This is a genomic window from Rodentibacter caecimuris (assembly GCF_001019715.1).
GTDB classification, from domain to species: Bacteria; Pseudomonadota; Gammaproteobacteria; order Enterobacterales; family Pasteurellaceae; genus Rodentibacter; species Rodentibacter caecimuris.
The window spans coordinates 1,838,710-1,896,380 of record NZ_BBXJ01000001.1 but is presented as its reverse complement, the minus strand read 5'-3'; the positions used below and the strand labels follow the sequence as shown (position 1 = coordinate 1,896,380).

Genomic DNA, 57,671 nt, shown 5'->3' with positions numbered 1-57,671 from the left:
CGAAAAATGCGCAGAAAAGTCGGGCTAAGTTGAAATCAGAAGAGTAGTTTTTATTCAGCAGACTGTATAACGATAGAAATAAAAGGGAAACATTTGTTTCCCTTTTGTTATATCTAATTTTTGTGATTCTATCAGACCATTACGAACGTTTCATAATTTCAAAAAACTCTTCATTGGTTTTTGCAACACCGAGTTTGTCAATGAGCCATTCCATTGCTTCCACTTCACCCATTGGGTTAAGGATTTTGCGTAGAATCCACATTTTTTGCAGTTCGTCAGGTGTGGTGAGTAAATCTTCTTTACGTGTTCCCGAGCGATTGAAGTCAATAGCTGGGAATACGCGTTTTTCGGCAATTTTACGGGAAAGATGAAGTTCCATATTACCGGTTCCTTTAAATTCTTCGAAAATTACTTCATCCATTTTTGAGCCGGTATCGACAAGTGCGGTCGCAATAATCGTTAAACTACCACCTTCTTCTACATTACGGGCGGCACCGAAGAAACGTTTAGGACGGTGTAATGCGTTGGCATCCACACCACCTGATAAAATCTTACCGGAAGCCGGTGTAACCGTATTATAAGCACGGGCCAAACGGGTAATGGAATCAAGTAAAATTACCACATCTTTTTTATGTTCGACGGAACGTTTAGCCTTTTCGATCACCATTTCTGCCACTTGAACATGGCGTGCAGCCGGTTCATCAAAAGTAGAAGCGATCACTTCACCTTTTACCGAGCGTTGCATTTCCGTTACCTCTTCCGGGCGTTCATCAATTAACAGGACGATGAGTTCGCATTCCGGATAATTATGGGTAATGCTTTGAGCAATATTTTGCAGTAGCATGGTTTTACCGGCTTTTGGAGGCGCAACAATTAAACCCCGTTGACCTTTACCAATCGGTGAGGCTAAATCCAAAATACGGGCGGTTAAATCTTCGGTTGAGCCGTTACCCCGTTCCATTTTGAGACGGGAGTTGGCATGGAGCGGTGTTAAGTTTTCAAAGAGAATTTTACTACGGGATACTTCGGGCTTGTCATCATTGACTTGATCAACTTTAAGTAGGGCAAAATAGCGCTCACCTTCTTTAGGCGGTCGGATTTTACCTTCAATTTTGTCACCAGTTTGTAAGTTAAAACGACGAATTTGGCTTGGTGAAACATAAATATCGTCAGGACCCGCTAAATAAGAACTGTCGGCAGAACGTAAAAAACCGAAACCATCGGGTAAAATTTCTAACACGCCGCCGCCAAAGATATCTTCACCGCTTTTGGCATGTTGTTTTAAGATTGCAAAGACAATATCTTGTTTACGCAAACGGGCTAAATTTTCTAAGCCCATTTGCTCTTCGCCAAGTTTCACTAGATCCGAAACAGGCGTATTTTTAAGTTCTGTTAAATGCATAATGAATAATTGTTGGGATTGTTAAGAGTTGAGTTAATTGAATGGTGGAGTACTATCCTAAAATTTTTGCGTAAGGTATCACTAAAACGGCATACTGTCTAGTTGTCAGCACAAACTTTTATAAATTTATTTTATTTTTTGCGATATTGCCCCGGAGTTAATTGATAATATTTTTTAAATGCTTTCCCAAAATTACTTTCCGACTGAAAACCGCAATTTAATGCAATGCTGAGTACGGATTGTTGGGAGTGTTTAAGTAATTCCGCCGCCTTTTGTAATCTAATATGATTGACAAAATTATATGGGCTGACACCGAGTTGCCGATTAAATAATCGTATAAGTTGAGCTTTGGATAAATTTGCTATATGACAAAGGGTTTCAATTTTCCACCCCTGCTCAGGTTTCGCAATAATATTGGATATCACATTGTAAAGACGTTTATCGCGTAATCCGTTCAGCTGGGCGTTATCCTGTTGTAAATAGGCACGAATTAGTAAGGTTAGCAATACGCTGAGTAAGGCATTAATAATATTTGCGGAACCGGCTTGATACTCATCAGCTTCTCGTTGCAGTATGTCAAGTAAGGGGGTTAAAGCGGCATCTTGCAAATTTAATAAAATAACTTCAGGTAGGTTATTAAATAATTCCGATTGTTTATCATAAGTAAAATTGGCACAAAATAAGCTGAAATCAGGCGATTCACCGCCGCATTGTTTCAACGTAAATGCACCGTTAGAAATAATATTTATTTTACTCGGTCCCTTGTAGTTAGGCTGGTGTGTTAAGACGTGACCTAATGAATGGGGGATAAATACCACATCGTTAGCCTTAAGTTTTATTGCATTCACCATCCCGTCAATATGTAAATATCCCTCTCCTTGTGAAACTATATGCACAATTCCATGACAGGTTTGCCTCTCATGGCGGATATACCAAGAGTCCTGCAATTTACATTGAACATTAATGCTACCGGAGATTTGAGCAAATTTAATGAGTTTATCAAGAATATCCATTACTTACCTCTATAAATAAAAATAGGGAGCGGGCTCCCTATTTTCGTTTGCATTATATATTTTATTAAGCCAAGCCACCCGCCTTTTTGCGCAGAATTCGATTTGCACATTCTGCCGCTACAGTTAATCCGCCTGCCATCATAATAATGTCTTTTAAGATCAAACGTCCGGCGGCAGATAAATAAGGGAAGCCATAATTTGGTGTAGGTAAATCACCGCCTAAATTCGGTACCCAGGTTTCCGGTGTGGTAATCAGGAACGAAAGCGTAACAATTGACATACCGAAGGTCAAGAGTCCGCCAATCAACCCGATGTTGGCATTCCAAATCCCCATCAGGGTTAAAATACCAATGCTCACAATCACCATGCCTAATCCGTAAGAGAAGGTATAAGTACCGTTTTGCTTATGCCATTCGATATTTTTTTGTACCATTTTTCCTTCAGGATTCTTGTGTAACACATATTCCTTAACCATTTCGCCTTTTTCATTTGGTGCGTATTTATCGCTGTTATTATAAAAAAAGCTCATAAAAGGGCTATTGGATACGAAATGTGCAATCCCGTCCGCTTCGTATTGGAAGGCTTTTAAGCCGCCAATCCAAGCCATAACAATAAAAATGGCAATTCGAATAAAATTAATAAATTGACGTTGCCAAGGGGCGATAATTTTAGCAATAAATTCAATCAAAGCTTGCATAGATAACTCCTAATTATTAATGATAAATCAGCTTTAAATTTTAAGGCAATTAAGTCAGCGTTATTAGACGATTTGTCTTAATTTATCCATAAATTGTCTCATTTTATCATCGGAGATATCGGCGATTTCTTTAAAATATTTCACTTATTTAGGGGGAATTGATAAAATGCCCCCTTTAAAAATTCCGTATATTTTGACCGCACTTTGGGGTCATTGATGATAAGAAAGAGGATATTATGGCACTTTGGGGTGGGCGTTTTACACAAGCGGCAGATAAGCGTTTTAAAGATTTTAATGATTCATTACGTTTTGATTATCGTCTCGCCGAACAGGATATCGAAGGATCAATCGGTTGGTCGAAAGCATTAGTAAAAGTGAATGTCTTAACGACGGATGAACAACAACGGTTAGAGCAGGCATTAAATGAATTATTGATCGAAGTGCGGTCGAATCCGCAAGCAATTTTACAAGATGAAGCAGAGGATATTCACAGTTGGGTGGAAAGTAAACTGATTGATAAAGTCGGTAATCTTGGAAAAAAATTGCATACCGGACGTAGTCGTAACGATCAAGTCGCACTCGATATTAAAATGTGGTGTAAACAACGTGTGATCGAATTACAGGATTCGATTCGGAATTTACAACGCCATTTAGTGCAAACCGCTGAAAATACCCAAGAAGCCGTGATGCCGGGTTACACCCATCTTCAACGTGCGCAACCTATCACTTTTGCCCACTGGTGTATGGCTTATGTAGAAATGTTTGATCGAGATTACACCCGTTTGACCGATGCTTATAAACGCATGAATACTTGCCCGCTTGGTAGTGGTGCATTGGCTGGTACGGCTTATGCAGTGGATCGCGATGCACTTGCTCAAGATTTAGGGTTTAATTTTGCAACCCGTAATAGTTTGGACAGCGTGTCGGATCGTGATCATATCGTAGAATTACTTTCTACAGCCTCCCTGAGTATGGCTCATCTTTCCCGTTTTGCGGAAGATATGATTATTTTTAATAGTGGAGAAGCAAATTTCGTCGAATTATCGGATCGTGTAACTTCAGGTTCATCTTTAATGCCACAAAAGAAAAATCCGGATGCCTGCGAATTAATTCGTGGAAAAGCAGGTCGTGTAATGGGCGCTTTAACCGGAATGTTGATGACTTTAAAGGGGTTACCGCTCGCCTACAACAAAGATATGCAAGAAGATAAGGAGGGCATTTTCGATGCCTTGGATACTTGGCAAGATTGTTTGGACATGGCAACTTTCGTATTGGATGAGTTAAAAGTGAACGTTGAACGTACCCGTGAAGCCGCCTTAAAAGGCTATTCAAATGCGACTGAATTGGCTGATTATCTTGTTGCTAAAGGTGTACCTTTCCGTGATTCCCATCATATTGTGGGGGAAACGGTGGTGTATGCGATTAAAAAAGGCAAAAGCTTGGAAGATTTAACTATTCCGGAATTTCGTCAGTTTAGCGAGATGGTGGGAGATGATGTGTACAACATTCTTTCCCTGCAATCCTGTTTGGATAAACGTTGTGCAAAAGGCGGCGTTTCTCCATTACGAGTAGCAGAAGCCATTGCAGAAGCGAAAGCAAGATTTGCCTAAGCAATAAAATAAATAGAAAGTGCGGTGGGAAAAATAGTTGAATTTCTCGGTATTATGCAGCAGAGGCGCAAAAGATTATTTTGTACGTTTACTACCGCTATTCATAATCAGGCTAAAAATGACCGCACTTTGGTTTATAAAAATATACGCTAATGTATGAATTAAAATCCTCTATAGCGAAAAAACTAAGGGAATTTTTTTATGGAAGTACGGTTGAAAGTTATTTAATAAGTATGGGTTAGCTTTTTTGGTTTCAATAGGTGCAGTAGCCAATAGGGAGCATTCTAACAGCTTAAAGTAAGGTTATCATTAACACTTTTAAGATTAAAAAGCCCAAGTTTCTGTAATAAAACCATAACATTTAAAAAAAATTGGCATTTACAATAAAATATATGTAAAGTAGGCGCACGATTCTTCCAATTTCAAATTCAGGACATACACTGATGAACAGCAGACAGCAGACAGCAGACAGCAGACAGCAGACAGCAGACAGCAGACAGCAGACAGCAGACAGCAGACAGCAGACAGCATACAGCATAAAGCATAATTTTTCTTTCTCCTTCCGCCAGGAAAAGGTTAGGTGGAATTCTATTTACAAAAAACTCAAGATTGAGGGTTCTTGTATCAAGAACCCTCAATCTTGAGTTTTTTGTATTTTAGTCTCTTCAAAAAATTCAGGTGTTGATGGCGTTAGGCGTGATTTTTCAACATCGCCCGAGCGTTTTCGACAATATTATTTTTCCTCGGTTGTTTGGATTGGATGCCCCATCTGCTATGGAGTTGTGTAGTGTGAAGGAAAAGTAATTTTATTTATTGAATCTCAACAATTTTATTAACTATTAAAGAGGTTAAGTATGAACAAAACATTGCTTTGTCTCGGCGTGGTAGCTGCATTGACTGGCTGCGCACGAGATGTGAATCAGCCACTAGAAACGTGGAGTAATTTTGAACAAAGCAAAATTAATGCTCAGCAGTTGGAGGAAAACCAATCTTTGGCTGTATTTTATCGTCAGGATGATGTACAAGGCCCGGCGGTCAATGTGTATGTTGACGGCAATTATCAAGCCTCATTGCTGCCAAATGCGTACACACCGGTAGTGGTTTGTGCGGACAAACATTTATTCAGTGCCTCTTATAGCAGTAACGGCAAATTTGGCAATCGTACGCAGGGGGTGAACTATACACTACCGGTCAACCAAACAATGTATATCAAAGTAAGTCAACAAAACGGTAAACTCGTGTTTAACCAAGTGGAAGGTGCGGTCGGAGAACAGGAAGTTTCTCAATTAGCTAAAGAAAATCAAACCCTTTCACGCGTTCCTGCCGCAGGGAATTGCGGTGCAGGCATATTAGCGGTGGAGTCATTGGAAGCGGGCGCATTATTCGATTTTAACAAATCCAATTACAACGACATTTTGCCGAACGGCAAAGAAAAAATTGAAGAATTTGCCGAGAAAGTCAAATCCATGCCATCAATTAGCAAAATAACCGTTTCCGGTCATACAGACCCGATAGGTTCGGCAAGCTATAACCAAGCGTTATCACAAAAACGGGCGAATACCGTGAAATTAGCATTACAAAAAGCAGGTGTAACCGCGCCGATTAATGCGGTGGGTTACGGTAAAGCGGAACTGGTGGTAAGCAATTGCGATGCCTATAAAGGCGCACAACGTAATCAGTGCAACCAACCAAATCGCCGTGTAGAAATCGCAGTTTATGGAAACTAATGATTAAGGAGTATTTATGTCAACCACATTAAAAGTATTAAGTGCTAAAAAAGTGATAGCCAGCCACCAAATTACTCAAGGTGAAATGTTGGTTATTGAAGCAAGAGATAAATCAAATTACCAATTAATTGACAACCAAACCGGTCTTGGTCCACAAAATATCATCGCTAAACGTGAAGGAAAGGATTTAAAACTCTTTTTGGAAGACGGCGATATGAGCGCAGACGTAGTGATTAAAGGTTACTACGGTGATGAAAATTCAGAAGAAGTAAGCAACTTAATTGTTGGTCAACATGAAAATGGCGGCATTTATGCCTATGTACCGGAATCCGGCTTAAAATCGGATGCGGTGAGTATGTTAGCAGAAGAAGTGGCTGCACCACAAGCGTTAGGAGGTGAAGATCTAGCGAGTGCCTTCTGGGCGTTTAACCCGTGGTGGTTATTAGCGTTAGTTCCATTGGCAGCAGGTATTGCGATTGCGGCAAGCAATGGCGGAAGTAGTGGCGGCGGTAATGAGAATACCGACAATACAGCAGATAAACCAACGTTAGATGCTAAAACTGATGGTTCGGTAACCGTAAAACCTGGCGCAGACAACACGAAAGTTGTGGTGAAATATACTGATGAAAACGGCAATGAAAAAACAGCAACCTTGACGAAAGATGCAAATGGCAACTGGACATCAGACAATCCGGACGTAGCACCAAAAGGTGACGGCTCATTCACTATTCCAGCAGATAAAGTAAAAGACGGTTCTAAAGTAACAGCAATCGGTACGGATGATAAAGGGAATGCGGCGGATGCTGATGCAACAACGGCGGGCAATAATCCGGATACAACGGCGGATAAACCGACCTTAACCCCGGAAACCGACGGTTCAGTTAGCGTGAAACCGGGCGAAGACAATACTAAAGTCGTGGTGAAATATACCGACGAAGACGGTACGGAAAAAACCGCAACGTTAATTAAAGACGCTGACGGTAACTGGACATCAGACAATCCGGACGTCACGCCGAAAAATGATGGCACATTTACCATTCCGGCAGATAAAGTGAAAGACGGCTCTGAAGTAACGGCAATCGGTACGGATGATAAAGGGAATGCGGCGGATGCTGATGCAACAACGGCGGGCAATAATCCGGATACAACGGCGGATAAACCGACCTTAACCCCGGAAACCGACGGTTCAGTTAGCGTGAAACCGGGCGAAGACAATACTAAAGTCGTGGTGAAATATACCGACGAAGACGGTACGGAAAAAACCGCAACGTTAACTAAAGACGCTGACGGTAACTGGACATCAGACAATCCGGACGTCACGCCGAAAAATGATGGCACATTTACCATTCCGGCAGATAAAGTGAAAGACGGCTCTGAAGTAACGGCAATCGGTACGGATGATAAAGGTAATACGGCGGATGCTGATGCAACAACGGCGGGCAATAATCCGGATACAACGGCGGATAAACCGACCTTAACCCCTGAAACCGACGGTTCAGTTAGCGTGAAACCGGGCGAAGACAATACTAAAGTTGTGGTGAAATATACCGACGAAGACGGTACGGAAAAAACCGCAACGTTAACTAAAGACGCTGACGGTAACTGGACATCAGATAATCCGGACGTCATGCCGAAAAATGATGGCACATTTACCATTCCTGAGAATAAAGTGAAAGACGGTTCTGAAGTAACGGCAATCGGTACGGATGATAAAGGTAATGCGGCGGATGCTGATGCAACGGCGGGCAATAATCCGGATACAACGGCGGATAAACCGACCTTAACCCCGGAAACCGATGGTTCGGTTAGTGTGAAACCGGGCGAAGACAATACTAAAGTTGTGGTGAAATATACCGACGAAGACGGTGCGGAAAAAACCGCAACCTTAACTAAAGGCGCTGACGGTAACTGGACCTCAGACAATCCGGACGTTACGCCGAAAAACGATGGTACATTCACCATTCCTGAGAATAAAGTGAAAGACGGTTCTGAAGTAACGGCAATCGGTACGGATGATAAAGGTAATGCGGCGGATGCTGATGCAGCAACGGCGGGCAATAATCCGAATACAACGGCGGATAAACCTGTTATCACGGCTGAAAATGACGGTTCTGTAACAGTAAAAGCGGGTGATGATAATGTCATAATGGGAGTTAAGTTCAAAGATGAAAATGATAAAGACCAAACTGTTGCTATAAAGAAAGAAAATGGTGAGTGGATCTTATTCTTTGATAGTGGTGACAACAACGTGACAGTTGATAAGGATTCTGGCATCGTTAAAATTCCTGCGGATAAATTAAAAGATGGTGGAGAAGTTAATGCATTAGGTCGTGATAATCTCGATAATCGGGCTGATGCAGATCCGGTAAATGCAGGCTCGGATCCAAAAAATGCAAAACCGATCACAGAAGATAAAGACGGAGATGGTACACCAGATGGCATAGTGAGTTCACCGGCAGCAATTGATGAAACAGGCAATAACAACAAGGTGACGACAACAATTAAGTTGGATAACAACAATGGCGTAGATAACCTGCCAATCACAATTGTCGGTACAGGTGGTAAACCGGTTTCAGCAGAGGATTTCGAAGCTCCGGTCGTGAAATATACGGATCCGACGGATAATACTGAAAAAGTCTTAGCCCCAAATGCAGACGGTACTTATAACGTACCGGCAGGCGTAACGGAGTTAAAAGTAGAGCATACGGCGAAAGCGGATAATTCAACGGAAGGCGCGGAAACCGGTAAGGTGAAAGTGGGCAATGTTGAAGGTAATGAAGTAACGGTTAATGATACTTCAACAACACCATTACCGGATGAAGCAAAAGCACCGACTTTAGCAAAAGATCCGGCTAACCAAGGTGGGGCGATTGTTACTCCGGATCCGAGTAATGACCAGGTTGTTGTAACCTTCCATAATGAGAAAGGTGAAGAACAAACTGTTACGGTGAAAAAAGGCGATGACGGCACTTGGACACCGGAAGGTCAGCTACCGGAACGTGTAACACTTGATCCGGCAACAGGTAAAGTAACGATTACACCGGATGCAGTGAAAGATGGTGGACAAGTTAACGCAACGGGTAAAGAAAGCGGTAAAACGGATAAAGCCGGTGAACCGTTAACAACAGATACGGATGCGAAAAATGCAAAACCGATCACAGAAGATAAAGACGGAGATGGTACACCGGATGGCATAGTGAGTTCGCCGGCAGCAATTGATGAAACAGGCAATAACAACAAAGTGACAACAACAATTAAGTTGGATAACAACAATGGTGTAGATAACCTGCCAATCACAATTGTCGGTACAGGTGGCAAACCGGTTTCAGCAGAGGATTTCGAAGCTCCGGTCGTGAAATATACGGATCCGACGGATAATACCGAAAAAGTCTTAGCCCCAAATGCAGACGGTACTTATAACGTACCGGCAGGCGTAACGGAGTTAAAAGTAGAGCATACGGCGAAAGCGGATAATTCAACGGAAGGCGCGGAAACCGGTAAGGTGAAAGTGGGCAATGTTGAAGGTAATGAAGTAACGGTTAATGATACTTCAACAACACCATTACCGGATGAAGCAAAAGCACCGACTTTAGCAAAAGATCCGGCTAACCAAGGTGGGGCGATTGTTACTCCGGATCCGAGTAATGACCAGGTTGTTGTAACCTTCCCTAATGAGAAAGGTGAAGAACAAACTGTTACGGTGAAAAAAGGCGATGACGGCACTTGGACACCGGAAGGTCAGCTACCGGAACGTGTAACACTTGATCCGGCAACAGGTAAAGTAACGATTACACCGGATGCAGTGAAAGATGGTGGACAAGTTAACGCAACGGGTAAAGAAAGCGGTAAAACGGATAAAGCCGGTGAACCGTTAACAACAGATGCGGATGCGAAAAATGCAAAACCGATCACAGAAGATAAAGACGGAGATGGTACACCGGATGGCGTAGTGAGTTCGCCGGCAGCAATTGATGAAACAGGCAATAACAACAAAGTGACAACAACAATTAAGTTGGATAACAACAATGGTGTAGATAACCTGCCAATCACAATTGTCGGTACAGGTGGTAAACCGGTTTCAGCAGAGGATTTCGAAGCTCCGGTCGTGAAATATACGGATCCGACGGATAATACAGAAAAAGTCTTAGCCCCAAATGCAGACGGTACTTATAACGTACCGGCAGGCGTAACGGAGTTAAAAGTAGAGCATACGGCGAAAGCGGATAATTCAACGGAAGGCGCGGAAACCGGTAAGGTGAAAGTGGGCAATGTTGAAGGTAATGAAGTAACGGTTAATGATACTTCAACAACACCATTACCGGATGAAGCAAAAGCACCGACTTTAGCAAAAGATCCGGCTAACCAAGGTGGGGCGATTGTTACTCCGAATCCGAGTAATGACCTGGTGTTTGTAACGTTCCCTAATGAGAAAGGTGAAAAACAAACGGTTACTGTGGAAAAAGGCGATGACGGTACTTGGACACCGGAAGGTCAGCTACCGGCAGGTGTAACAGTTGATCCGGCAACAGGTAAAGTAACTATTGCACCGGATGCAGTGAAAGATGGTGGACAAGTTAACGCAACGGGTAAAGAAAGCGGTAAAACGGATAAAGCCGGTGAACCGTTAACAACAGATACGGATGCGAAAAATGCAAAACCGATCATAGAAGATAAAGACGGGGATGGTAAGCCGGATGGCGTAGTGAGTGAGCCGCCAACAATTGATGAAACAGGTGCCAACAAAGTGACAACAACAATTAAGTTGGATAACAACAATGGCGTAGATAACCTGCCAATCACAATTGTCGGTACAGGTAACAAACCGGTCTCAGCAGAGGATTTCGAAGCTCCGGTCGTGAAATATACGGATCCGACGGATAATACAGAAAAAGTCTTAGCCCCAAATGCAGACGGTACTTATAACGTACCGGCAGGCGTAACGGAGTTAAAAGTAGAGCATACGGCGAAAGAGGATAATTCAACGGAAGGCGCGGAAACCGGTAAGGTGAAAGTGGGCAATGTTGAAGGTAATGAAATAACGGTTAATGATACTTCAATAGATGCGGCTAAACTGGAAATTGACATTACTGAGATTGCCGGAGATAGTCAATCTGCAAGTGTTAAAGACGATGGTACGGCAGCTGGGGATGTATATGCTCAGATAAGCCCGGCAGAAGCGGCAGGCGGATTCTTAATTCGTGGTACAAGCAAAGATATTAGTGGTGACATTACTGTAACCATAGGGGAAAAAAGTGGCGCAGTTATTGTAACAAAAACCGTGACTCCTGCAGCAGATGGTAGTTGGAGCGTTAATATTGGCGCTAACGAACTCACCGGTTATGCTGCGACCAAAGAGTATGAGGTGAAAGCAGTCGGTAAAGATGCAAATAATACCAGTGTAGAAGATATTGATTACACCGCATCAACACCGCAGGTAACAGCAATTAAGTTAGTTGATAACTTAAATGATGAACCGCTTGAAGACGGAACTTATCAATATAGCGATTACTATACCCAGAATAACCCGAAATATGTCGGTGATGTTGCTAAAGCTACAAACCCACAAACGGCTACTAGCCTTGCAAACGGGTTGACTAATGATAAAGATGCGGTATTAGAATTTACACTAGATAAAGCGCCGACAGCTGGTCAAACAGTTAAAGTATATCGCTATACATTATCTGAAAGTTCAGATGTGAATAATCCATATACTGAACATGGTAAAACGGATGTTACTGCCGATATGCTCGCCTCTACTGACGGATTAACTTATACGGTGACACCGAAAGGCAATAATGTATTGAGCGAAACTTACAGCCAAAATTATCGTTATGAAGTTGTGGTGGAAGATAAAAATGGTGATGCACTTTCAACTGGGGATAAAGGTAAATTTGATTTCCGACTTGATACTTTAGTTGAGCAAATGTCTGTTGAAAAATTTGACATTGCAACAGGTGAGGTTATCTTTGCTCCAGTTGGGTTATCTGAAGTTGGTGCGACAATTGAATATCGTTATGCCACAAGCACAGGAAAAACAAATTGGTCTGCACCGGTCACTGCAGATGGTGAGGGTAAATATCATTTAACGCTCAACAACTTTAACCGTAAAGTATCTGGTGCGCTTGAACTTCGTATTATTGATGCAGCAGGTAATGTGTCTGAAACAAAAGTCAGTGTATTACGTAATCTAACGGCAGAAATGAATTTACAACAAGGACCAGATCCAAGACCTGCAGGTTCGACTATTGGTGCTCCTATTACTTATGGTAATGGTAGTATGGATGATGCTGCAGTAACAATACCAAAACAGCCATTAACAAATGCAAGTAATGGTGGGTTTGTAACGACTAATGGTAATGATACGGTTATCTTTGGTTTGGACTTTAACCACTTTGGTAATATGGGTGTTTATAATGGTACTTTTGGAGCTACTGGATCGGGTACATTTGGTGGCTTTGATGCGGGAGCCGGTGATGATAGCGTTCAATTCCGTGGTACAGCACAATCCATGTATGGTCAAAAAATTGCCATGGGTGCAGGTAATGACCGTGTTGCGATTGCTGGTGGATTACTTGTAGGTAACTACACCATTGATCTGGGACAAGCTGAAGATAAAGCTGGAGATACCAATATTCTGTATGTTGGTGGAAATACGGCTAATGCTACAGAAATCAAGTTCTTCAGTGGTGCAGGTAATGATCGTATTCAAATTGATGGCACCTTCGACGGAAATAAAACGGTTGATTTAGGTGAAGGCAATAATGAGTTACGTGTTGGCTATGGTGCAGCAGGCGGAACTGATCTGGTTAAGAAAATTGATTTTACTGCCGGTTCGGGTGACGATGTAATTTCCGTGAAAGGTAGCATTAGTACCATTGCTGGACAAAAACAAACCTTTAACCTAGGAGAAGGGGACAACTTTATCGAAGTAGGTAAAGACGTTGATACTGACGGTACCTTCTCGTTTGGTAATGGGAATGATACTGTTAATATCAAAGATACTCTGAAAGGAGGTACATTCAATTTCTCTGGTGGCGATGATGTGATGACGGTTGGTTCAATTCTTAAGTCCGCCGAGGATAATGTCCATATCAACATGGGTTCAGGAAATGACTCTTTAACAATTACTGGTTCCCGAGTGAATACGGGTAATGGTGCAATTGACGGTGGGGAAGGTAATGATACTATCTTCTTACACGGTACAGATTTGAAATTGGATATGAATCAAGTACTAAACTTTGATACCATTGATATGCGTGCTATTACTGGTGGTACGGGTAACCAGAAGGTCACTTTAACCTTAGCTGACTTGCAACGCTTAGGAGATAATATTACCCAGCTTTATATCAAAGGTGATGTTGGCGATACAGTGGACTTTGGTAACAATGGCGGTAACGGTTCAGATAACCAAGCTAAGAATGGTACCAACGGTATTGAGTTTAAAGATAGCGGTGGTGCATTACAAAATAATTGGAATGTATGGCAAAAAACCGGTACAGACATTGTAAAAGATGGTGTTGTGTATGATAAGTACACATACTATGGAGCAACAGGTCAAGTAAATAATGAAGAAGTTTATATCCAACAAGGTGTAAGCATTATTTAATTACGTTACTTACCCATTTAATCAACAATCCTCCTTACGAAAGTTTGGGGGATTGTTTATGGTGCTATTTTGTGATTTAAGAGATATAAGAGTAAAGTCCAACGGATTTTATCACTCTAACTTTTTGACTTTTTTTTTGAAAAATGCAAAATAGGCAGGACTTTATTGAGCCTGATTGCTTGCAGGTGTAGATATCAGAGAAAACTATGAAAAATTTTTTATTTAAGCAGCGGTTATCGGTTGTTTTTGCCGGTTCGCTCATGCTTTTTCCATCCGCATTATTGGCGAAGACAACCTTAAATGAAATTCTTCAACACGCTTTTGTGGCGGATCCGACTTTGGATGAGGCGAAAGCAAATATTGAAATGGCAAAAAGTCAGACTAAGGTTTCCGAGGCGGGGCATTTGCCGATAGTGTCGGTTACGAATACCTCGGTGGCAAGCCAATACCATCGTGATACCAGTAACCGCCGTTCCGGTCCGGGAGCGAATGCCCGTTTAAATTTATATGCCTGGGGCGGTATTGAAGCCGAAATTGAACGGGATAAACACAGAGAAGGTTATTATCAGCATAAATTAACCGAAACCAGAGAAGTGATGGGGCAACAAATCGGTCAGTTATATTTAACCGCATTGCGTGCAAAAGATATGATTGCCGTCTATCAGGAAAGTCTGCGACGGCATAATAAAATTCTGAAGGATTTAACGGTTATTGCCGGTTATGATGAAGGACGTGCTTTTGAAGTTAATGAGGCACTGTCGCGTAAAAATCAAGTTGAGTCGAGTATTTTAATTCAGCAACGTATCATGCATTCCGCCTTAAATCAGTTAAGACGTTATACCAAAGGGAGATTAACCGAAAAGGATTTAGTCGATCCTTTTGAGAAAATAAATGTATCGGCATTTATTAATCGTTTCCATAATCCGGCACTTGAACAAAATCCAACTTACCTCGCCCAACAAGAAGAATCGGCAAGTGCCAAAGCCGCGGTGAAAGCGGCGAAAGCCAGACAATTACCGGCAATAAATCTAGAGGGAACGGCAAGCCGTCATAATCATGAAGTGTATATTAATATGTCGTGGGATATTTATAATCCGGCGGCAAAATATAGCGAACAACAAAGTTACTATTCCCAAAAAGCGGCAGAGGCCAAGTTACGTGAAATTGAATTGAACATACAGGAACGCGCATTAACTTCCGAAGCGGATATGTTGCGCAACCAGCAGTTGATGACCGTAACGAGGAAGCAAATTGGTCTGCAACGTAATGTCGTGAAAGATAATGAATTACAGTTTGAAGTGGCGGCGCGAAGCCTGATTAATTTATTAGATTCTTACCAAGATTTAACCAGCGTACAAATCACAGAAGTGACGGCACGCAATGATTTCAGGGATGCGGCGTTGCTATATCTCGCTTCACAGGCACGTATCAGCCAGTGGGCGGGCAATAAAAGTGCGGTCAAATTTTGAGAAGTTTTGACCTGAACATTGGGGATAAAAAACTATCGTGTAGGCATCTCCATTCCACATTGAATTTAACATCCTAATTTGTCCGTGGTGATATCATCGCAGAAATCGGTTTAAAGATAGTAATAAGCTATGAATCGTTGGAGTTACTCCAAAACTATCTTATCGAAAGTATTTAAAATAAATTTAACATTATGAAATCTATTATTGAACATTTGGCATTGGTCACGCAATTGCATGGTAATCCCGTTGCGCAGGAAGCCTTAACAGCACAGGTTGTACGGGATCGGGATTTAAACATTAATTTCGCTTCATTAAGCGAAGTGTTAAGAACTTACGGGTTTGATAACCGAGTTTCCGAACGCAAACTGGAAGATATACCAAGCCTTGCCGTACCGGTGATGGCTATTTTGCATAATGAAGAAGCACTGGTGATTACCAAAATTGCCGGTAGCGGCAGAATGCGTGAGTTTACCGTGCGTCAATCCGATGCAGTGGAAAAAGTGTTGAGTTACGAGGAATTAAGCCGACTTTATTTAGGTTATTGCTGGTTTGTAAAGCCTAAAGTCGTGTCCGATATTCGTTCCGAACTGCCGGAATACCATATGCCGAAAGCCTGGTTCTGGAAAGTAATTTGGCGTTTTAAAGCCTATTATGGTCAAGTTGTGTTGGCGACTTTTATTATTAACTTTTTGGCGTTGGTTAGTTCGTTATACGTGATGAATGTGTATGATCGGGTTATTCCGAATAAAACCTATGAGACCTTATGGGCATTGAGTATTGGGGTTGTGCTTGCCATTAGTTTTGAATTTATGGCAAAAATGATTAGGGGACATTTAACCGATATTGCCGGTAAAAAAGCCGATTTGATTATTAGTGCGGCATTATTTAGACGAGTGATGGCATTACGTCTGATTGATAAACCGGCTTCCTCGGGATCCTATGCGAATAACCTGCGGGATTTTGAATCGGTGCGTGAGTTTATGACTAGTGCCAGTTTGTTAGTATTGGTCGATTTACCGTTCTTACTGTTATTTGTTTTCGTCATTTATTTAGTCGGTGGGAAATTGGCGCTTGTGCCACTTGTGATTATTCCGACCGTTATTATTGTCGGCATTGCGATACAACCGAAATTAGCGGCAAAAATTAATGAATCCATGCGGGAGGGATCACAACGTCAGGGATTGATTGTTGAAGCATTGGACGGAATCGAAACCTTAAAAGCCAATAATGCGACTAACTGGGCGCAACAGCGGTGGGATATGTACACGGCAAAAACCTCGGCATCGCAGATAAAAGTGAAAGATTTAAGTAATTTTGTGGTGAATTTCTCGGTTGCTTTGCAACAGTTGAATACAGTGTTTTTGGTGATTTTAGGGACATATTTAATTCATAGTCAGGACGAAGCCAGTCGTATTACTATGGGGGCATTAATCGCTTCAGTGATTTTATCCGGTCGGGCTTTGGCTCCATTGTCACAAATCGCCGGTCTTGCTACGCGTTTTCAGCAGGCGCGTTTAGCCTTAAAAGGTGTTGATGATATTATCAATCGCCCGATTGAGCGTGATGCAGAACGGAAATATATCACCTTAAAACAGGTACAAGGCAAACTGAATTTTAACAATGTCAATTTCCAATACAATAAAGAAAGTGCCAATGCGCTGAATAAAGTGAATATTACGATTCAGCCTGGTGAAAAAGTGGCTATTTTAGGGCGGGTCGGCAGTGGTAAGAGTACCTTGTTAAAGTTGGCATCGGGGCTTTATGAACCGCAAAGCGGCGGTGTTACGTTGGATAATGTGGATCTTCGCCAAATTGATCCGAATTATGTGCGTAATCAGATTTCATTGTTGGGGCAGGCGCCCCGTTTATTTTTAGGAACATTGCGTGAGAATCTGGATATTGCCCGTACGGATAATTTCTCCAGTGATCAGGAACTGGTCAACGCATTACGCCGTTTCGGTTTAGAAACCTTGGTTAACAGCCATCCACGCGGATTGGATATGCCTCTGGGTGAAAACGGTCAGGGCTTGTCAGGCGGGCAAAAACAGTTGGTGGCATTAGCCCGTTTAACCATTAAAGATCCGCAAGTTGTTTTGTTGGATGAACCGACCAGCGATTTGGATCAGGGATCGGAAGAAATGGTATTACAAGCCTTAGCACACTGGATGCGTAATCGAACAATGGTTGTTGTAACACATCGCATGCAAGTGTTGAAACTAGTGAGTCGTGTGATTGTAATGGAAAACGGAAAAGTCGTGATCGATGGCCCACGGGATGCCGTCTTGGCACATTTACAGAAAAATGAACAGCCAAAAACGCTAAATCGGAACCAAAGTACTGAACATACCGAACAGGAAAACGGTTCCTCGGAAAAAGTAAACGGGCAAGCGACTGAACAGGGAACAGAAAATGCATAATAATGATGAAGTAAAAAAAGCGGATTTAGCATTGATTAATGATTTAAATGCCGCATTACAAACGGAAAAACATCGAGGTATTTTCTCGGTAATTATCTTGTTTGCTTTATTTCTGGTGACATTTGTTATTTGGGCGTATTTTAGCCCGCTAGAGGAAGTCACACGTGGGCAAGGTAGCGTGATTCCAAGCAGCCGTGAGCAGATCGTACAAAGTTTAGATCCCGGTATTATTCAGGAAATGAAAGTGAAAGAAGGGGATGTGGTTGAAAAAGGGCAGGTTCTTTTACTACTTGATGATACCCGAAGTTCGGCGATTTTGCGTGAGAGCGAAGCCAAAGTACAGAGTTTAAGGGGGATCGTTGCCCGCTTGAAAGCCGAAAGTTCGGGCGAGCCGTTAACATTTCCGCAAGACATTCCGCAAGAAATCAAAGATCGTGAAACGGCGGCCTATAACGCACGGCATAAGGCTATGCAGGATGCGATTAGCGGATTAAGCCAGAGTAAAGAATTACTCGACCGTGAAATCAGTATTACTCAGCCTATGGTGAAAAAAGGCGTAATGTCGGAAGTAGAATTACTGAGAATGATGCGCCAATCTTCCGATTTAGCCCAACAGCTTTCCGAACGCCATAATAAATATGTAGCGGATGCCAGTAATGAATTGGTGCAGACCGAGTCTGAGCTGGCTCAGGCACGTGAGAATATGGCAATGCGTGCCGATCCGGTAGAACGTTCGCAAATTAAAGCGCCGTTGCGCGGAGTGGTAAAAAATATCCGGATTAATACGGTAGGTGGTGTTGTGCAGGCAGGGCAGGATATTTTGGAGATCGTGCCCTTGGATGAAGCCTTGTTAGTGCAGGCCTATATTAGCCCGAAAGATGTTGCCTTTATCCGCCCCGAACAACCGGCATTAGTTAAAATAAGCGCCTATGATTATGCGATTTACGGCGGGCTGGAAGGTAAAGTGGAATTAATCAGTCCGGATACATTGCAGGATGAACGTCGCCGTAGTGAGCTGAATTTGAATCCGGATCAGGCATACTATCGAATTTTAGTGAAAACCGATGGCAATCATATTACCGACCGTAACGGCAACCGCTTAAATATTACGCCGGGAATGACCGCTACCGTGGATATTAAGACCGGCGAAAAAACGGTGTTTCAATACCTGATTAAGCCGATTACAAGGATGAAGCAGGCGCTCCAGGAAAGATAAAGTGCGGTAGATTTTTTCGGTAAATGATTAATTTCCATTCCTGATGGGATTCCGACCGAATGCAGATAGGCGCAGATACTAAGTACAGCCTCTATCGTTTGTACATACCAAATACAGGGGCCCCGTTAGTGAAGATATGGCAAATTGACCTGTTACAAAAAAACACCGCCGAAAATGACCGCACTTTCTATGTAGCAGTGCAAACTTAAATTTTATCTCATAGGTAGGGATGCCATGCTAGTGTCCCTACATTTTCTTTAAATTGTGCATTTGCTACATAATGCCGTACAAGCGTGAAAAATTTGAGGGAAAAGAAATGCCTTTCGCGATTTGAGATCGGAAAGGCATTATAATTAGTTACGGTTGTAGTTTTATTTCGTTTTAGGGGTTGTATTACATAATACCGGAATTTCTAACCGCACTTTTGCTTGGGCAAAAAGAATTAATCTCTAAAGTTATTAAACTGGAAAGGTTGTCCTAGTTCTGCGCCTTTTACAAGTTGAATCACTGCTTGTAAGTCATCACGGGATTTACCGGTCACCCGCACTTGATCACCTTGGATTTGGGCTTGCACTTTAATTTTAGAATCTTTCACTAATTTTGTGATTTTCTTCGCCATTTCGGTTTCAATGCCTTGTTTCAATTTTATCTCTTTGGTGTAAAGTTTGCCGTGATGTTCACTTTCCGTTGGGATATCCAACGAGCCGTGTTCAATGCCACGCTTAACGAATGCGCCGATTAAGATTTCGATCAGTTGTTCAAGTTGAAACTCGGATTCCGTAGTAACTTTCACCGTTTCGTTTTTTTCATTGAGTTCCATCACGGCTTCCACACCACGGAAATCATAGCGTGTAATTAATACGCGGTTTGCATTTTCTACGGCGTTACGCACTTCATGCATGGTAATTTCGGAAACAATATCAAAAGAGGGCATAATTTTCTCCTATTAACGTTAAATTCTATCTTTCGCACTTAAAAGACACAAAAGTGCGGTTAAGTCGGCGAAGTTTACCACAATTTGTGCTTGTTGTTGCACTTTGGGTTTGGCATGGAAAGCAACACCTAATCCGGCTACCTTCATCATAGCTAAATCATTAGCACCGTCACCAATAGCAAGGGTATTTTCAGCACTAATACTGTATTCATCGCGTAAACGCTGAAGTGTGTAGGCTTTATGTTGTGCATCGACAACATCGCCTTTGACTAAGCCTGTCAGTTTGCCATCTACAATGTCAAATTGATTGGATACGGCATAGTCTAACTTTAATAAATCTTTCAAATAATCTGCGAAGTAAGTAAAACCGCCTGAAGCAATGGCTGTTTTCCACCCGTGTTTTTGTAGGATTTTAAGAGTTTCTTGCAAACCGGGCATTAAGGGTAAATTTGCCCGAACTTCTTGTAAAATGCTTTCCGGTGCGTCTTTTAATGTGCTGACCCTGCGGCGTAAACTCTGTTCAAAATCCAGCTCGCCCCGCATTGCACTTTCGGTAATTGCGGACACTAATTCCCCCGTGCCGGCAAGCTTGGCGATTTCATCAATACATTCAATTTGGATGGCGGTGGAGTCCATATCCATCACTAATAACCCCGGCTCTGACAATTTCGTTTCGAAGTTGAGGCGGGCAATATCTAAACCTAGCTCGTGAGCGATAGAAAGGAAAGCGTCTTGCCATTCCCCTTGAAGTAACACAACCGTATTTTTCGCGACATTCCAAGCATCAAAACACTGAAAATTTTGACCGCACTTTTGCTGAAACAGAGTCAGTGCGGAAAGGTTTAATTGTGTGCTGTAGAGAATGAAATTATCGGTTAATAAGGCAAGGGGAGATTCGGGCCAAAGTGCGGTCGGCAATATTGGGTATTTTTGTGTAATACTTGCAAGGTTTTGAATTTGCATAGAAAATCCTGTAAATTATAAAATCAAAACTATTCTAGCTGATTTAAGGGCGAATTGGGGAAAATAACTTGCATTTAATCAAAGAAAAATTAACAAAATCCGTGATGCTGGTGCTGATCGTGATTTTTTGCTTTGCTGCGTTGGCGATAATTTTATTTGGTATTCAGCAATTTAAAATAGGTTCGCAGTTTGCCAATGTGAATCAGGTGTTTAATCTATCTCATATTCTCGTACGCCAACAAGCAAATTTGTTTTCTGTACTGCTAGTTAATAATGCGCAATCTGAAAAACTGACGGAAAATTTAGATAATTTTGTGCAAGAGCATTTTGTGTTGGACGCTTCAATTTATAATGCACAGGGCAAATTATTAGCACAAAGTACGGGCTCGGAAAGTTTACGTTTGCGTTTAGGGCTTGAAACCAATGAGGAAGAAAATACTAACCAGCAAATTGTTGAACCGATTTATTCTAATATGGGTATTCAAGGTTTTTTACGTGTCACCTTTGACGGGCAATATGCGCAAACCTCCCAAAGTAAAATTAATCAAATTTTTCGTCAACTTTACGGTGAGCTGATTGTCGTATTTTTATTAGGCGTAGTATTAGCGAGTTCTATTCACTATTTTTTAAGCCATTATCGTCGTGCTTATCGCAAAGCGAATGAACCTAAAAAAACACTCAATTTACCGGTTAAATCTAATATTCAACGGTATCGTCAAAGACGGCGTAGAACATAATTTACGATAGATCATAGATATTGCATAAAATTTCAATTATTTTGCCTAAATCACGAAATAAATAGGGTAGAATAGGCAACAATTTACTTTAGTACAGGAGAATAATATGGCAACTCGCAGACAATTAGCCAATGCAATCCGTTTCTTATCTATGGATGCGGTACAAAAAGCAAAATCAGGTCATCCGGGAGCCCCGATGGGAATGGCAGATATTGCCGAAGTGTTATGGCGTGATTTTTTAAAACATAATCCGACTAATCCTAAGTGGGCGGATCGCGACCGTTTTGTTTTGTCCAACGGGCATGGTTCAATGTTGATTTATAGCTTGTTGCATTTAACCGGTTATGATCTTTCGATTGAAGATTTGAAACAATTCCGTCAATTACATTCTAAAACACCGGGCCATCCGGAATACGGCTATGCACCGGGCGTTGAAACTACAACCGGCCCGCTAGGTCAAGGGATTACCAATGCGGTGGGTATGGCGATTGCAGAAAAAACGTTAGGCGGTCAATTTAACCGTGAAGGCCATGATATTGTCGATCACTACACTTATGTATTTTTAGGCGACGGTTGTTTAATGGAAGGCATTTCTCACGAGGCGTGTTCTTTAGCCGGTACGCTCGGTTTGGGCAAATTAATTGCTTTTTATGATGACAATAATATCTCCATTGACGGTCATGTTGACGGTTGGTTTAGCGATGATACGGCAGCCCGTTTTGAAGCTTACGGTTGGCAGGTTATTCGCAATGTGGATGGTCATGACGCGGAACAAATTCGTGCGACTACCATTCTCGCCCAAGCAGAAAAAGAGAAACCGACCTTAATTATTTGTAAAACTGTGATTGGTTTTGGTTCACCGAATAAATCCGGCTCTCATGATAGCCACGGCGCACCGTTGGGTGATGAAGAAATTGCACTAACCCGTCAAGCGTTAAATTGGAATTATGCCCCGTTTGAAATTCCGGCGGAATATTATGCCGAGTGGGATGCAAAAGCAAAAGGTGCGGCAGCGGAAAAATCTTGGGAAGAAAAATTTGCCGCATACGAAAAAGCCTATCCTGAATTGGCAGCAGAATTTAAACGCCGTATGAGCGGAGAATTACCGAAAGATTGGTCAACATACTCTCAAGCCTTTATTGAAAAATTACAAGCAAATCCGGCGAGCATTGCAAGCCGTAAAGCCTCACAAAATGCGATTGAAGCCTATGCGCAGGTATTACCTGAATTTTTAGGCGGTTCGGCTGACTTAGCAAGTTCTAACCTAACCTTATGGAGCGGCTCAAAACCAATTCGTGCACATAAAAATATTGATGGCAACTATATCAACTATGGTGTGCGTGAATTTGGTATGTCTGCCATCATGAACGGTATTGCTTTACACGGCGGATTCATTCCTTATGGCGCAACTTTCTTAATGTTCTATGAATACGCCCATAACGCAGTGCGTATGGCGGCATTAATGAAACAACGCGCATTGTTTGTTTACACCCACGATTCTATCGGCTTAGGCGAAGACGGTCCAACCCATCAACCTGTTGAGCAAACCGCTTCATTACGCTTAATTCCAAATCTTGAAACCTGGAGACCTTGCGATCAAGTTGAATCGGCAGTAGCGTGGCAGCAAGCGGTAGAACGTCAAGACGGCCCGAGTGCATTAATCTTCACCCGTCAAAACCTTGCGCAAATCGACCGCACTTCCGAGCAATTAGTCAATGTTGCGCGCGGTGCTTATATCTTAAAAGACAGTAATGGCACACCGGATTTAATTTTAATTGCTACAGGTTCTGAAGTTGAACTTGCAATCAAGGCAGCTGAAGTGCTTACGGCGGAAGGCAAAAACGTGCGTGTGGTTTCTATGCCAAGTACCAACCGTTTTGATAAACAAGATGAAGCATACCGTGAAAGTGTCTTGCCTTCTTCTGTGACTAAACGTGTAGCGATTGAAGCGGGTATTTCCGATTTTTGGTACAAATACGTGGGCTTTGGTGGTCGTATTGTCGGCATGAGTTCATTCGGTGAATCCGCCCCTGCCGATCAATTATTCAAATTGTTTGGCTTCACTGTGGATAACGTAGTGGCGACAGCGAAAGAAATTTTGTAATGAAACTGAAAAAGGGGGGAAGATATCCACCCTTTTTGTTACGTTAGATTTTGATGATTGTTCTAGCACTTTAGAATGCGGTGCTAATTAACGGCGTTTACATACACTCGAACCATATTTGCTTCCACCGGGTAAACATTCACAGGCTTCTCCATCTCGATCCCTGTCTAAATAAGTTGCGCCGTATCTTACCATATAGGCTTGAGCTTCCTCTTGAGTGGAAAAATCTGAACATCTTGCTTTGGCAAAAGAATAGGAAGATGACATTACTAAAAATAAAGTACTTACTAATATGAGTATTTTAAATTTCATGATTATTCCTAGAGTAATTAATAGATACCATAACAAATAAAATTATAGACATCTTCTCCTACTGTATCTGGGAAAACAGTTTTACCCATAGATAAGCCAGATCTTTTATAAGACGATGATTCTAATACTTTACCTGTTAGATCTTTTTTCTCATAAAGAATGTAATTATTACTAGAAATAGTATTTCTTCCACAGCTTGCAGACCATCGTTCAATTTTAGAGGATCTGCCACTTTTATTATTGAAAGCTATCCACGCTTCACCGTTCCCATATCCATCTTCTGTATTTCCATAGTAAATAAAGTTTTCTGATTCTCCTAGTTTTACATATTTATTGGGTAATGCGGCGTAGGTAGAAAAAGAGAGAGAAATAACTAATAGGAATAAGATTTTTTTCATTTTAGTTCCTTCAATTTAAGTGTTTGAATTAAGTAATCCGTTTGAGACATTTTTTGTTTTTGGTAGAAACCTTTTTCATTTGCTTTATTAGACTATTGCTGTGCCTCACTATGATTTCCCTCTTTTTTAGCTATTTCAGAAAGCTGATATTCAGCATAACCATCATCTCCAGTTTCACTCTTTATATAACTTTCATCTTTTTCCTTTCCAGTCTTGTCAATCATTTCAAAAGATTTAAAAAGTATATCTAAGAATCTCCCTCTGCTCTCAATTGATTCAATAGCCATTAAATAGTGTTCTTTAGCTTTTTTGATATTAGGTTTGACACCATAGCCATAATGATAGGTATCACCTAAACCTTTATAACCACAAATATTTTTTTTCTTCGCCATCATAGCGTGAAAATAATACTCTCTATCTTTTTATAATCTTTAACGTTATTATCATCTTGGTAGCTAGCAGCAAGATTACAGTATCCTGAACCGTAGCCTAATTTCCCAGCTTTTAAATATAACTCTCTCGCTTTTTGTGGATTTTTAGGTACGCCAAAACCAGAATCATACATTATACCTAGTGCATTTATTTTTACTGGTTCTGCACCACCATACATCTTAAGTGCTTTTTGGATATAATCAGACATACTGAGAGTAACTTCATCTTTTACTACATAATTGTCCACATTTGATGAACAGGCAGAAAGCACTAAGATTGATAAAAATAAAATTTTTTTCATTTGTTTTCCTCGCTAAAGTCATCTTCTTCAACCAAATCAAGATTTGTTACAAACCCATTACCAAAATAATGTTTATATAAAACATCACGAATATACTCTGATAAGGTGCAATTATTTAGGTTGGCTAATTTTTCTAAATCATTTTTTAGTTTTTTATTGCAGGCAATTTTAGAAGGCGTATTTTTCTTTCCTAAAATGAGCATTTCTAAATTTACCTTCTTTTCTGAAATAGAAAATTTAATTTTTCTCTCATAAGTTTTGTCAACATATTTCCTACGCATTTGCCGCACCGCAATCTTTCCATAACAATGTTCAATTAATACTTCTCGGATGCTATTTGCAACGGAGTAACTATTTTCAGAAATATATTGATAGAGAATATTTGGTAGCCAAATTCTAATTTCAGCATTAAAATCTTTATCTAAATTGGGTAAACTTTCTCCTTGTTTTTTTACATCTTCAATATTTTTTAGCGGAATAACCTTATTTTTATCTAAGTAATTTAAAATTTCTTCTTTTATTTCCTTCCGATTATTTTTATTAAGATCAAATAGCAACCACATTTTAGATTTCCTGAAAAACTAATCACTCTTTTTATTCTACTATGTAATTGTTTTATTAGCGTTAAAAATCATAGAGACTTTTTAGGTTAAAAAATAATCAAAAGAAATGTCATTGTGAATCTCAAATATTGTGTGAGCTGGCTCTGTTAAAATCGTGGTATTACATTGATCAATTTTCTTGATTTTGCTAAAATCCGCCCCGTTTTTCTGATAAGTCAGGGAAAATGAGTTCGGATGAAGGTAGCTGGAGAGTAGGGAATTAACCCTACGCCGACGATGTAAAATCTTTCAGGCGCACGTAAGTGCAGGGACTGTTACTGGACGAACCCTTGGAGAGATCCATTGCACAATGCTGTAAATGGACGCCGAAGGCGCAAAAGAGCGGTTGTTTTTAACACCGTTTTTCAAACGCTCAGGCAAAAGGACAGGGGCTAAAAGACAATCTGTATTTTTCTTTCTTCTCACGGATGCTTTTCGTCTCCTTGTCGCGTTTATTGGTTTTTAGACGACGAGGAATCACAATGTCATTTACGACAATTTTATCTACGATTGATAGCTTTATTTGGGGACCACCCTTATTAATTTTATTATCCGGTACGGGGCTTTATCTCACTTTACGTTTAGGTTTTATTCAAATTCGTTATTTACCGCTTGCGATTGGTTATTTATTTAAAAAAGAACGTGGCGGAAAAGGGGATGTGTCTTCTTTTGCTGCGTTGAGCACTGCCTTAGCGGCAACCATTGGAACGGGAAATATCGTCGGTGTTGCTACGGCGGTACAGGCAGGCGGACCCGGCGCGATTTTTTGGATGTGGTTAGTGGCATTGCTTGGCATGGCGACTAAGTATGCGGAATGTTTGCTTGCGGTCAAATATCGGGTGAAAGATCGCCGCGGATTTATGTCCGGCGGTCCGATGTATTACATTGAACATGGTCTTGGGATTAAATGGTTAGCCAAGATGTTTGCGGTGTTCGGCGTCTTAGTGGCATTTTTCGGTATCGGCACTTTTCCACAGGTGAATGCGATCACTCATGCGATGCAAGATACCTTTCATATTCCGGTGATTGTCACTGCGGCTGTCGTTACCGTTTTAGTGGCAATGATTATTTTAGGCGGAGTAAAACGTATCGCAACGACATCAGCGATTATTGTTCCCTTTATGGCGATTTCTTATGTTGTGGCATCTCTCATTATTATTTTATTAAATTGGGAGCGGGTACCGGATGCCGTGTTGCTGATCGTTCATAGCGCATTTAACCCACAATCTGCATTGGGCGGAGCATTAGGTTTCACCGTGATGAAAGCCATTCAATCGGGCGTAGCACGAGGTATTTTTTCGAATGAATCAGGATTGGGAAGTGCCCCTATTGCTGCCGCTGCCGCACAAACACGAGAGCCGGTTCGTCAAGGTCTCATTTCAATGACCGGAACTTTTTTAGATACCATTATTGTGTGTTCCATGACGGGAATTGTATTGGTTCTCACCGGTGCTTGGAGTAATCCTGAATTTGCCGGAGCAATGGTGACTAATGCGGCATTTTCTCAAGGGCTGGGTTCTTCGATTGGCGCAACGGTTGTGACTATTGGACTATTATTCTTTGCGTTTACGACAATTTTAGGTTGGTGTTATTACGGTGAACGCTGTTTCGTGTATTTGGTCGGAACCCGTAGTATCCGTTTGTATCGATTAATATTTATTATTTTGGTTGGAGCCGGTTCATTCTTAAAATTAGATTTGATCTGGATTTTAGCAGACATTGTAAATGGCTTAATGGCATTTCCTAACTTAATTGCCCTAATCGGATTACGTAAAGTGGTAATTGAAGAAACAAAAGATTATTTTGCACGTTTGAAGATTCATCAACAGGATCAAGATGAGGCAACTTAGTTTCTATACTGGCATTGAGCATTTTTAGAATCAAGCAAAACGCCATTTGCGTAAATTTAACGGTATCTCTAAAGCCCATTTTGAATGGTATTTAAAGGAATGCGAATGGCGTTTTAATAATAGTAAAATAAAATCTCAAATTTTCATTTTAAAGCAATTGATTAAGGAATGTTTGATCTAGTTGTCTGCTATAGCCCTTTAATTTTCGACTAAGAGATCATCCAGATACTTCGCTTTTTGATACGCAGGACGTTGTTGCATGGTATCAAGATAATGCTGAAAAACAGGCTCCGGTTCAATTACTTTTGCACGATAAATGCCATGTTCCAGCAATTTTGTTAGTACAATATCCGCAATACTAAACTGTTCTGCACAAATATATTTTCTATCTGACAGATGATTTCTTAGGGTATTTAGCACCGTATCTAAATCCCCATATCCGAGGGCTTTTCTATATTCATCTTTTAAGCTCACCTGTGTGTATTTTTCCATAACCGCAGCTTCAAATGTAGCGGCGGTAAAAAATAACCAACGATAGTATTCTCCGCGATAGATAGAGTTTATTGATGGCGAGAGCGATTTTTCCGGAAATATATCTGCTAAATACATACAAATTGCTGCGGCTTCAGTGATAACCGTATCGCCATGTTTTAATGACGGAATTTTCCCCATAGGATTAACTGCCAGATAGCTTGGATTTTTAATTGTCGAAAAATCCAATAAAACAGTTTCATAATTAGCCCCACACTCTTCTAGTGCCCAGCGGACAACACGTCCTCTAGAAAGTGGATTAGTATAGAAAGTTAAATTTTTCATCATGACTCCTAGCGTTGAAGGTTGTATTACATAGGTTTAAATACAAATCAAAAAAGCATTTGAGATTTGATGAAGACAGGGTAAATACATTTTGTGTCATATACTGTCAGTAGTGTTTTTCCGGCACTATTCCTTCGTGCCGTCTCCAGTTAGACAGTAGGCTGGCATGGCTTTGAGGATAGTTTTTTTCTAGTAATGACATCTGTAAGATTCTATCTAAGCGAAAATGACGAAAATCTTGTTTTAATTCACACCAAGCCGCAATAACAACATTCTGATCAAAAAATCCAACTGCAATAGGTGAAATAATTCTTTCGGAAAAGATATTATGTTTATTTTGGTAATGTACTAATATTTGCGTTTCTAAGCGTATTGCTTTTCGAATAGTCATTAAAAATTGATTTTGTTGTGGGATTTTCTTTTGGCTAATAACCCACAACGGTGTGTTATGTAAATCATTTTTTTGTTGCGAGGGGATCATTGATGAGATTTTCATTAGTGCGGATAGGGCTGAATTCGATAAAGAAGTGTCAGTGTGCTTAGTTACCCAGCGAATTCCTAGAATTAATGCTTCAACTTCTTCTTTTGATAATAAACTTATGGGGAGGGAGAACTCTTTTCTTAACTGATAACCTATCCCTCTCGCTCCTTCAATCATCGCCCCTTGGCAACATAGCATATCAATATCTCTATAAATTGTACGTATGCTAACATTAAGCCTTTCCGCTAATATCTCAGCTTTAACCGGATAACGATAATTGCTAAGTAGTTGCAGTAAACTGAGTAGCCGTTGAGTTTTGGCCATGATTTTTCCTTGTTCGTATTGTCATACCGGATTTTTGGTTTAAACACATTCTTATTTTTTCTAGTTTTGGCTATCGCTCATCAAAGCTAGTTCCAAACTTAATGTTATCCTGCAATAGGTTTAATCAATTATTCCGATAAAAGTAAAAATAAAAGAAAATCTCCAAGCTTGAAGATATATGTCGAACAATTTTAACCTAACAAGACAATCATAATAAATAAAGACGCTTTGTGATCGTTTTCCCTTTTAGCCTTTCATGGTAACAATTTTTTATGAAAAGAAAACCAGTAATATTGGCAAATGAGATCTAGATCATATTTTTTAATATTCTTATTTCTTGCAGGCAGAAATGACTTGAAAAAGCCCGTTGAGAGGGCTATTTTGATATTAAATCAAACCGAACCGAAAGGTTCTTAACAATGCAAAGAGGTAAATGTTATGACATTAAATATCACCAGCAAACAAATGGAAATCACTCCTGCCATTCGTGAACATGTGGAAAACCGTTTAGCAAAATTGGAAAAATGGCATACACAATTAATCAATCCCCATTTTGTGTTGAATAAAGTACCGAATGGTTTTTCAGTCGAAGCCTCCATTGGAACACCGCTTGGCAATTTAATTGCTACTGCGACAGCTGATGATATGTACAAAGCAATTAATGAAGTGGAGGAAAAATTGGAACGTCAGCTAAATAAATTGCAGCATAAAGGGGAATCCCGCCGAGCGGATGAACGTTTAAAAGATTCTTTTGATTAGAAAGAGCGGTCATTTTAAATGACGTTTTCTAAAACAAAATGCCGAGGTAAGAACCTTGGCATGTTTGTTTATAAGATATTAGATCTGGGTTAAATCGATGTTTTTTGTTTCTTTTGAGGCAAACAATGCCAACAATGTCATTAATGCGTTAATTGCTAAATAAATGCCTACGCCCATAACACCAAATAATGCATTGATTTTTAATGAAATCATTGCCGCAACCGTTGCGCCGATAATAGAGGCTAAGTTATAAGCAAGAGAGGCGCCGGAATAGCGCACTTCGGTTGGAAATAATTCAGGCAACAGTGCCGCCATTGGTCCAAAAGTCATTCCCATAATTGCCATACCAATGATAAGGAAGGCGAATACGCTGGTTGGCGTACCGTTTTGTAAGAATAGCGGCATAGATAACCCGAGTACGCCAATGGCAATAGTCACCCAAATCAACCATTTACGACGCCCGATTTTATCTGCATAGATACCGGAAATACTGATAAAAATACCGAAAACAATGGCGCTGATTAATAATAAACCTGTAAACGTATTTGCCGGAATGCCTAATCCGATAGGATGACCGGCTTCGGAAAGATTCGGTGCGGTACGTGAATACGCCTGCGCAAAGGCGGTCATAATGTAGAAAAGGGAATAGGTTGCCACCATAATGAATGTGCCAATTACCATAGGTTTTAAGTGTTTGGTAAATACGACACTCACCGGCGCATTTAATTTTTTGCCTTTTTGTTCCGCCTCAATGAAAACATGGCTTTCGTGTAAGGTTAAACGGACGTATAAGCCAACAAATACCAATAATACGGAAGAGATAAAGGGAATTCGCCAAGCCCATTCAACGAGCGCTTCTTGTCCCCAAAAATAGCTCACTAAGAAGAAGGTTCCATTGGCAACAAATAAACCAATAGGTGCGCCTAATTGTGGAAACGTACCGTACCATGCACGTTTGCCTTCCGGAGCATTTTCTGTTGCAACTAAAGCCGCGCCACCCCATTCTCCACCAAGACCGATACCCTGTCCTACGCGACAAATACAAAGCAAGATCGGTGCCCAAATACCGATTTGGGAATAGCTGGGTAATAAACCGATAAGCACGGTGGATCCGCCCATGAGCAAGAGGGAGGCGACAAGGGTTTTTTTACGCCCGATTTTATCTCCAAAGTGTCCAAACAATGCCGAGCCGATAGGGCGGGCAAAAAATGCCAAGGCTAAAGTGGAAAGGGAAAGAAGATCATTTGAAAGGGGATCATCGCTATGGAAAAACTGGGTATTGAACACGAGTACGGCAGCTGCCGCATAGATATAATAATCAAAAAATTCAATTGCCGTACCGACCATCGAGGCAAGCGCCACTTTCATCGGATTATTGCGAAGTTGTGCCGTCATATTGCTTTCCTTAAAAAATGTAAGAGAAAAACTCTATAAATACAAAGGCTTAAATCCTAGCATTTCCTTTAACATTGAGCAATTTCTAAAATAAGATTCTCAAGTTTTTTAGCAAATAGGAGAGGGTTTTCTGAATGGGCATTGTGGCCCGCATTGGGAATTGTGGTTAAATTGAGTTGTTCAGAATGTGCAAGGGTTTGAAATTTGACATCCCGTTCACCACAAAAGTAAAAAAAAGGTAACGAACTTGACCGCACTTTTTCACGAAAATCAGGTTGTTTGGCGAGACTGGTGGCAAGTAACATCTTTCCAATGTTAGCACCACAATTTGCTTTTCGTTTTTCAATGAGTATTGCCCGTTCGTGATCGGTTAAATGGGAAAATACAGGCTGTTTATACCAATCTTCTAACACATTTTCAGGGGATTCGGCAGTAAAGCGCATCGCCCACTGTGTATCATTTTGCCAACGTGCCTGTTTTTCTTCTTCCGTTTTTAAGCCTAAATTGGCGCCTTCTAAAATCACGCCTTGTAAATGATTTTTTTCGATTTTAGCTTGTAATGCATAATGTAAGGCTATGCGTCCTCCGAGGGAATAACCCACGAGGAAATAAGGCTCATTCGGAATCGCTAAACGGATCTGTTTCGCCACATATTGGGCAGTATCTTCAAAGTCCGTGACTTCAATCTTTTTTGCTTTTCCATGAAAAGGCAAATTAAGGGAAACGCAGTGAAAGTGCGGTAGATTTTCGATGACTTTTTGCCAATCCGATGAAGTACCGAGCAATCCGTGGAGAAAAATAATATTCGTCATAAAATTAAAGGGCGTTGCGACACGCCCTAGCCTTTATTCGCCAATCACGGCATAACTGATTTGTTCAATTAAACGTTTGTAGATGTTGCTACCATCATTCGGGTTCGTTTTAATTTCAATAAGCGTCGTTTTACGACGGGTGTAGGCTTGTTTTAATATGCTGCTTAAATCCGCCCAAGTGTAAGGATGGGCGTATTTAATATCAAACATCGCTGCAATTTGTGAGAAATCGCCGTTATGCGGTAAGCGATAAAAACGATCTTTGACTGCTTCATCTACCGGTAACATATCAAAAATGGCGCCGCCGTTATTGTTAATCACAAAAATAATGGTTGGTTGCGTAACGTTTTTGAAAAGTGCAAGAGAATTAAGATCGTAGAGTGTCGAGGTATCGCCAATCATTGCTACAACGGGTTGATTTGTTCCTACGCCAATACCGGCAGCCGTTGCCAGTAAACCGTCAATTCCGCTTGCGCCACGATTTGTATAAATTGGATAGCCTTCAGGGAGTTTGGTGAGGGCATCCGCAAGGCGCACAAATAAGCTATTGCCAAGGAATAAAATCCCATTGTAAGGTAATACCCGTTCAATATGATGGGCAAGAGAGGCCTCGTTTAAGTTGCCTCCCACCTGCTGTTCAATAAAACCGGCACAGAATTTTGACAAGGCGAGAGGTTCTAATAGCCAAGGTTTTTGACGAAGCGGCGGATGGGCTCGTAGCCAATGATGTACCTTCGCATTAAAACGAGTATGTGTGTGATGATAAGGATCAACCGCCTTTGAGCTTTGTTCTACAATCCAGAATTCGCCTTTAAAAGCTTGTAAAAATTGATTAATCCGTTTGCTGATAAAACGAGAGCCAAACTGAATAACAATATCCGCTTGTAACAATTTTTCACGAACGGTTTGATTAGCAAGCCAAATATCGGCATAAGGGCTGGTGGGCTCGACCCCGGATTGAATGTCCGTCAATAAAATCCAACCCATTGTGGTTGCCCAAGCATTAATGCCCATAGCTTGTTCCGCCGGTAGTTGCCCTACGACAATGACACCACGTTTGGTACGCCAATGATCCCAATTTTCATGCATAAGCACTTCTTGTTGTTGGGCTTCATGGGTTATCCATGGCTTACTTTGTGCTAACCAATGCCGTAATGATTGTAACCAAGGATGGCTGTCTATCGCTTCTTCGGTTGCTTCGTAAAGCGGTTCGGCGAAAGGCACGTTAATATGTACAACACCGCCTTGTTGTGTTTGCTGAAATACCGCTTGCTCAAGCAGGGAGATTAACCAGTTTGCGGAATAGTCAGTATTCGGTTTAGGTAAATTCACATTGGCAACAGGGTAGTCAGCAAACATATTTTGTTGCAAGATGGCTTGATTTGCTCCGCATTCCCATAGTTCAGGGGGACGGTCTGCCGTTAATACAACGAGATCCACTCCGCTTTGACGCGCTTCAATAATTGCCGGATAAAGATTTGCCGTAGCCGTACCGGAAGTGACAATAATTGCTACAGGAGCTTGGGTGGATTTGGCAATACCAAGCGCAAAAAAGCCTAAACCACGCTCATCAAAATGGCTATAACAAGTCGCACGACCGTTATTTTGTAATCGTACGGCTTCAAGGGTTAAAGGAGTCGAGCGTGAGCCGGGCGCAATACAGAAATGAGAAACGCCTTGGCGCACCAAGGTTTCTAAAATCACTTTTGACCAACAACGATTAAACACGCTTATAGACATTCTTTCTCTCCATTATTATTTTCTGCAAAAAGGGAAATTAGTCCCTCTGCCTTACGTTCAATTTCTTGCCATTCCGTTAAAGGTTCGGAGCCTTCAACAATACCCGCACCGGCAAAGACTCGAATTTGATTACCTTCAATAAATGCGGATCGGATCGCAACACAAAATTCAGAGTATGCTTTACTCATCAATCCTAAAGTGCCGGCATACCAGCCTCGTTCAAAGGTTTCAATTTCCGATAAAATCATCTTCGCTTGTTGTTGGGGCAAACCGGAAACTGCCGCTGTAGGATGAATGGCTTGAAGTAATACTGAATCCCGATAATGTGCGGTCAAATTTGCCCGAATTTTTCGCAGTAAATGCTGGACTTTGCGCAAAGGTTTGAGCTCTACTTCGCTGATATCAAAAGATTCCACCATAGGGTGAATATTTTGTGAAATATCTTGCACTACAAGCCAGTTTTCGTTCAAATTTTTTTCATCATTTAATAACCATTCTGCTTGCTGCTGATTTTCTTTTGGATCAGCCGTAATCGGTGCGGTGCCGGCAAGAGCTTCAGTTAAAAACAGATTGTATTCACGGGCAAATAAACGTTCCGGCGTTGAACCGACAAATGTCGAATAGGGTTTTTCCGCCCATAAAAAATGATAACAACCTTGATTTTGATTTTGGCTTTCTGCTAAAAAGTCATAGGGGTTGATAGCTTGTTTTAAATGAAAAACGGTTTCGTTGGCTAACACCAGTTTTATCAGCCCGCCTTGCTTAATTTCATACAGGGCTTGGTTTACCCAATCGCACCAAATTCGTTTATTTGCCCGTTGTTCGGTATGTAATGGGGGCTGTTTTGTCAATACACAAAGTGCGGTCGTTTTAGGCAAGGTTTTTAATATTGTTAATGCGTTTTGCGCTGAGGTTTTACCTTCAACGAAACAGCTAATTGTCGTGCCATTCCCATTTTCTTCCAATAAAAGCTGAGGCAAAATAAATTGCCCGCTTCCCTGAAATTGTAAACCGCCGATAATGGGAAAATTATATTCCTCAATGAATGTTTGGGCTAAATTCAGCTGGGAAAATGACCGCACTTGACCGACAGCAGCAAGGCTTTTGTTTTCGTCACGAAAATGCAAATAAAATTGTGGATAAATACTTTGGGCTTTCAGCCACGCCAATAAATTGACATTGGTGATATCCGTTTGGAAACACACAATATCACTTTGTTTTTGTCGCAAATAATCCTCAATCTGCCGACTTAATTGGCTTGTCGCTTGCTCTAAACTATCCATTAGATATTGTTAAATTTATAGTAAAAATTGCTGGTTATTTTACCGCAGTTTGTTTGTTACAAAAAATTTTTTTACAAAATCTTTTCAAGATTGAAAATTCAGCGTAAATTAACCGCACTTATCACAAAAATAAAAGGAATTTGTATGCGATTATTCCCCAAATCCGATAAATTGGAACAGGTTTGTTATGATATTCGCGGACCGGTACACAAAGAGGCGCTCCGTTTAGAAGAGGAAGGCAATAAAATTTTAAAATTAAATATTGGTAATCCCGCACCATTTGGTTTTGAAGCGCCGGATGAGATTTTGGTGGATGTCTTGCGTAATTTGCCTTCTGCACAAGGTTATTGTGATTCTAAAGGGCTATATTCCGCCCGTAAAGCCATTGTGCAATATTATCAATCAAAGGGCATTCAAGGCTCGACAGTGAATGATGTGTATATTGGTAACGGTGTTTCCGAACTGATTACGATGGCTATGCAGGCATTGTTAAATGATGGTGATGAAGTATTGGTACCTATGCCGGATTATCCGTTATGGACGGCGGCGGTGACGCTTTCCGGCGGTAAAGCTGTGCATTATTTGTGTGACGAAGACGCCGGTTGGTTTCCTGCTATCGATGATATTAAGGCAAAAGTGAATGCTAAAACAAAAGCTATCGTGATTATCAACCCGAATAATCCAACGGGTGCAGTATATAGCAAAGCATTGTTGGAAGAAATCGTGGAGATAGCGCGTCAAAACAATCTGATTATTTTTGCTGATGAAATTTACGATAAAATTTTATATGATGATGCGGTTCACCATCATATTGCGGCATTAGCCCCCGATTTATTAACGGTAACTTTTAACGGATTATCAAAATCTTACCGTGTCGCCGGTTTCCGCCAAGGTTGGATGATTCTAAATGGGCCGAAACATCACGTTAAAGGGTACATTGAGGGCTTGGATATGTTGGCCTCTATGCGTTTATGTGCCAATGTGCCGATGCAGCATGCGATTCAGACAGCGTTAGGCGGCTATCAAAGCATTAATGAGTTTATTTTGCCGGGCGGACGTTTATTGGAGCAACGTAATAAAGCCTATGAATTGATAACACAAATTCCCGGCATCACTTGTGTGAAACCAATGGGGGCACTCTATATGTTCCCCAAAATGGATGTGAAAAAATTTAATATTCATAGTGATGAAAAAATGGTGCTGGATTTACTTCGCCAAGAAAAAGTGTTGCTTGTTCACGGTAAAGGATTTAATTGGCACTCACCGGATCACTTCCGTATTGTCACGTTGCCTTACGTGAACCAATTGACAGAGGCCATTACAAAATTGGGACGTTTTTTACAAAATTATCGCCAATAGAGCTGAAAAAGTGCGGTTAGAAATATTGTTGTTTTATAGGTTTCGACAAAGAGTAGCGGTTCGATTTGAACCGCACTTTATGATAAATCCTTTATATCCTAATCAACTGAATTAGCATCACACCACAGATTAAAATGCCCAGACCGGCTAACTGAATAGGACGAATTACTTTTCGTTGTGCGCCGAAAAAGCCAAATTTGTCCACTAATAAACTCCCTGAAATTAAACCGAGTAACGCTAAAACCACTGCTCCGCCAGTCCCGATTTGGGGAACAAGAGTAATGCTGCCGAAAATAAACAACGCGCCTAAACATCCACCGAACCATACCCACCAAGGCTTTCCTTTGCCGATAGCATTTTTTAGCGTTGAAAAACTTTTTTCATAAAATAAAACCACTAGAAACAATCCGCTTCCACCAACCGCAAAGGAGACAAACGCGGCTTGAACGGAGGAGTGCAGCACACGTCCTAATTCTGCATTGATTGCCGTTTGTGCAGCCAATAACATTCCGGCAAAAATACCAAAAAACCGCCATAACCAAAGATGAGGTTCTGATTGACTATGAGGTGATTTTGTTTTTTTCATGATAGGCATAACAACGGTAAAAAATATCCCTAGAAAAACTAAACTAATACCTAATATACGAATAAGATTAAGATCGATTTTAGGGGAATAGAACCAACCGAAAGTATCGATCAATATGCCCATTATAACTTGCCCAAGCAAAGGAATGATTGCCGTTTGTACGCTGCCGAGCTTAGCAAATAGTAAAATATTTGCCGTTAATGAGACCATTCCCATTAATCCACCAATCCAAAGCCACCAAGGTGTTTGTAAAAGGGTTTCCGGTTCAATCGTTAGCGGTTCGTTTGATAGCTTGGCAAGTATTAGTAAAAAGAGTGTTCCGCCACTAAAAGAAATAAAGGAAGATAAAAAAGGGACGCGGAGATAACTGCGTAAGCGGGAATTAATTGCCGTTTGAAAACTCACGATAATACCGATGAGAATTCCAATGAACATCGTAAGCATAATAACATTTCCTATGACTAAAATGCGGGAGATTAAAAAGTTTGGTATTGTCATTAAGTACAACAGCCAAACTATCATGGAGTATTTTGATACATTCAAGCTATGTCACTATTGCGTGACATGATATTTAGAGTACTTTTTTAGAGGGAAAAGGGATCATGGTTGATCCCTATTTTCATTAATGTGTGCTTGTACTGGTTGTTGTTCGGTTTGCACGTTTACGATCGTTTTCCGTCAATAGTTTTTTGCGGATTCGGATCGATTCAGGGGTGACTTCCACTAATTCATCGTCATCAATAAATTCAATGGCTTGTTCAAGGCTAAATTTCACCGGTGTAGTGAGCACAATGGCGTCATCTTTACCCGAAGCGCGCATATTGGTGAGTTTTTTACCTTGTAAGCAGTTGACGGTTAAATCGTTTGAACGGCTATGGATACCGATAATCTGCCCTTCATACACTTCTACGTTGGCATCGATCATTAATTTGCCTCGTTCTTGTAAACCGAACAATGCGTAGGCTAGGGCTTTACCTGTGGCGTTAGAGATTAACACGCCGTTCTTACGTTGACCGATTTCGCCGCCTTTGATGTCATCATAATGGCTGAAACTGGAGTAAAGCAAACCGGTACCGGAAGTCATAGTCATAAATTCGCCACGGAAGCCGATTAAGCCGCGACTTGGAATGATATATTCTAAACGAACACGCCCCTTGCCATCCGGTAACATATCACGCACTTCACCTTTACGGATACCTAAGGCTTCCATGACAGAACCTTGGTGTTGTTCTTCCACGTCAATCGTTACTTGTTCATAAGGTTCTTGTTTTTTACCATCGATTTCACGATAGATAACTTTTGGACGGGATACGGCGAGTTCATAGCCTTCACGGCGCATATTTTCAATCAATACGGAAAGATGTAATTCACCTCGACCGGATACGCGGAATTCATCCGGGTTTGGCGTTTCTTCCACACGCAACGCCACATTGTGAACCAGCTCTTTATTTAAACGCTCAAGAATTTGACGTGAAGTCACATATTTTCCTTCTTGACCGGCAAATGGTGAAGTATTGACACAGAAGAACATCGTGACAGTCGGTTCATCCACAGTTAATGAAGGTAAGGCTTCAACGGAATTGATATCGCAAATAGTATCGGAAATATTGAGTTCGCCTAATCCGGTGATAGCCACGATATCGCCCGCATAAGCCATTTCTTCTTCATAACGCTGTAAACCAAGGTGACCAAGCACTTGACCGATGCGCCCTTGACGGGTTTTTCCTTCACTATTAATAATGGTTACAGGTTGATTTGGTTTAATCGAACCGCGTTTAATACGACCAATACCAATTACCCCAACATAGCTGTTGTAATCTAATTGGGAAATTTGCATTTGGAACGGTGCATTTAATTCCACTTTTGGTGGTTCAACGTGTTTAACAATGGCTTCAAATAACGGTGTCATATCTTCTGCCAATTCTTCATGTTCAAGACCCGCAACACCGTTTAATGCGGAGGCATAAATGATCGGAAAGTCTAGCTGTTCATCTGTTGCACCAAGATTGACAAATAAATCGAAAACTTGATCTACAACCCAATCAGGACGAGCCCCCGGACGGTCAACTTTGTTGATTACAACAATCGGTTTTAATCCGTGAGCAAAGGCTTTTTGGGTGACGAAACGGGTTTGCGGCATTGGGCCGTCAAACGCATCAACGACTAAAAGTACGGAATCAACCATGGAAAGAACACGTTCTACTTCTCCGCCAAAGTCCGCATGCCCCGGCGTATCGACAATGTTAATACGGTAATCATTCCAATTAATCGCAGTGTTTTTAGCAAGAATAGTAATGCCGCGTTCTTTTTCTAGATCATTTGAATCCATAACACGCTCGTCTATATCGCCACGTGTTGCTTCAAAAGTACCGGATTGTTGAAGAAGTTTATCTACAAGTGTGGTTTTTCCGTGGTCAACGTGCGCAATAATTGCAATATTGCGCAGTTTATTAATATCAATTTTATTTGTCATTGTTCATTCAGAGTTATTAAAGATGTAGAGTGTGTAAAACAAGGTTTCACGCACGAAAGGGCAGGGATTATACATGACTTTTATATTGCCCGCTACGCTAAATCTGAAAAATAAATCCAATGAAAAGTCGATGGGATTACGTTATAATGCACGCTTATTTCAATCATATTTACACAGCAAAATAGAGGGTTCCCTATGTCAAACGCAAACGCTATCGCAAATGTATTCAAGTTAATTGAAGAAAATGATATTAAATTTGTCATTCTTCGATTCACTGATATAAAAGGTAAAGAACACGGCGTGTCTATTCCAGTTAGTCTTATTGATGAAGACATATTTGAAGATGGTAAAATGTTTGATGGTTCATCCGTGGAAGGTTGGAAAACAATTAATAAGGCCGACATGCTGTTAATGCCAATGGCAGAAACCGCTGTGGTTGATCCGTTTGCTCAAATTCCAACTCTCTCTCTGCGTTGTAGTGTATATGAACCGACGACTATGCAGAGTTATGATCGTGATCCCCGCTCTATTGCTATTCGTGCTGAAAATTATATGCGTTCTACCGGTATTGCAGATCAAGCATTTTTCGGGCCGGAGCCGGAATTTTTCTTATTTGATGATGTGCGTTTTGATGTGTCTATGAACCGTGCTTCTTTTTCCGTTGATGATGTGGAAGCTGCTTGGAATACCAATAAAAAATATGAAGGCGGCAATAATGCTTACCGCCCACTTAAGAAAGGCGGTTATTGTGCGGTTGCACCAATTGATTCAGCCCATGATATTCGCTCTGAAATGTGCTTAATTTTGGAAGAACTCGGTTTAGTGATCGAAGCACATCACCACGAAGTTGCGACAGCAGGTCAAAATGAAATCGCAACAAAATTTAATAGCCTTACCTTAAAAGCGGATGAAACCCAAATTTATAAATATGTAGTGCAAAATGTCGCACTTGAACATAGTAAAACTGCGTGTTTTATGCCTAAACCAATCACCGGCGACAATGGTTCGGGTATGCACTGTAATATGTCATTAAGTAAAGATGGCAAAAACATCTTTCAAGGTGATAAATATGCAGGGCTTTCTGAAACCGCACTTTACTATATCGGTGGTATTATCAAACATGCCAAAGCTTTAAATGCGTTTACAAATCCAAGTACCAACTCTTATAAACGCTTAGTGCCGGGTTATGAAGCTCCGGTACTATTGGCGTATTCGGCAAGTAACCGTTCCGCCTCAATCCGTATTCCCGCAGTGACAAGCCCGAAAGCGATTCGTATTGAAGCCCGTTTCCCTGATCCAATGGCAAACCCATATCTTGCATTTGCCGCTTTATTAATGGCGGGGTTAGACGGTATCGTGAATAAAATCCACCCGGGTGATGCGATGGATAAAAACCTTTACGATTTACCACCGGAAGAACTTAAAGACATTCCTGCCGTAGCAAGCTCACTTGAAGAAGCATTGAATGCTTTAGAGAAGGATTACGAGTTCTTAACCCACGGTAATGTATTTAGCAGAGAGTTTGTGAAAGCTTTCATCGGCATTAAACGCAAGGAAGTAGAACGTTTGAATATGACCCCGCATCCGGTAGAGTTTGAGATGTATTATGCGTAATTTGGGCTAGAAAATTGTATATTGAGCAAAGAAAGTGCGGTTGATTTTGACTGCACTTTTTTACTTTTCTTTTACATCCATTTACATTTTTTATCCTTGTGAAGGAGAATAATATAGCCTATCATACCCGACGTGATACTATGGAATAACCACTAGATAGAGGATTTTACAGTGAATAGTACGAGTATAACTAATAATGATGAGATTGAGCTCATTGAATTGATTAAAGTTTTATGGAATAAAAAAATTTGGATTCTACTTTCTGCATTTATATGCACTTTAATTGCAGGTGTGTATGCGTTTACTGCAAAAGAGCAGTGGACTTCTAAAGCAGAAGTGATAGAGCCCAAAATTTCTGATTTAGGTGAGTATTTCAATATTCGCAAAGAATATGCTCGGATCTTAGGACAAGAGTTCGACGCAAATGGATTGAGAAAATCGTTATTTGACAAATTTAATCTGATGTCTGAATCTTTAGATACGCGCGAAACTTTTTTTGAACAGTCAGACGTTTATCAACAAATTTCAGGGGGGAAAGAAGAGAAAGCTAAACGACTTATTCTCTCCGACCTCATTACTAAAGATATTAATATTACTAAACCGGATCCTAAAAAAGAGCCGGATTTATTAGGACGTAGAATAAAGTTTATTGCTGAAACACCAATTGAAGCGCAAGAAACATTACAACAATTTATTAGCTTTGCAGGAAAAGAGGCTTATCAACTTGAAGTTGAGAATTTTCTCATTGACTTTAATGAGGTGCTTTCTGATTTAACCTATGAAAAAACAAAATTTGAGCGAGATCTTGCTATTCAAAAAAAGGTTCAACTAGAAAACTTAAATAATGCATTGAGAATTGCTCAAAAAGCAGATATTAAAGACTATGCAAAATCATTTAGCTCAACAAGCGATAATGCTCTTCAAGCTCTTGCTATGTCAGAGGTAAAATTGCCTCTTTCCGATTCTAAGTTGAGCGATGGTACATATCTGTTTATGCTAGGTGAAAAATATTTAAAAGCCCAAATTGATGTATTAAATCAAGAAGCAGTTGTATATCCACCGAAATATTATCAAGTTACTGCACAGCTAGAAGAATTGGGACCATTATTAAGCAAAGTAAAAGAAGCTAAAGCAAATACATTTAGCTATCAGGCTTCTCCTGATTATCCAGTGGTGAAGGATAAGCCTAAGAAAGCGTTAATTATTGTAATTGGATTTATTATTGGGGTAATTCTATCCACGTTGATTATTTTATTCGGTCTAGTGTTCCAAAACAGCAGAAAAGAATGATGAAGAAAAAGGTAATATTTATTGGTGCGGGTGGTTATGCAAAATCAGTACTAGATTCTTTAGATATTTCTCAATATGAGTTTTGTGGGTTTATTGATAACTTCAAACCTGAAGGAACAACTCATTTAGGCTATCCTGTACTTGCAAAAACAATTGATGAATTTAAAGAAAGAGGTAATTATAGTTTTTTCATTAGTATTGGCAATAATAACTACCGTTTAGAAAAATATTTAAAGTTAGAAAAATATCAATGCGATGTTATTAACGTAATTGATAGAACATCAATCATTTCTAATCATTCAACCTTAGGTAAAGGTGTTTTTGTTGGAAAAATGGCAATTGTTAATAGTGGTGTTACTGTTGGCAATAACGTTATTATCAACACAAAATCTCTTGTGGAACATGGTTGCTATATCGGTAGTCATAGTAATATTTCCACAAATAGTACGTTAAATGGCGATGTGATTGTTGAAGATTATTGTTTTATCGGAAGCTCCTCTGTTGTTACAGGGCAATTGAGAATAGGCGAAAGCGCAGTTGTAGGTGCTGGGGCTGTAGTGATTCGTAATGTTAAACCACGAACAGTGGTGGCAGGCGTGCCCGCAAAATTGATTAAGGAAATTGAATAAAAATGAGTCAAGTATTTATTGTGGCAGAAATTGGTTGTAACCATAATGGTGATCCCGTATTAGCAAAGAAAATGGTTGATGTAGCTAAAGAATGTGGTGTAGATGCCGTTAAGTTCCAAACATTTAAAGCAGATAAATTAATTTCAAAATATGCTCCAAAGGCGGAATATCAAAAAGTTACCACTGGTACCGGAGATAGTCAGCTTGAAATGACCCGAAAATTAGAACTTCCTTATGATGAATTTCGTAAGTTGGAAATCTATGCCCGTTCACTTGACTTGGAAGTATTTTCTACTCCGTTTGATATGGAATCTATTGATTTTCTTGCGGGAGAAAAGCAAAAAGTTTGGAAAATTCCATCAGGTGAATTAACCAATTTACCCTACTTAGAGAAAATAGCCTGTTTACCAATTGAAGGTAAAAATATTGTAATTTCAACTGGGATGGCAACAATTGATGAAATAAAAGATGCCTTAGCCGTGTTAGAAAAAAACGGTATTTTAAAGAAAGATATTACTATCCTTCATTGTAATACAGAATATCCAACATCTTATGAAGATGTGAATTTAAATGCATTTCATCAATTAAAAGAAGTATTCTCAGATTATAATTTAGGCTTTTCTGATCATTCGATAGGATATTTTGCAGGTATTGCTGCTGTACCTTATGGGATTACTTTCATCGAAAAACACTTTACGCTAGATAAAAATTTTGAAGGTCCTGATCATAAAGCATCGGTGACACCTGAAGAATTAAAATTACTCTGTGAAGGTATTCGTGCTGTTGAAAAATCACTTGGTTCATCAGAAAAGATTGTGACTATGTCAGAGGCAAAAAATAAGATTGTTGCACGTAAATCCATCATTGCTGCATGTCCAATTAAGAAAGGAGAAATTTATACCACTGAGAACCTAACGACTAAGCGGCCAGGCAACGGCATTAGTCCTATGTTTTGGTATGATATTTTAGGTAAAGAAGCTGAAATGGATTTTGAAGAAGATCAACTTATTCAAGATAGTCGTTTCAAAAATCAAGAATAAAAGAGCGGTCAAATTTATGAAAAAAATTGCAATTATCACTGCAAGATCTGGTTCAAAAGGTTTGCCAAATAAAAATGTATTATTTGCAAACGGTAAACCGGTTATGGCTTACAGTATTGAGGCTGCTTTAGAGAGTGCAGAATTTGAAAAAATTATTGTAAGCACTGATTCGCAAGAATATATTGATTTACTTTCACATTATCCTATTGAATTTGTGAAACGTTCGGCAGAATTGGCTTCAGATAAGGCTAGCTCTTTTGTGGTGATTGAAGATGTATTGGATAAATATCAACATCTTAATTTTGATTATTTTGTTTTATTGCAACCGACTTCTCCATTAAGAACATCGCAACATATTCAAGAAGCAAATGCTAAATTTGAGCAACATTTTGATAGGTTTGATTTTTTAGTTTCAGTATCAGATGCTCATAAGCCAACAACTTTAACCCGTGAGATTGATGAGGATGAAAGTTTAAAAAATTTTAAACTTGATTATTCAAATTATACACGTCAACAGCATCATCCGGAATTTTCACCAAATGGGGCAATTTTTTCCGCAAAACCACAAGCGTATCTAAAACAGAAACATTTTTATGGTGAAAGATGTATCGCTTATTTTATGGATAAAGAAGTTTCTGTTGATATTGATGATCGTCTTGATTTTGAATATTTCTATTTTATTCTTCAACAGCGTAATAAAGAAAAAATCTTATTAGAAACGATTAAAAAAACTATTGCTGCTAAGAAAGAGAATTTCAGTCAAACGGAAGCAATCAGTTTAATTGGGCACTCTATTTTAGATTACTGGAATGTTGAAGAGCTTAATGATCAAGTGGTTAATAATCTTGCAATTGCTGGTATTTCAACAAAACAATATCTTGAGTTAATTTTAGATAAAAATCTAATTCAACATCTTGGTGATAAAGCTATCTTAATGTTTGGTACCAATGATATTATTTATCCAGGCTGGTCTAATGAACAAGTATTAGCAGATATTCAATTACTCATTCACAAGCTAAAAAATATTAAGCCCGATGTTATACTTTATTTCTTAGAAATCACGCCTATTGCATTACGTGTGGATCGTGATAATGAAGTTATTAGGCAGCTGAATCAGTTTCTAAAAACAAATCTTAAAGACATCCAATGGATTTCATTAGATAAACCATTTAGTGATCAATATGGCAAGCTAAATTTAGATTATACCCAAGATGGTTTACATTTAAATGAACAAGGTTATAAATTATTAAGAACAATTGTTGAATCAGAATTATGATTAAAAAACGAATTGCATATGTAACAGGTTCACGTGCAGAGTATGGCATTGTAAAACGTTTATTAAAACGTTTACAGGAAGATCAAGAGTTAGATTTTAGCTTGATTGTTACCGCAATGCATCTTGAACCACAATATGGCAATACTGTAGAAATTATTGAGAAAGATGGGTTTAGGATTAGTGAAAAAATTGCCGTTAAATTGGATAGCCAAAATAATCAAACCATTTTAACCTCAATGGCAGATACATTAGATTTGTTTGGTCACCACTTCCAAACTCATTATTATGATGCAGTAATGGTTCTCGGTGATCGTTATGAAATGCTTTCTGTAGCAACCGCAGCGGCAACGCATAATATTCCACTTATCCATTTACATGGTGGTGAGCAAACGTTGGGTAATTATGATGAATTTATTCGCCATTGTATTACTAAAATGGCGAAACTGCATTTAACCGCAACAGAAGTTTATCGTAAACGTGTAATTCAGTTGGGTGAAGCACCTGAAACTGTACATAATATCGGCTCATTAGGTGCTGAAAATGGATTAAGTCTAACATTACCAACAAAAGAGCGGTTATTCTCAGAGCTAAATTTACAAAATAAGCCATATTTCATGGTGGCATTTCACCCAGAAACTATAACAGGTCAGTCTGTAGAAGAGCAAGTTGAGCAACTACTTTTAGCACTTGATCGCTTCAAGCAAGACTATCAATTTGTCTTTATCGGTTCAAATTCTGATACCCACTCTGATGTGATTTTTGCCAAAATAAAAAGCTACACTGAAGAGAATCAATTTGCATTTTTTACGTCGGTAAAACCGGAAGAGTACTTAGCTTTAATCAAATATTCAAAAGGATTAATTGGTAATAGCTCATCAGGGTTACTTGAAGCTCCTTCATTAGGAGTTGGTACTGTCAATATAGGAAAGCGCCAAGAGGGGCGTGTAAGGGGAGACTCTGTTGTTGATGTTGAAAGTAATCAAACTGCTATTGAACAAGGCATTCAAAAATTACTTTCTGATGATTTTCAAGCGTGTTTACCTCTGATGGTTAACCCATATTATCAAGAAAATTCTGCCGAGAAAGCCTATTATCTAATTAAAAATTTCTTACAAAATAATAAAAATAATGAGCCAAAAAGATTTTATGATCTATGGGGAATAACAAATGAGCCTTGTTAAAGATAGTTCGATTTACCTTATTGGTGAACTATCATCTAAATGTATTCCTTTTCTATTACTACCTTATTTATCACGTAAATTAGGGGTAGAGGGATTTGGTGAGCTGTCTTATTATCAAACTCTCTTAGCATTGTTTGTTATCTTTATTGGGTTAAGCCAAGATGGTGCTGTTGCGCGCTATTTTTATGTTTATGGTAAGCGTTCTTTGAATCTTGTTATTAATACAGGTTACGTATATACGCTTTGTCTTGGTGGAATAGGAATACTCTTTTGTTGGCTAATGCACTCAGAAATTATGTTTTATTTAGTTTTGAATGCAATGTTTCAGGTGTTTCTATCAGTTCAACTGAGTATTAGGCAATGCCAGAAACAGGCAATTCCTTATACCTTGATTCAAATTACATCCAGTATTACAAATGCATTATTAACTATATTAATGCTGGAAATATATGAAACAGAACTAGTTGAAAAACGTATTTTATCTATTTTAATTAGTAATATTTTAGTGGCTTTATTAGCCTATTTTATTTATAGAAAAGGTAGTCATAATAAAAACTTTACTTTCTCACAATATAAGACTGCATTTTTATATATTATCTCTTTTGGTCTCCCAATGATTTTCCATCATGGTAGTTTCTTTATTAAAGGACAATTAGATAGAGTTTTTATTTTTCACCGCTTTAACGAAAGCGATCTTGGTTTATATGCAATGGGAGCTCAAATTGCTTCTATTTTATCAGTATTTATTCTAGCAATAAATAAAGCACTTGTTCCTTATTTGTTTGAAAATATAAAAAAAGGAACAGTAACACTAAGTAAATTACATCGTTGGGCATTGTATTCATTTTTGATTGTACCAATTCCATCGTTGATTGCACAAATTATACCTGAAGAATGGGTATTATTTTTATTAGGAGAGCATTTTCTAGGGGTTAAGTATTACATTACTGTATTTTTATTTTCTACTAGTTTAAGCATTCCATATCTATTTTTAGTTAATTATTTGTTTTATTGTGGTAAAACTAAAGAAATCTCATTTTGTTCAATATTATCAACAATAATTTATTTAAGCTCATTGGGGGGATTGATTTTTACGGATGTAATTTATGTTCCTTATGCTAGTATATTGGGAGCTTTAGGAATTTTACCAGTGCTGTATATTATAACAAAAAGAGTAGAAAAAAATGAACGAGCCACTTATTAGTATTATTATGCCAGTTTATAACTCGGCAGATTATCTTGTTCAGGCATTAAATTCTTGCCTTAATCAATCTTATCCAAATATTGAGATTATTACGGTTGATGATGGTTCAACGGATAATAGCGTAAATATTATAAAAGAAATAATGAACCAAGATCCAAGGATTAAACTTTTCTTCACATCTAGTAATCAAGGACCGGCAATGGCAAGAAATATTGGCTTAGGTCAAGCAAAAGGAGAATACATTACTTTCTTAGATAGTGACGATTTTATTGAAAAAGCTAAGTTAGCACATCAGCTTAATTTTATGCTTAAGCATAATTTAATAATGAGTCATGGAAATTACAGTTTTTGTGATTTAGAAGGAAAGGTAATAAAGTCAGTGACGACAAGTGAAAAGATTGACTATCACACTTTACTAAAAGGTAATCAATTCAAAATAATGACGGTGTTGATTAGAAGAGATAAAATTAAAAATCTTCTCTTCCCCCAAATAAAACACGAAGATTATGCTTTCTTTTTAGATTGTTTAAAAAAAATTGAAGAATCTACTTTATATAGTAATCAGCCAAGTTCTTTTGTTCGAATTGGAAAAATGAGTGTTTCATCAAATAAATTTAAAAGTGCTATTTGGACATTTAATATTTATTTTAAAAGAGAAAAATTAGGCTTAGTAAAATCAATTTATTATTTTCTTCACTATGCCTATAATGGATTTATTAAATACAAAAAATAAAAGATATGATTTCATTACTTATTATTAGCTTTGGACGTTACCAAGAAGTATTAGAAACGTTCCAATGTATCAATAAATATCAAGGCAATCAGGTAGAATTACTTTTTCTTGATAATAACTCAGAAAGAAAATTAGAAACTGCTTTATCTTCTATCATAGAAAGTAATAGTAGCATTTTATTTAAATATTTTCATACAGGTGAGAATTTAGGTGTGGCAGAAGGGCGAAATTTATTAATCGAAAAGGCTCAAGGTGATATCTTAATTACACTAGATGATGATATTGAAATTGAAGATATCACTTTTTTAATTAAAAAAGTGATTGATTATATGGAAAATAATACCCTCTTGGGAGCATTAGCTTTTAATATTAAAAACTATTTTACTCGTAATGCACTATCACACGAAATCCCACATGGTAATAAGAAACTAGATTTTTCACAGAATTTATTAACTTATTATTTTATCGGAGCAGGGCATGCAATAAGAAAGGATGTTTATCAGAAAGCAGGGCTTTATCCTAAAGATCTGGGATTATATGGTGGAGAAGAAAGAGATCTCTCTTTTAGAATTTTAGAGGAAGGTTATCAGATATTATATGCGAGTGATATTGTTATTTATCACAAAGTTTCGCCAAATGGCAGAATGAGCAAAACACAAGAGAATTTCTTTCGTTATCGTAATCAATTAATTGTTTTAAATCGTTATATGCCTAGAACTTACCGATATAGTGCAAATATAATTTGGTCTTTGTTTTATTTATTAAGAATGGAAGGGAACTTAAAGAGTGTAATAAAAGTACATTATGAATTAAGGAAGTTAGGAAAATATACTATTTCTAATACTACACTAAATTATATTAAGAATGTAAAAGGTCGGTTGTTATATTAACGAGTAAGTTCTATGTACATATATATTTCTTTTTTTTCATTACTAACGGTAGGTAGTATTATAGATTTTAGTAATTTTTCTAGAAATATTAAAAATCTATTTTTTGGTATTAATATTTTACTTTTTTTTATTATTGTATCTACTCGAACGGGAATTGGAACTGATTATTATCAATATCAAGAACTATTTTCATATGCTAAACCACTTTATGAAATAAATACAGATTATTTCTTGTCTAATCCACATAGTATTGAATATGGATATTTATTGTTTGAATCATTAATCAAAACCTTTACTAATAATTTTCATGTTTTTATTTTTATCTATAATATTATTTTATTTTCTTTTCTATATGCTGCTGTAAGAAGATATCCATTTAAGAATTTACAACTATTATTATTTTTTTCACTTTTTCATGTTTATTATATAAGTGGTCATCGCCAAGCAATGGCGATGGTTATACTGTTCTATAACTTAAGATATTTACTTGACAGAAACTTTATTAAATTTTCATTTTTTATAATATTAGCTTATATTTTTCATCGTTCGAGTTTAATTTATATAATAGCTTATTTTATACTTAGTTTTAATGTGAAAAAAAAGGTGTTGGTAGGTTTAATTTCATTAGTAAGTTTTGTAATGTATTATGATTTGTTTGGGGTGTTAATTGAATATTGCTATACTAATTATAAAGATGTGAATTATATGTTTTCTAGGATTTATCAATACTATTTTATACAATATAGCCTTGAACCAGTTAATATATTTAATTATCTAAAGGTAATTCTTATTGGATTCTTAGCTATGATTTTTTATAAAAGTGAAAACAAAAAAATTAATAAGCTAGGTATAATCTTATTTCTATATGCATTACTTTTCTTTTCGTTATCTAGAGCGGGAGGAATTGCATTTAGGATCTCTGATATGTTTTTGATAGCAATCATCCCTTATTTATCATTGCTATTAGAAAATTTAAAGTATAGAAATTTTTTACTTTTATTATCTATAATTTACTCTGCAATTGTCTTTTTTAGAATTTTGTACGTACATGTAGTGTTTAATATAAATACATTTTTACCTTATGAAACAATATTTAAGTATTATATGTAAGAACATTCAGGAATATTAAAATGAAAAATATAGTTATAATTAGTAATTTAAGAATGATTTTTATTTATTTTCTGCTAAATCGATATCATGAAGGTAATATTTTTATTATGGGGGATGATGTAAGTGATTTAAATATTGAAGTGATGGTAAGAACTAAAAAAGGAAAAGGGAATATTGCTCTTTTTTTTAGTTTGTTGAAAAATTATTTTACCTTTAAAAAAATTCTATGGAAGAATAAATTGGATTTATCTAAGTTTAATGTCTATGGTGCAGATCATATTTTAGGTTCTTCCTTCTTTTTGAAAAGATGTCCTTTCTATCTAATTGAAGATGGAACAGAGAATTATCAGTTAAAAAACTATAAAAGAAGTCTAAAAAATAGATTGTTTTCATTGCCTAAATTTGGAATGTATAAAAATGTGAAAAAGATCTATTTAACAAAAAATGATAATATTCCTGATTGTATAAAAGAAAAAGTAGAAATTATTGATATTCATCAATTGTGGAAAGAAAAAACAAAAGTAGAACAAGATGAAATCCTTTTTTTATTGGATGTGAATGTAAATAAAATAAAAAATTTAAAGAGTAAGAATACTGTTTTATTTACTCAACCGCTTTCAGAAGATAATGTTTTAACTGAGCAAGAAAAAATTGATATTTATTCATCTATTATTGAAAATTATGATAAAGAAAAACTGGTAGTTAAAACACATCCTAGAGAGAAAACAAATTATCAAGGTTATTTTCCCGATGTAGAAGTATTTAATGAAAATTATCCATCTGAGATTTTAGATGTATTAGGGGTTAAGTTTGAGAAAGCAGTAACACTTTTCTCAACAGCTGTATATGTTTATCCAAAGGAGAACGTGGACTTCTATGGCACTAAAATACATCCTAAATTAGAAAAACGATTCGGAGAAATAACCTATGAATAAATTAGCTCTATCAAAAATACTATTATTAATCACAGATTTTCTTACGCTCACGTCATCCTTTTTTATTGCACTTTATCTTATTGATAGCTATAAAGGAAATTACACAGCATACATTCCTTATACAGAATTAGATGATCGAATTTATATTCATTTGTTTTTATCATTTTTATTTATTGCTTGGCTTACAATTAGATTACGTCATTATACTTATCGAAAACCTTTTTGGTTAGAGTTAAAAGAAATTATCCGTACATTAGTGATTTTTGCCATTTTTGAGCTTTCTATTATCTCTTTTTCTAAACTTTATTTTTCAAGATTGCTTTGGATTATAGTTTGGGGAATTGCATTAGCGGTTGTTCCATTGGGTCGAGTAATACTAAAAAAATGGCTAATTCATTCAGCTTGGTATTTAAGAAAGACGGTTATTTTAGGTACTGGGAATAATGCCTTTGATGCTTATAAAGCATTACAAAGTGAGCGATATTTAGGATTGGAAATTACGCATTTTGTCTCTGTTAATGATATTTGTGAAGAAATAAAAAATTTAAATATTCCAATGTTTTCTAATGTTAAAAAGAATAGGTGGAAATTAGCAACAAAAAAATCAGATCAATTTATTATTGCACTTGAAGAAAATGAAAATCTTGAAAGAGATGATTTACTCCGTTATTTTTCAACAAATGGATATCGTTTTGTTTCTGTTATTCCAACATTACGTGGTTTACCTCTTTATAGTACAGATATGTCTTTTATGTTTAGTTATGAAGTGATGCTACTTCGCGTGAATAATAATTTAGCAAAATTATCATCCAGAATACAAAAAAGAGTCGTCGACTTTGTGGGAGCTTTTGCAATTATGCTTTTGCTCTCTCCTATTTTACTTTATCTTTATTATACAGTTAGAAAAGATGGTGGGAATGCGATTTATGGGCATCCAAGAATTGGGCAAAATGGTAGAAAATTTAGATGCTTAAAATTTAGAACAATGGTAGTAAATTCTCAAGAAGTATTAGATGAATTATTAAAAAATGATCCTGAAGCTAGAGCGGAATGGGAAAAAGATTTTAAATTAAAAAATGATCCAAGAATTACGAAAGTTGGTAAATTTTTAAGAGCAACAAGTCTTGATGAACTCCCACAGCTTTGGAACGTATTGAAAGGCGAAATGAGTTTAGTTGGCCCCCGTCCAATTGTTGCCGATGAATTAGAACGTTACCAAGAAAATGTAGATTACTATCTAATGGCAAAACCAGGAATGACAGGCCTTTGGCAAGTAAGTGGACGTAATGATGTAGATTACGACACCCGGGTTTATTTTGATTCATGGTATGTAAAAAATTGGTCTTTATGGAATGATATTGCGATTTTATTTAAGACAGTAAATGTTGTTTTGAAAAGGGATGGAGCTTATTAAAGATATTTCATGAAAATTTTAGTCACAGGTGGAGCTGGCTTTATCGGTTCCGCTGTTATTAGTTATATTATCCAAAACACGCAAGATAGTGTCGTCAATATTGATAAACTTACTTATGCTGCGAATTTGTTTTCACTCCAAAAACTCAAAGATAGTTCTCGGTATTCCTTTAATCAAGTCAATATTTGTGATGCGAAAGAGCTATCTAGGGTATTTGAACAACATCAACCTGATGCCATCATGCACTTAGCTGCTGAAAGCCATGTTGATCGTTCAATCAATGATGCTGCAGAATTTATTCAAACTAATATAGTTGGTACTTATACGCTATTAGAAGTTGCTCTTGATTATTGGAATAATTTAGAAGCTGATAAAAAAGCAAGATTTAAATTTCTGCACATTTCAACCGATGAAGTTTATGGTGATTTAGAAAATAAAGACGACTTATTTACTGAAAACTCGCCTTATAAACCAAGTAGCCCATATTCTGCCTCAAAAGCTTCGAGTGATCATTTGGTTCGTGCTTGGCATCGAACTTATGGTCTACCAACTATCATTACTCATTCTTCAAATAATTATGGACCATTTCAGCATAAGGAAAAATTGATACCTTTGATGATATTAAATGCTTTAGAGGGCAAGCCTTTGCCTGTATATGGAAACGGTTTACAAATTCGAGATTGGTTATTTGTAGAAGATCATGCTAAAGCTTTATATAAAGTGCTTAAAGAAGGCAAGGTTGGCGCAACTTATAATATTGGTGGAAGCTGTGAGAAAACGAACATTACCGTCGTTCGTTCTATTTGTGGCATCTTAGAGACGCTTGTACCAAATAAACCTGATGGCATCGTAAAATATGAAGATTTAATCACTTATGTAAAAGACCGCTCTGGTCATGATGTACGTTATGCAATTGATACGACAAAAATTAGTCGTGAATTAGGTTGGAAACCACAAGAAGCTTTTGAATCAGGATTAAGAAAAACAATAGAATGGTATGTTAAACAATTTCAATCAGGAAGATACATGATAGAAAAAAGTTAAGCCTTAGTTGATGAAATAAGCACATTTAAGATTATCTTCCCCTATAAAAACTGGTATAGTTCGCTAACCGGTTTTTTCTTTTAAAGGAGAGTTAAAAAATGGAGATTATTCTTTCTAATCGCCCTGCAGCGGATTGTTGGGGTAAAAATGCGATATTAAGTTTTAATGGCGAAGAAGCGATTATTCACTTAAAAAATAATGAAAAAAATGACCGCACTTTGGTGCAGAGTGCTGCGCGTAAGTTACGTGGGCAAGGTATTAAAGATGTAGAATTAGTTGGTAATGAGTGGAATTTAGAGTTTTGTTGGGCATTTTATCAAGGGTTTTACACAGCAAAACAAGATTATGCCATTGAGTTTCCACATTTAGAGCATGAGTTACAAGATGAATTATTAGCCCGTATTGAATGTGGCGATTTTGTTCGGGGGATAATTAATGAACCGGCACAAAGTTTAACACCTATTAAACTGGTTGAGCGTGCGGCAGAGTTTATTACGGCTCAAGCAGAAAATCATTCGGAGAAAAGTGCGGTCAGTTTTCAGATTATTTTCGGGAAAGAGTTGGAAGAACAAGGCTATCAAGGGATTTGGACAGTAGGAAAAGGTTCGTCAAATCCGCCGGCAATGTTGCAGTTAGATTTTAATCCGACAGGGGATTCGAATGCCCCCGTATTGGCTTGCTTAGTCGGTAAGGGAATTACCTTTGATAGTGGCGGGTATAGTATTAAGCCAAGTGATGGAATGAGTACAATGCGTACTGATATGGGGGGCGCAGCATTATTAACCGGCGCTTTAGGATTAGCTATTGCTCGAGGATTAAAGCAGCGAGTGAAACTCTACTTATGTTGCGCAGAAAATTTAGTGAGCAGCAATGCGTTTAAATTAGGCGATATTATTACCTATAAAAATGGTGTGACAGCGGAGATTTTAAATACCGACGCAGAAGGTCGTTTAGTGTTGGCAGACGGATTAATTGAAGCGGATAATCAACATCCTGAGTTTATTATTGATTGCGCTACCTTAACCGGTGCGGCTAAAGTGGCGGTAGGTAATGACTACCATTCGCTGCTCACAATGGATGATGAACTTGCGACAGCGCTTTTTCAATCGGCTAAGGCCGAAAATGAGCCATTTTGGCGTTTACCATTTGAGGAGTTCCATCGTTCACAAATTAGCTCTTCATTTGCGGATATTGCTAATATTGGTACAGTGCCTGTTGGAGCAGGGGCAAGTACAGCGACAGCCTTTCTCTCCTATTTTGTGAAGAATTACCGGCAGAATTGGTTGCATATTGATTGCTCTGCAACTTATCGTAAATCTGCAAATGATTTATGGGCGATTGGCGCGACAGGTATTGGAGTACAAACATTAGCGAATTTATTGTTGTCAAAATCAGAAAAGTAAGGATGAATATGACAGAAAGAACATTTTCAATTATTAAACCCGATGCGGTGAGACGTAACCTTATCGGGGCAATTTTGACACGTTTTGAGCAAAATGGATTCAAAATTGTTGCGATAAAAATGGTACATTTAACGAGGGAGCAAGCTGAAGGTTTTTATGCCGAGCATCAAGGTAAGGCGTTTTTTGAATCATTAGTGGAGTATATGATGTCTGCGCCTGTTGTGGTTTCAGTATTGGAAAAAGAAAATGCCGTAAAAGACTACCGCACTTTGATTGGTGCGACAAATCCGGAAAGTGCAGCAGAAGGTACTGTTCGTAGGGAGTTTGCGTTAAGTCAGAGTGAAAATTCCGTGCATGGTTCAGATAGCGTAGAAAGTGCGAATCGTGAAATTGCTTATTTTTTTGCCGATTCGGAAATTTGTAATTATTAATTTTATTGTAGATAAAAAATAGCGAGTTTTTATACTCGCTATTTTTTGTATCTAATTTTCTTATAAACCAATTACCGCGAATAATACCCAAATAGTATAAATAGTTGCTAAACCATAGAAGATAAAGCCACCCGCTGGTACATGGATTTTAAGATCGTGCATTCCGTGGTGAATCCGGTGCAAACCACACCACATTGGGAAAATAGTTAACACGAGAATGACAAGCTTACCAATCCAAGAATAGGCAAAAGCAACTAAGTTCGCAGGATCGACTAAACCAAATGGTAGTAATAAGCCTAAGATTAAAATGACCACAGGAAAGAAAATTGCACTTACTGTACCTCCTGCACCAAAAAGTAACCATACCGGTGGCTCGCCGGAGCGTTTTGGATTTTTATCAACCATTTTTTCTCTCCCCTTAGATATAAGCTAAAACTAATGCAATTACGCTAATAAGAGCGGTTACTGCCCAAAGTGCATTTCTTACTATATGGTGTGGTAAACGTTCATTTTTGACAATGATGTTCATCACTTTTGGTGTCATTAAGAAATAGGTGACAGTATGATAAAGCGTTGCTACCAGTGTAATGATATTTAAGATCACCACAATTGGGTTTCTTAAAAATTCAATAAAGCTCAAAATGCCTAATCCCGGAACGGGGTTGCTGGCAAGGCAGAGTACACCATAAAGCAGAACAATACAGAACCATACGGCAAAGATTGAGGTTGCTTCACGTAGCATATAGGCTTTGTAGAAGTCTAGTTTTTGCCACCAAGTAGCCGTCATTGGGCGAACATATTTTTTGCGTTTACTTACAGTTACTGACATTCTTTCCCCCTTAGCCTTTTGGTTTTATCATAGAGATCACATAATCTTTAGCACTTTCCACTTTACCTTGGTTGATTGCAGAAGCCGGATCCACATGTTTTGGACAGACCTCAGAGCAATAACCAACGAAAGTACAGCTCCACACCCCATTTTTACCGTTTAACAATGGCATACGTTGTGTCTTTCCGTGATCACGGTTATCAAGGTTATAACGATGAGCCATGGTGATTGCGGCAGGCCCTAAGAATTCAGGATTTAGGCCGAATTGCGGGCAAGCGGCATAACATAAACCACAGTTAATACACATTGAGAACGTGCGATATTTTTCAAGTTGAGCCGGTGTCTGCTTAGTACGGCTTTTCGCAAGTTCTGCCGATAGATGTGGTTTTCCATCTAATGGCGGCGCCTCATTGCCAATAATATACGGTTTGATGGCTTCCAAACTTTCAATAAAGTGACTTAAATCTACTACCAAGTCACGTTCAATAGGGAAGTTTGCCAACGGTTCAATACGCATATGACCACTGTAATCACGTAAAAAAGTTTTACATGCCAGTTTTGGCTTATTATTAACCATCATTCCACAAGAACCGCAGATTGCCATACGGCAAGACCAACGGTAAGAAAGGGAAGGTTCAAGTTTATCTTTAATATAACCTAACGCATCAAGTAAGGACGTTTGGTTGTCATAAGGCACTTGGTAAGTGCTTAAATGTGGCTCTTGATCGCTTTCAGGATTGTAGCGTAAAACTTCCACATTCATTACTGGTGAATTAGCCATTTGCTTGCTCCTTAGCTTTCGCAGCAGCTTCGGCAGCTTCTGCTTCTGC

General features: G+C 38.6%; 49 protein-coding genes, 1 pseudogene and 1 riboswitch (2 of these 51 only partly in view). Of the genes and pseudogenes, 28 read left to right on the top strand and 22 right to left on the bottom strand.

Annotation, left to right across the window (positions count from 1 at the left end):
- On the top strand, positions 1–33 hold the end of the coding sequence (gene mreD / locus PNEUHYL_RS09270; RefSeq protein WP_059367488.1) for a rod shape-determining protein MreD. The gene continues 453 nt to the left of window position 1, outside the view; the window shows 33 of its 486 coding nt (coding positions 454–486); its start codon lies off the left edge, out of view; it ends in the stop codon at positions 31–33.
- Positions 34–139: 106 nt separating this feature from the next.
- On the opposite strand, the gene rho is transcribed toward mreD, so the two are convergent.
- The 3 genes from rho to PNEUHYL_RS09255 all read right to left on the bottom strand — a co-directional run bounded on the left by rho (position 140) and on the right by PNEUHYL_RS09255 (position 3,112).
- On the bottom strand, positions 140–1,402 hold the full coding sequence (gene rho / locus PNEUHYL_RS09265; protein ID WP_018355393.1) for a transcription termination factor Rho: 1,263 nt from the start codon (positions 1,400–1,402) through the stop codon (positions 140–142).
- Positions 1,403–1,533: 131 nt separating this feature from the next.
- Positions 1,534–2,415: an AraC family transcriptional regulator gene (locus PNEUHYL_RS09260; RefSeq protein WP_059367486.1), complete on the bottom strand. Its 882-nt coding sequence runs from the start codon at positions 2,413–2,415 to the stop codon at positions 1,534–1,536.
- 64 nt (positions 2,416–2,479) lie between these two features.
- A complete protein-coding gene (locus PNEUHYL_RS09255) occupies positions 2,480–3,112 on the bottom strand; it encodes a DUF417 family protein (RefSeq protein ID WP_059367484.1) in 633 nt (210 codons plus the stop codon).
- 236 nt (positions 3,113–3,348) lie between these two features.
- Between PNEUHYL_RS09255 and argH the strand changes: the two genes are divergently transcribed.
- The 6 genes from argH (at position 3,349) to PNEUHYL_RS09220 (ending at position 19,157) form a co-directional block, all read left to right on the top strand.
- Complete coding sequence (gene argH / locus PNEUHYL_RS09250; RefSeq protein ID WP_059367478.1) at positions 3,349–4,722, top strand: argininosuccinate lyase; 1,374 nt, start codon at positions 3,349–3,351, stop codon at positions 4,720–4,722.
- Positions 4,723–5,576: 854 nt separating this feature from the next.
- Complete coding sequence (locus PNEUHYL_RS09240; RefSeq protein ID WP_059367472.1) at positions 5,577–6,449, top strand: OmpA family protein; 873 nt, start codon at positions 5,577–5,579, stop codon at positions 6,447–6,449.
- Positions 6,450–6,465: 16 nt separating this feature from the next.
- Positions 6,466–14,055, top strand: coding sequence for a hypothetical protein (locus tag PNEUHYL_RS09235; protein ID WP_059367471.1), 7,590 nt, complete (start codon positions 6,466–6,468; stop codon positions 14,053–14,055).
- A gap of 206 nt (positions 14,056–14,261) precedes the next feature.
- Positions 14,262–15,524, top strand: coding sequence for a TolC family protein (locus tag PNEUHYL_RS09230; RefSeq protein ID WP_239690362.1), 1,263 nt, complete (start codon positions 14,262–14,264; stop codon positions 15,522–15,524).
- Between the two features lie 191 nt (positions 15,525–15,715).
- Complete coding sequence (locus PNEUHYL_RS09225) at positions 15,716–17,941, top strand: type I secretion system permease/ATPase (RefSeq protein ID WP_059367469.1); 2,226 nt, start codon at positions 15,716–15,718, stop codon at positions 17,939–17,941.
- On the top strand, positions 17,934–19,157 hold the full coding sequence (locus PNEUHYL_RS09220) for an HlyD family type I secretion periplasmic adaptor subunit (RefSeq protein ID WP_059367466.1): 1,224 nt from the start codon (positions 17,934–17,936) through the stop codon (positions 19,155–19,157). Before PNEUHYL_RS09225 ends, PNEUHYL_RS09220 begins: the two co-directional genes overlap by 8 nt.
- 442 nt (positions 19,158–19,599) lie before the next feature.
- On the opposite strand, the gene PNEUHYL_RS09215 is transcribed toward PNEUHYL_RS09220, so the two are convergent.
- A complete protein-coding gene (locus PNEUHYL_RS09215) occupies positions 19,600–20,091 on the bottom strand; it encodes a YajQ family cyclic di-GMP-binding protein (protein WP_059367465.1) in 492 nt (163 codons plus the stop codon).
- Positions 20,092–20,109: 18 nt separating this feature from the next.
- The gene (gene serB, locus PNEUHYL_RS09210; protein WP_059367461.1) at positions 20,110–21,054 is read right to left on the bottom strand and encodes a phosphoserine phosphatase; all 945 of its coding nucleotides are present in this window, start codon (positions 21,052–21,054) and stop codon (positions 20,110–20,112) included.
- Positions 21,055–21,122: 68 nt separating this feature from the next.
- Here serB and PNEUHYL_RS09205 point away from each other — a divergent pair, with 68 nt between their 5' ends.
- On the top strand, positions 21,123–21,791 hold the full coding sequence (locus tag PNEUHYL_RS09205) for a YtjB family periplasmic protein (protein ID WP_059367459.1): 669 nt from the start codon (positions 21,123–21,125) through the stop codon (positions 21,789–21,791).
- Positions 21,792–21,897: 106 nt separating this feature from the next.
- Positions 21,898–23,895 (top strand): transketolase, encoded by a 1,998-nt coding sequence (gene tkt / locus PNEUHYL_RS09200; RefSeq protein ID WP_059367457.1) that lies wholly within the window; start codon positions 21,898–21,900, stop codon positions 23,893–23,895.
- An 87-nt stretch (positions 23,896–23,982) separates the two neighbouring features.
- Here tkt and PNEUHYL_RS09195 read toward each other — a convergent pair whose 3' ends face one another.
- From PNEUHYL_RS09195 to PNEUHYL_RS09175, 5 genes are all read right to left on the bottom strand, one after another.
- Positions 23,983–24,207 (bottom strand): excalibur calcium-binding domain-containing protein, encoded by a 225-nt coding sequence (locus PNEUHYL_RS09195; RefSeq protein ID WP_069029787.1) that lies wholly within the window; start codon positions 24,205–24,207, stop codon positions 23,983–23,985.
- Between the two features lie 17 nt (positions 24,208–24,224).
- Positions 24,225–24,605 carry a surface-adhesin E family protein gene (locus tag PNEUHYL_RS09190; RefSeq protein ID WP_059367454.1) on the bottom strand — a complete coding sequence of 127 codons (381 nt, stop codon included), beginning with the start codon at positions 24,603–24,605 and terminating at the stop codon, positions 24,225–24,227.
- Between the two features lie 92 nt (positions 24,606–24,697).
- Positions 24,698–25,000, bottom strand: a complete 303-nt coding sequence (locus tag PNEUHYL_RS09185; RefSeq protein ID WP_059367452.1) for an SEL1-like repeat protein — start codon at positions 24,998–25,000, stop codon at positions 24,698–24,700.
- Positions 24,997–25,338, bottom strand: a complete 342-nt coding sequence (locus tag PNEUHYL_RS09180; protein ID WP_059367451.1) for a tetratricopeptide repeat protein — start codon at positions 25,336–25,338, stop codon at positions 24,997–24,999. Before PNEUHYL_RS09180 ends, PNEUHYL_RS09185 begins: the two co-directional genes overlap by 4 nt.
- The gene (locus tag PNEUHYL_RS09175; RefSeq protein WP_059367449.1) at positions 25,335–25,901 is read right to left on the bottom strand and encodes a hypothetical protein; all 567 of its coding nucleotides are present in this window, start codon (positions 25,899–25,901) and stop codon (positions 25,335–25,337) included. Before PNEUHYL_RS09175 ends, PNEUHYL_RS09180 begins: the two co-directional genes overlap by 4 nt.
- A 319-nt stretch (positions 25,902–26,220) precedes the next feature.
- A riboswitch (glycine riboswitch) is annotated at positions 26,221–26,339 on the top strand.
- 83 nt (positions 26,340–26,422) lie between these two features.
- On the opposite strand from PNEUHYL_RS09175, the gene PNEUHYL_RS09170 reads away from it, so the two are divergent.
- Positions 26,423–27,790 (top strand): alanine/glycine:cation symporter family protein, encoded by a 1,368-nt coding sequence (locus PNEUHYL_RS09170; protein ID WP_059367447.1) that lies wholly within the window; start codon positions 26,423–26,425, stop codon positions 27,788–27,790.
- Positions 27,791–27,818: 28 nt separating this feature from the next.
- Positions 27,819–27,971 (top strand): annotated as a pseudogene (locus tag PNEUHYL_RS09165) (IS1595 family transposase); the annotation flags it as partial.
- Between the two features lie 17 nt (positions 27,972–27,988).
- Here PNEUHYL_RS09165 and PNEUHYL_RS09160 read toward each other — a convergent pair.
- Both PNEUHYL_RS09160 and PNEUHYL_RS09155 read right to left on the bottom strand, forming a co-directional pair.
- Entirely contained in the window at positions 27,989–28,606 is a 618-nt protein-coding gene (locus PNEUHYL_RS09160) for a glutathione S-transferase family protein (RefSeq protein ID WP_059367445.1), read from the bottom strand.
- Positions 28,607–28,712: 106 nt separating this feature from the next.
- A complete protein-coding gene (locus tag PNEUHYL_RS09155; protein WP_059367443.1) occupies positions 28,713–29,411 on the bottom strand; it encodes a helix-turn-helix transcriptional regulator in 699 nt (232 codons plus the stop codon).
- 438 nt (positions 29,412–29,849) lie between these two features.
- On the opposite strand from PNEUHYL_RS09155, the gene raiA reads away from it, so the two are divergent.
- Positions 29,850–30,170, top strand: a complete 321-nt coding sequence (gene raiA, locus PNEUHYL_RS09150) for a ribosome-associated translation inhibitor RaiA (protein WP_059367441.1) — start codon at positions 29,850–29,852, stop codon at positions 30,168–30,170.
- A gap of 78 nt (positions 30,171–30,248) precedes the next feature.
- Here raiA and PNEUHYL_RS09145 read toward each other — a convergent pair whose 3' ends face one another.
- From PNEUHYL_RS09145 to PNEUHYL_RS09130, 4 genes are all read right to left on the bottom strand, one after another.
- Positions 30,249–31,565, bottom strand: coding sequence for an MFS transporter (locus tag PNEUHYL_RS09145; RefSeq protein WP_059367439.1), 1,317 nt, complete (start codon positions 31,563–31,565; stop codon positions 30,249–30,251).
- 68 nt (positions 31,566–31,633) lie between these two features.
- Complete coding sequence (menH, locus tag PNEUHYL_RS09140) at positions 31,634–32,377, bottom strand: 2-succinyl-6-hydroxy-2,4-cyclohexadiene-1-carboxylate synthase (protein ID WP_059367436.1); 744 nt, start codon at positions 32,375–32,377, stop codon at positions 31,634–31,636.
- 33 nt (positions 32,378–32,410) lie between these two features.
- Entirely contained in the window at positions 32,411–34,117 is a 1,707-nt protein-coding gene (gene menD, locus PNEUHYL_RS09135; protein WP_059367434.1) for a 2-succinyl-5-enolpyruvyl-6-hydroxy-3-cyclohexene-1-carboxylic-acid synthase, read from the bottom strand.
- Positions 34,108–35,400, bottom strand: a complete 1,293-nt coding sequence (locus PNEUHYL_RS09130; protein ID WP_059367432.1) for an isochorismate synthase — start codon at positions 35,398–35,400, stop codon at positions 34,108–34,110. The genes menD and PNEUHYL_RS09130 overlap by 10 nt, the downstream gene beginning before the upstream one ends.
- Before the next feature lie 144 nt (positions 35,401–35,544).
- On the opposite strand from PNEUHYL_RS09130, the gene PNEUHYL_RS09125 reads away from it, so the two are divergent.
- A complete protein-coding gene (locus PNEUHYL_RS09125; protein WP_059367430.1) occupies positions 35,545–36,759 on the top strand; it encodes a pyridoxal phosphate-dependent aminotransferase in 1,215 nt (404 codons plus the stop codon).
- 91 nt (positions 36,760–36,850) lie between these two features.
- Here the strand turns inward: PNEUHYL_RS09125 and PNEUHYL_RS09120 are convergent, their stop codons facing one another.
- The gene (locus PNEUHYL_RS09120; RefSeq protein WP_059367424.1) at positions 36,851–37,789 is read right to left on the bottom strand and encodes a DMT family transporter; all 939 of its coding nucleotides are present in this window, start codon (positions 37,787–37,789) and stop codon (positions 36,851–36,853) included.
- A 178-nt stretch (positions 37,790–37,967) separates the two neighbouring features.
- A complete protein-coding gene (gene typA / locus PNEUHYL_RS09115) occupies positions 37,968–39,818 on the bottom strand; it encodes a translational GTPase TypA (RefSeq protein WP_059367422.1) in 1,851 nt (616 codons plus the stop codon).
- A gap of 195 nt (positions 39,819–40,013) precedes the next feature.
- Between typA and glnA the strand changes: the two genes are divergently transcribed.
- The 15 genes from glnA to ndk all read left to right on the top strand — a co-directional run bounded on the left by glnA (position 40,014) and on the right by ndk (position 56,012).
- The gene (glnA, locus tag PNEUHYL_RS09110; protein ID WP_059367421.1) at positions 40,014–41,432 is read left to right on the top strand and encodes a type I glutamate--ammonia ligase; all 1,419 of its coding nucleotides are present in this window, start codon (positions 40,014–40,016) and stop codon (positions 41,430–41,432) included.
- Between the two features lie 171 nt (positions 41,433–41,603).
- Positions 41,604–42,722, top strand: a complete 1,119-nt coding sequence (locus PNEUHYL_RS09105) for an LPS O-antigen chain length determinant protein WzzB (protein ID WP_059367419.1) — start codon at positions 41,604–41,606, stop codon at positions 42,720–42,722.
- On the top strand, positions 42,722–43,351 hold the full coding sequence (locus tag PNEUHYL_RS09100; protein ID WP_059367418.1) for an acetyltransferase: 630 nt from the start codon (positions 42,722–42,724) through the stop codon (positions 43,349–43,351). The genes PNEUHYL_RS09105 and PNEUHYL_RS09100 overlap by 1 nt, the downstream gene beginning before the upstream one ends.
- 2 nt (positions 43,352–43,353) lie before the next feature.
- A complete protein-coding gene (gene neuB, locus PNEUHYL_RS09095) occupies positions 43,354–44,391 on the top strand; it encodes an N-acetylneuraminate synthase (RefSeq protein WP_059367417.1) in 1,038 nt (345 codons plus the stop codon).
- Between the two features lie 16 nt (positions 44,392–44,407).
- Positions 44,408–45,667, top strand: coding sequence for a cytidylyltransferase domain-containing protein (locus PNEUHYL_RS09090; RefSeq protein WP_059367415.1), 1,260 nt, complete (start codon positions 44,408–44,410; stop codon positions 45,665–45,667).
- Complete coding sequence (gene neuC, locus PNEUHYL_RS09085) at positions 45,664–46,848, top strand: UDP-N-acetylglucosamine 2-epimerase (protein ID WP_059367413.1); 1,185 nt, start codon at positions 45,664–45,666, stop codon at positions 46,846–46,848. Before PNEUHYL_RS09090 ends, neuC begins: the two co-directional genes overlap by 4 nt.
- Positions 46,835–48,052: a flippase gene (locus PNEUHYL_RS09080; protein WP_059367410.1), complete on the top strand. Its 1,218-nt coding sequence runs from the start codon at positions 46,835–46,837 to the stop codon at positions 48,050–48,052. The genes neuC and PNEUHYL_RS09080 overlap by 14 nt, the downstream gene beginning before the upstream one ends.
- Positions 48,033–48,785 carry a glycosyltransferase family 2 protein gene (locus tag PNEUHYL_RS09075; protein WP_059367406.1) on the top strand — a complete coding sequence of 251 codons (753 nt, stop codon included), beginning with the start codon at positions 48,033–48,035 and terminating at the stop codon, positions 48,783–48,785. The genes PNEUHYL_RS09080 and PNEUHYL_RS09075 overlap by 20 nt, the downstream gene beginning before the upstream one ends.
- Positions 48,786–48,790: 5 nt before the next feature.
- Positions 48,791–49,675 carry a glycosyltransferase family 2 protein gene (locus tag PNEUHYL_RS09070; RefSeq protein ID WP_059367404.1) on the top strand — a complete coding sequence of 295 codons (885 nt, stop codon included), beginning with the start codon at positions 48,791–48,793 and terminating at the stop codon, positions 49,673–49,675.
- Between the two features lie 12 nt (positions 49,676–49,687).
- A complete protein-coding gene (locus PNEUHYL_RS09065; RefSeq protein WP_059367403.1) occupies positions 49,688–50,785 on the top strand; it encodes an EpsG family protein in 1,098 nt (365 codons plus the stop codon).
- 20 nt (positions 50,786–50,805) lie between these two features.
- Positions 50,806–51,720 carry a glycosyltransferase family 52 gene (locus PNEUHYL_RS09060; protein ID WP_059367401.1) on the top strand — a complete coding sequence of 305 codons (915 nt, stop codon included), beginning with the start codon at positions 50,806–50,808 and terminating at the stop codon, positions 51,718–51,720.
- The gene (wbaP, locus tag PNEUHYL_RS09055) at positions 51,713–53,134 is read left to right on the top strand and encodes an undecaprenyl-phosphate galactose phosphotransferase WbaP (RefSeq protein WP_059367399.1); all 1,422 of its coding nucleotides are present in this window, start codon (positions 51,713–51,715) and stop codon (positions 53,132–53,134) included. Before PNEUHYL_RS09060 ends, wbaP begins: the two co-directional genes overlap by 8 nt.
- A 9-nt stretch (positions 53,135–53,143) precedes the next feature.
- Positions 53,144–54,178 (top strand): dTDP-glucose 4,6-dehydratase, encoded by a 1,035-nt coding sequence (gene rfbB / locus PNEUHYL_RS09050; RefSeq protein WP_059367397.1) that lies wholly within the window; start codon positions 53,144–53,146, stop codon positions 54,176–54,178.
- Between the two features lie 98 nt (positions 54,179–54,276).
- Entirely contained in the window at positions 54,277–55,581 is a 1,305-nt protein-coding gene (gene pepB, locus PNEUHYL_RS09045; protein ID WP_059367391.1) for an aminopeptidase PepB, read from the top strand.
- A gap of 8 nt (positions 55,582–55,589) precedes the next feature.
- On the top strand, positions 55,590–56,012 hold the full coding sequence (ndk, locus tag PNEUHYL_RS09040) for a nucleoside-diphosphate kinase (RefSeq protein ID WP_059367389.1): 423 nt from the start codon (positions 55,590–55,592) through the stop codon (positions 56,010–56,012).
- 60 nt (positions 56,013–56,072) lie between these two features.
- Here the strand turns inward: ndk and frdD are convergent, their stop codons facing one another.
- The 4 genes in view from frdD to frdA are tightly spaced (at most 13 nt apart) and all read right to left on the bottom strand, a layout consistent with a single transcriptional unit that may run on beyond the window.
- On the bottom strand, positions 56,073–56,417 hold the full coding sequence (frdD, locus tag PNEUHYL_RS09035) for a fumarate reductase subunit FrdD (RefSeq protein ID WP_059367386.1): 345 nt from the start codon (positions 56,415–56,417) through the stop codon (positions 56,073–56,075).
- A gap of 13 nt (positions 56,418–56,430) precedes the next feature.
- Positions 56,431–56,841: a fumarate reductase subunit FrdC gene (gene frdC, locus PNEUHYL_RS09030; protein WP_059367383.1), complete on the bottom strand. Its 411-nt coding sequence runs from the start codon at positions 56,839–56,841 to the stop codon at positions 56,431–56,433.
- A gap of 10 nt (positions 56,842–56,851) precedes the next feature.
- Positions 56,852–57,622: a succinate dehydrogenase/fumarate reductase iron-sulfur subunit gene (locus PNEUHYL_RS09025; protein WP_059367380.1), complete on the bottom strand. Its 771-nt coding sequence runs from the start codon at positions 57,620–57,622 to the stop codon at positions 56,852–56,854.
- On the bottom strand, positions 57,615–57,671 hold the final stretch of the coding sequence (frdA, locus tag PNEUHYL_RS09020; protein ID WP_059367378.1) for a fumarate reductase (quinol) flavoprotein subunit. The gene runs 1,743 nt beyond the window's last position; only the last 57 of its 1,800 coding nucleotides appear in the window; its start codon lies beyond the right edge, outside the window; its stop codon occupies positions 57,615–57,617. The genes PNEUHYL_RS09025 and frdA overlap by 8 nt, the downstream gene beginning before the upstream one ends.

What these genes read in the sequence shown, in the direction of transcription:
- ndk (WP_059367389.1), top strand. Translation starts at nt 55,590, where the DNA reads ATGACAGAAAGAACATTTTCAATTATTAAACCCGATGCGGTGAGACGT.
- PNEUHYL_RS09170 (WP_059367447.1), top strand. Translation starts at nt 26,423, where the DNA reads ATGTCATTTACGACAATTTTATCTACGATTGATAGCTTTATTTGGGGA.
- PNEUHYL_RS09060 (WP_059367401.1), top strand. Translation starts at nt 50,806, where the DNA reads ATGAAAAATATAGTTATAATTAGTAATTTAAGAATGATTTTTATTTAT.
- neuB (WP_059367417.1), top strand. Translation starts at nt 43,354, where the DNA reads ATGAGTCAAGTATTTATTGTGGCAGAAATTGGTTGTAACCATAATGGT.
- PNEUHYL_RS09155 (WP_059367443.1), bottom strand. Translation starts at nt 29,411, where the DNA reads ATGGCCAAAACTCAACGGCTACTCAGTTTACTGCAACTACTTAGCAAT.
- frdD (WP_059367386.1), bottom strand. Translation starts at nt 56,417, where the DNA reads ATGGTTGATAAAAATCCAAAACGCTCCGGCGAGCCACCGGTATGGTTA.
- PNEUHYL_RS09145 (WP_059367439.1), bottom strand. Translation starts at nt 31,565, where the DNA reads ATGACGGCACAACTTCGCAATAATCCGATGAAAGTGGCGCTTGCCTCG.
- PNEUHYL_RS09025 (WP_059367380.1), bottom strand. Translation starts at nt 57,622, where the DNA reads ATGGCTAATTCACCAGTAATGAATGTGGAAGTTTTACGCTACAATCCT.
- menH (WP_059367436.1), bottom strand. Translation starts at nt 32,377, where the DNA reads ATGACGAATATTATTTTTCTCCACGGATTGCTCGGTACTTCATCGGAT.
- PNEUHYL_RS09260 (WP_059367486.1), bottom strand. Translation starts at nt 2,415, where the DNA reads ATGGATATTCTTGATAAACTCATTAAATTTGCTCAAATCTCCGGTAGC.
- PNEUHYL_RS09235 (WP_059367471.1), top strand. Translation starts at nt 6,466, where the DNA reads ATGTCAACCACATTAAAAGTATTAAGTGCTAAAAAAGTGATAGCCAGC.
- pepB (WP_059367391.1), top strand. Translation starts at nt 54,277, where the DNA reads ATGGAGATTATTCTTTCTAATCGCCCTGCAGCGGATTGTTGGGGTAAA.
- PNEUHYL_RS09195 (WP_069029787.1), bottom strand. Translation starts at nt 24,207, where the DNA reads ATGAAATTTAAAATACTCATATTAGTAAGTACTTTATTTTTAGTAATG.
- rho (WP_018355393.1), bottom strand. Translation starts at nt 1,402, where the DNA reads ATGCATTTAACAGAACTTAAAAATACGCCTGTTTCGGATCTAGTGAAA.
- serB (WP_059367461.1), bottom strand. Translation starts at nt 21,054, where the DNA reads ATGCAAATTCAAAACCTTGCAAGTATTACACAAAAATACCCAATATTG.
- argH (WP_059367478.1), top strand. Translation starts at nt 3,349, where the DNA reads ATGGCACTTTGGGGTGGGCGTTTTACACAAGCGGCAGATAAGCGTTTT.
- menD (WP_059367434.1), bottom strand. Translation starts at nt 34,117, where the DNA reads ATGTCTATAAGCGTGTTTAATCGTTGTTGGTCAAAAGTGATTTTAGAA.
- PNEUHYL_RS09075 (WP_059367406.1), top strand. Translation starts at nt 48,033, where the DNA reads ATGAACGAGCCACTTATTAGTATTATTATGCCAGTTTATAACTCGGCA.
- PNEUHYL_RS09255 (WP_059367484.1), bottom strand. Translation starts at nt 3,112, where the DNA reads ATGCAAGCTTTGATTGAATTTATTGCTAAAATTATCGCCCCTTGGCAA.
- PNEUHYL_RS09120 (WP_059367424.1), bottom strand. Translation starts at nt 37,789, where the DNA reads ATGCTTACGATGTTCATTGGAATTCTCATCGGTATTATCGTGAGTTTT.
- PNEUHYL_RS09230 (WP_239690362.1), top strand. Translation starts at nt 14,262, where the DNA reads ATGAAAAATTTTTTATTTAAGCAGCGGTTATCGGTTGTTTTTGCCGGT.
- glnA (WP_059367421.1), top strand. Translation starts at nt 40,014, where the DNA reads ATGTCAAACGCAAACGCTATCGCAAATGTATTCAAGTTAATTGAAGAA.
- PNEUHYL_RS09090 (WP_059367415.1), top strand. Translation starts at nt 44,408, where the DNA reads ATGAAAAAAATTGCAATTATCACTGCAAGATCTGGTTCAAAAGGTTTG.
- PNEUHYL_RS09130 (WP_059367432.1), bottom strand. Translation starts at nt 35,400, where the DNA reads ATGGATAGTTTAGAGCAAGCGACAAGCCAATTAAGTCGGCAGATTGAG.
- PNEUHYL_RS09240 (WP_059367472.1), top strand. Translation starts at nt 5,577, where the DNA reads ATGAACAAAACATTGCTTTGTCTCGGCGTGGTAGCTGCATTGACTGGC.
- tkt (WP_059367457.1), top strand. Translation starts at nt 21,898, where the DNA reads ATGGCAACTCGCAGACAATTAGCCAATGCAATCCGTTTCTTATCTATG.
- PNEUHYL_RS09065 (WP_059367403.1), top strand. Translation starts at nt 49,688, where the DNA reads ATGTACATATATATTTCTTTTTTTTCATTACTAACGGTAGGTAGTATT.
- PNEUHYL_RS09220 (WP_059367466.1), top strand. Translation starts at nt 17,934, where the DNA reads ATGCATAATAATGATGAAGTAAAAAAAGCGGATTTAGCATTGATTAAT.
- PNEUHYL_RS09190 (WP_059367454.1), bottom strand. Translation starts at nt 24,605, where the DNA reads ATGAAAAAAATCTTATTCCTATTAGTTATTTCTCTCTCTTTTTCTACC.
- PNEUHYL_RS09185 (WP_059367452.1), bottom strand. Translation starts at nt 25,000, where the DNA reads ATGATGGCGAAGAAAAAAAATATTTGTGGTTATAAAGGTTTAGGTGAT.
- rfbB (WP_059367397.1), top strand. Translation starts at nt 53,144, where the DNA reads ATGAAAATTTTAGTCACAGGTGGAGCTGGCTTTATCGGTTCCGCTGTT.
- PNEUHYL_RS09100 (WP_059367418.1), top strand. Translation starts at nt 42,722, where the DNA reads ATGAAGAAAAAGGTAATATTTATTGGTGCGGGTGGTTATGCAAAATCA.
- neuC (WP_059367413.1), top strand. Translation starts at nt 45,664, where the DNA reads ATGATTAAAAAACGAATTGCATATGTAACAGGTTCACGTGCAGAGTAT.
- PNEUHYL_RS09215 (WP_059367465.1), bottom strand. Translation starts at nt 20,091, where the DNA reads ATGCCCTCTTTTGATATTGTTTCCGAAATTACCATGCATGAAGTGCGT.
- wbaP (WP_059367399.1), top strand. Translation starts at nt 51,713, where the DNA reads ATGAATAAATTAGCTCTATCAAAAATACTATTATTAATCACAGATTTT.
- typA (WP_059367422.1), bottom strand. Translation starts at nt 39,818, where the DNA reads ATGACAAATAAAATTGATATTAATAAACTGCGCAATATTGCAATTATT.
- frdC (WP_059367383.1), bottom strand. Translation starts at nt 56,841, where the DNA reads ATGTCAGTAACTGTAAGTAAACGCAAAAAATATGTTCGCCCAATGACG.
- raiA (WP_059367441.1), top strand. Translation starts at nt 29,850, where the DNA reads ATGACATTAAATATCACCAGCAAACAAATGGAAATCACTCCTGCCATT.
- PNEUHYL_RS09160 (WP_059367445.1), bottom strand. Translation starts at nt 28,606, where the DNA reads ATGAAAAATTTAACTTTCTATACTAATCCACTTTCTAGAGGACGTGTT.
- PNEUHYL_RS09125 (WP_059367430.1), top strand. Translation starts at nt 35,545, where the DNA reads ATGCGATTATTCCCCAAATCCGATAAATTGGAACAGGTTTGTTATGAT.
- PNEUHYL_RS09070 (WP_059367404.1), top strand. Translation starts at nt 48,791, where the DNA reads ATGATTTCATTACTTATTATTAGCTTTGGACGTTACCAAGAAGTATTA.
- PNEUHYL_RS09180 (WP_059367451.1), bottom strand. Translation starts at nt 25,338, where the DNA reads ATGAAAAAAATTTTATTTTTATCAATCTTAGTGCTTTCTGCCTGTTCA.
- PNEUHYL_RS09175 (WP_059367449.1), bottom strand. Translation starts at nt 25,901, where the DNA reads ATGTGGTTGCTATTTGATCTTAATAAAAATAATCGGAAGGAAATAAAA.
- PNEUHYL_RS09080 (WP_059367410.1), top strand. Translation starts at nt 46,835, where the DNA reads ATGAGCCTTGTTAAAGATAGTTCGATTTACCTTATTGGTGAACTATCA.
- PNEUHYL_RS09225 (WP_059367469.1), top strand. Translation starts at nt 15,716, where the DNA reads ATGAAATCTATTATTGAACATTTGGCATTGGTCACGCAATTGCATGGT.